General features: G+C 69.2%; 50 protein-coding genes, 2 tRNA genes, 2 rRNA genes, 5 pseudogenes and 2 other annotated features (2 of these 61 cut by a window edge). Of the genes and pseudogenes, 20 read left to right on the top strand and 39 right to left on the bottom strand.

Annotated features, from left to right (window positions below; all coding sequences use genetic code 11):
- Window positions 1-147: the beginning of a roadblock/LC7 domain-containing protein gene (locus ACLLJJ_RS38510; RefSeq protein ID WP_030826382.1), read on the bottom strand. 255 nt of this gene lie to the left of the window's left edge; 147 of the gene's 402 nt are visible here — the first part of the coding sequence; the start codon lies at window positions 145-147; the stop codon falls past the left edge of the window.
- On the bottom strand, window positions 144-2345 hold the full coding sequence (locus ACLLJJ_RS38505; protein ID WP_434599370.1) for a sensor histidine kinase: 2202 nt from the start codon (window positions 2343-2345) through the stop codon (window positions 144-146). Before ACLLJJ_RS38505 ends, ACLLJJ_RS38510 begins: the two co-directional genes overlap by 4 nt.
- A gap of 726 nt (window positions 2346-3071) precedes the next feature.
- Between ACLLJJ_RS38505 and ACLLJJ_RS38500 the strand changes: the two genes are divergently transcribed.
- Window positions 3072-3380, top strand: coding sequence for a tyrosine-type recombinase/integrase (locus ACLLJJ_RS38500; RefSeq protein ID WP_434599368.1), 309 nt, complete (start codon window positions 3072-3074; stop codon window positions 3378-3380).
- Window positions 3381-3477: 97 nt separating this feature from the next.
- On the opposite strand, the gene ACLLJJ_RS38495 is transcribed toward ACLLJJ_RS38500, so the two are convergent.
- Window positions 3478-3551 (bottom strand) — tRNA-Pro (locus ACLLJJ_RS38495).
- Window positions 3552-3732: 181 nt separating this feature from the next.
- Between ACLLJJ_RS38495 and ACLLJJ_RS38490 the strand changes: the two genes are divergently transcribed.
- On the top strand, window positions 3733-4224 hold the full coding sequence (locus ACLLJJ_RS38490) for a DUF309 domain-containing protein (RefSeq protein ID WP_434599367.1): 492 nt from the start codon (window positions 3733-3735) through the stop codon (window positions 4222-4224).
- A 32-nt stretch (window positions 4225-4256) separates the two neighbouring features.
- Window positions 4257-5021 (top strand): precorrin-6A synthase (deacetylating), encoded by a 765-nt coding sequence (gene cobF, locus ACLLJJ_RS38485; RefSeq protein ID WP_434599365.1) that lies wholly within the window; start codon window positions 4257-4259, stop codon window positions 5019-5021.
- On the opposite strand, the gene ACLLJJ_RS38480 is transcribed toward cobF, so the two are convergent.
- On the bottom strand, window positions 4990-5364 hold the full coding sequence (locus tag ACLLJJ_RS38480) for a precorrin-6A/cobalt-precorrin-6A reductase (protein ID WP_434600641.1): 375 nt from the start codon (window positions 5362-5364) through the stop codon (window positions 4990-4992). The two genes, cobF and ACLLJJ_RS38480, sit on opposite strands and share 32 nt — an antisense overlap.
- Before the next feature lie 204 nt (window positions 5365-5568).
- On the opposite strand from ACLLJJ_RS38480, the gene ACLLJJ_RS38475 reads away from it, so the two are divergent.
- Window positions 5569-7101 (top strand): RNA polymerase sigma factor, encoded by a 1533-nt coding sequence (locus ACLLJJ_RS38475; RefSeq protein WP_434600640.1) that lies wholly within the window; start codon window positions 5569-5571, stop codon window positions 7099-7101.
- Here ACLLJJ_RS38475 and ACLLJJ_RS38470 read toward each other — a convergent pair.
- From ACLLJJ_RS38470 to ACLLJJ_RS38430, 9 genes and pseudogenes are all read right to left on the bottom strand, one after another.
- Window positions 7098-7409 (bottom strand): annotated as a pseudogene (locus tag ACLLJJ_RS38470) (cytochrome P450); the annotation flags it as partial. The gene ACLLJJ_RS38475 and the pseudogene ACLLJJ_RS38470 sit on opposite strands and share 4 nt — an antisense overlap.
- A 163-nt stretch (window positions 7410-7572) precedes the next feature.
- A complete protein-coding gene (locus ACLLJJ_RS38465) occupies window positions 7573-7740 on the bottom strand; it encodes a hypothetical protein (RefSeq protein ID WP_434599364.1) in 168 nt (55 codons plus the stop codon).
- 60 nt (window positions 7741-7800) lie between these two features.
- Window positions 7801-8805 (bottom strand): proline racemase family protein, encoded by a 1005-nt coding sequence (locus ACLLJJ_RS38460; RefSeq protein ID WP_434599363.1) that lies wholly within the window; start codon window positions 8803-8805, stop codon window positions 7801-7803.
- Window position 8806: 1 nt separating this feature from the next.
- The gene (locus ACLLJJ_RS38455; protein WP_434599362.1) at window positions 8807-9730 is read right to left on the bottom strand and encodes a dihydrodipicolinate synthase family protein; all 924 of its coding nucleotides are present in this window, start codon (window positions 9728-9730) and stop codon (window positions 8807-8809) included.
- Entirely contained in the window at window positions 9727-11169 is a 1443-nt protein-coding gene (locus ACLLJJ_RS38450) for an FAD-dependent oxidoreductase (protein ID WP_434599361.1), read from the bottom strand. Before ACLLJJ_RS38450 ends, ACLLJJ_RS38455 begins: the two co-directional genes overlap by 4 nt.
- Complete coding sequence (locus ACLLJJ_RS38445; protein ID WP_434599360.1) at window positions 11166-11501, bottom strand: (2Fe-2S)-binding protein; 336 nt, start codon at window positions 11499-11501, stop codon at window positions 11166-11168. Before ACLLJJ_RS38445 ends, ACLLJJ_RS38450 begins: the two co-directional genes overlap by 4 nt.
- Window positions 11420-12604 carry an NAD(P)/FAD-dependent oxidoreductase gene (locus ACLLJJ_RS38440; RefSeq protein ID WP_434599359.1) on the bottom strand — a complete coding sequence of 395 codons (1185 nt, stop codon included), beginning with the start codon at window positions 12602-12604 and terminating at the stop codon, window positions 11420-11422. The genes ACLLJJ_RS38445 and ACLLJJ_RS38440 overlap by 82 nt, the downstream gene beginning before the upstream one ends.
- Before the next feature lie 39 nt (window positions 12605-12643).
- On the bottom strand, window positions 12644-13246 hold the full coding sequence (locus ACLLJJ_RS38435) for a helix-turn-helix domain-containing protein (protein ID WP_434599357.1): 603 nt from the start codon (window positions 13244-13246) through the stop codon (window positions 12644-12646).
- 77 nt (window positions 13247-13323) lie between these two features.
- Entirely contained in the window at window positions 13324-13749 is a 426-nt protein-coding gene (locus tag ACLLJJ_RS38430; RefSeq protein ID WP_434599355.1) for a hypothetical protein, read from the bottom strand.
- A 167-nt stretch (window positions 13750-13916) separates the two neighbouring features.
- On the opposite strand from ACLLJJ_RS38430, the gene ACLLJJ_RS38425 reads away from it, so the two are divergent.
- From ACLLJJ_RS38425 to ACLLJJ_RS38400, 6 genes are all read left to right on the top strand, one after another.
- Window positions 13917-14339 carry a DUF350 domain-containing protein gene (locus ACLLJJ_RS38425; RefSeq protein WP_434599354.1) on the top strand — a complete coding sequence of 141 codons (423 nt, stop codon included), beginning with the start codon at window positions 13917-13919 and terminating at the stop codon, window positions 14337-14339.
- Between the two features lie 329 nt (window positions 14340-14668).
- The gene (locus ACLLJJ_RS38420; RefSeq protein WP_434599353.1) at window positions 14669-16267 is read left to right on the top strand and encodes an ATP-binding protein; all 1599 of its coding nucleotides are present in this window, start codon (window positions 14669-14671) and stop codon (window positions 16265-16267) included.
- Window positions 16264-16671, top strand: a complete 408-nt coding sequence (locus tag ACLLJJ_RS38415) for a roadblock/LC7 domain-containing protein (RefSeq protein WP_283522526.1) — start codon at window positions 16264-16266, stop codon at window positions 16669-16671. Before ACLLJJ_RS38420 ends, ACLLJJ_RS38415 begins: the two co-directional genes overlap by 4 nt.
- A complete protein-coding gene (locus tag ACLLJJ_RS38410; protein ID WP_434599352.1) occupies window positions 16668-17039 on the top strand; it encodes a DUF742 domain-containing protein in 372 nt (123 codons plus the stop codon). Before ACLLJJ_RS38415 ends, ACLLJJ_RS38410 begins: the two co-directional genes overlap by 4 nt.
- Window positions 17020-17634 carry a GTP-binding protein gene (locus tag ACLLJJ_RS38405; RefSeq protein ID WP_434599351.1) on the top strand — a complete coding sequence of 205 codons (615 nt, stop codon included), beginning with the start codon at window positions 17020-17022 and terminating at the stop codon, window positions 17632-17634. Before ACLLJJ_RS38410 ends, ACLLJJ_RS38405 begins: the two co-directional genes overlap by 20 nt.
- Before the next feature lie 51 nt (window positions 17635-17685).
- A complete protein-coding gene (locus tag ACLLJJ_RS38400; RefSeq protein ID WP_434599350.1) occupies window positions 17686-19206 on the top strand; it encodes a cytochrome P450 in 1521 nt (506 codons plus the stop codon).
- Here the strand turns inward: ACLLJJ_RS38400 and ACLLJJ_RS38395 are convergent.
- On the bottom strand, window positions 19181-20284 hold the full coding sequence (locus ACLLJJ_RS38395; RefSeq protein ID WP_434599348.1) for a terpene synthase family protein: 1104 nt from the start codon (window positions 20282-20284) through the stop codon (window positions 19181-19183). The two genes, ACLLJJ_RS38400 and ACLLJJ_RS38395, sit on opposite strands and share 26 nt — an antisense overlap.
- A gap of 300 nt (window positions 20285-20584) precedes the next feature.
- Between ACLLJJ_RS38395 and ACLLJJ_RS38390 the strand changes: the two genes are divergently transcribed.
- Genes ACLLJJ_RS38390 through ACLLJJ_RS38375 form a run of 4 tightly spaced genes read left to right on the top strand, consistent with a single transcriptional unit; the run spans window position 20585 to window position 23953 of the window.
- The gene (locus ACLLJJ_RS38390; RefSeq protein WP_434599347.1) at window positions 20585-21472 is read left to right on the top strand and encodes a TetR family transcriptional regulator C-terminal domain-containing protein; all 888 of its coding nucleotides are present in this window, start codon (window positions 20585-20587) and stop codon (window positions 21470-21472) included.
- Window positions 21473-21526: 54 nt separating this feature from the next.
- The gene (locus ACLLJJ_RS38385; protein ID WP_434599346.1) at window positions 21527-22420 is read left to right on the top strand and encodes a 3-keto-5-aminohexanoate cleavage protein; all 894 of its coding nucleotides are present in this window, start codon (window positions 21527-21529) and stop codon (window positions 22418-22420) included.
- 43 nt (window positions 22421-22463) lie between these two features.
- A complete protein-coding gene (locus ACLLJJ_RS38380) occupies window positions 22464-23459 on the top strand; it encodes a 3-hydroxyacyl-CoA dehydrogenase NAD-binding domain-containing protein (RefSeq protein ID WP_434599345.1) in 996 nt (331 codons plus the stop codon).
- Window positions 23456-23953 (top strand): thioesterase family protein, encoded by a 498-nt coding sequence (locus ACLLJJ_RS38375; RefSeq protein WP_434599343.1) that lies wholly within the window; start codon window positions 23456-23458, stop codon window positions 23951-23953. The genes ACLLJJ_RS38380 and ACLLJJ_RS38375 overlap by 4 nt, the downstream gene beginning before the upstream one ends.
- Here the strand turns inward: ACLLJJ_RS38375 and ACLLJJ_RS38370 are convergent, their stop codons facing one another.
- The 11 genes from ACLLJJ_RS38370 to ACLLJJ_RS38320 form a co-directional block, all read right to left on the bottom strand.
- Window positions 23954-25117, bottom strand: coding sequence for an MFS transporter (locus ACLLJJ_RS38370; protein WP_434600639.1), 1164 nt, complete (start codon window positions 25115-25117; stop codon window positions 23954-23956).
- A gap of 71 nt (window positions 25118-25188) precedes the next feature.
- On the bottom strand, window positions 25189-26082 hold the full coding sequence (locus ACLLJJ_RS38365; RefSeq protein WP_434599342.1) for a Rossmann-like domain-containing protein: 894 nt from the start codon (window positions 26080-26082) through the stop codon (window positions 25189-25191).
- 44 nt (window positions 26083-26126) lie between these two features.
- Window positions 26127-27173 (bottom strand): pyridoxal-phosphate dependent enzyme, encoded by a 1047-nt coding sequence (locus ACLLJJ_RS38360; RefSeq protein ID WP_434599341.1) that lies wholly within the window; start codon window positions 27171-27173, stop codon window positions 26127-26129.
- A 14-nt stretch (window positions 27174-27187) separates the two neighbouring features.
- Entirely contained in the window at window positions 27188-27964 is a 777-nt protein-coding gene (locus ACLLJJ_RS38355) for a methyltransferase (RefSeq protein ID WP_434599340.1), read from the bottom strand.
- A gap of 43 nt (window positions 27965-28007) precedes the next feature.
- On the bottom strand, window positions 28008-29522 hold the full coding sequence (locus ACLLJJ_RS38350) for an ABC transporter ATP-binding protein (RefSeq protein ID WP_434599338.1): 1515 nt from the start codon (window positions 29520-29522) through the stop codon (window positions 28008-28010).
- Window positions 29519-30367: an ABC transporter permease gene (locus tag ACLLJJ_RS38345; RefSeq protein WP_434599337.1), complete on the bottom strand. Its 849-nt coding sequence runs from the start codon at window positions 30365-30367 to the stop codon at window positions 29519-29521. The genes ACLLJJ_RS38350 and ACLLJJ_RS38345 overlap by 4 nt, the downstream gene beginning before the upstream one ends.
- Window positions 30364-31311, bottom strand: coding sequence for an ABC transporter permease (locus ACLLJJ_RS38340; protein WP_434599336.1), 948 nt, complete (start codon window positions 31309-31311; stop codon window positions 30364-30366). Before ACLLJJ_RS38340 ends, ACLLJJ_RS38345 begins: the two co-directional genes overlap by 4 nt.
- Before the next feature lie 2 nt (window positions 31312-31313).
- Window positions 31314-32876, bottom strand: coding sequence for an ABC transporter substrate-binding protein (locus tag ACLLJJ_RS38335; RefSeq protein WP_434599334.1), 1563 nt, complete (start codon window positions 32874-32876; stop codon window positions 31314-31316).
- 166 nt (window positions 32877-33042) lie between these two features.
- Complete coding sequence (locus ACLLJJ_RS38330) at window positions 33043-34008, bottom strand: YihY/virulence factor BrkB family protein (RefSeq protein ID WP_434599333.1); 966 nt, start codon at window positions 34006-34008, stop codon at window positions 33043-33045.
- 126 nt (window positions 34009-34134) lie between these two features.
- Window positions 34135-34251, bottom strand: a 5S ribosomal RNA gene (gene rrf, locus ACLLJJ_RS38325).
- Window positions 34252-34325: 74 nt separating this feature from the next.
- Window positions 34326-37448: ribosomal RNA gene (locus ACLLJJ_RS38320) — 23S ribosomal RNA — on the bottom strand.
- A 316-nt stretch (window positions 37449-37764) separates the two neighbouring features.
- Window positions 37765-38419: a sequence feature (16S ribosomal RNA rRNA prediction is too short), on the bottom strand.
- Window positions 38420-38709: 290 nt separating this feature from the next.
- Here ACLLJJ_RS38320 and ACLLJJ_RS38315 point away from each other — a divergent pair.
- Window positions 38710-39942 (top strand): annotated as a pseudogene (locus ACLLJJ_RS38315) (ISL3 family transposase); the annotation flags it as partial.
- Between the two features lie 34 nt (window positions 39943-39976).
- Window positions 39977-40794, bottom strand: a sequence feature (16S ribosomal RNA rRNA prediction is too short).
- Between the two features lie 557 nt (window positions 40795-41351).
- Here ACLLJJ_RS38315 and ACLLJJ_RS38310 read toward each other — a convergent pair.
- The 5 genes and pseudogenes from ACLLJJ_RS38310 to ACLLJJ_RS38290 form a co-directional block, all read right to left on the bottom strand.
- Window positions 41352-42164 (bottom strand): crotonase/enoyl-CoA hydratase family protein, encoded by an 813-nt coding sequence (locus ACLLJJ_RS38310; RefSeq protein ID WP_434599332.1) that lies wholly within the window; start codon window positions 42162-42164, stop codon window positions 41352-41354.
- Window positions 42165-42171: 7 nt separating this feature from the next.
- Window positions 42172-42606: pseudogene (locus ACLLJJ_RS38305) on the bottom strand (LLM class flavin-dependent oxidoreductase); the annotation flags it as partial.
- On the bottom strand, window positions 42606-42809 hold the full coding sequence (locus ACLLJJ_RS38300) for a hypothetical protein (RefSeq protein WP_434599331.1): 204 nt from the start codon (window positions 42807-42809) through the stop codon (window positions 42606-42608). The pseudogene ACLLJJ_RS38305 and the gene ACLLJJ_RS38300, both read right to left, overlap by 1 nt.
- Window positions 42810-42928: 119 nt before the next feature.
- Window positions 42929-43165 (bottom strand): annotated as a pseudogene (locus ACLLJJ_RS38295) (SRPBCC family protein); the annotation flags it as partial.
- A 25-nt stretch (window positions 43166-43190) separates the two neighbouring features.
- A complete protein-coding gene (locus tag ACLLJJ_RS38290; RefSeq protein ID WP_434599330.1) occupies window positions 43191-43706 on the bottom strand; it encodes a winged helix-turn-helix transcriptional regulator in 516 nt (171 codons plus the stop codon).
- Window positions 43707-43857: 151 nt separating this feature from the next.
- Here ACLLJJ_RS38290 and ACLLJJ_RS38285 point away from each other — a divergent pair, with 151 nt between their 5' ends.
- Entirely contained in the window at window positions 43858-44880 is a 1023-nt protein-coding gene (locus ACLLJJ_RS38285) for an acetylxylan esterase (protein WP_434599329.1), read from the top strand.
- A gap of 84 nt (window positions 44881-44964) precedes the next feature.
- Here ACLLJJ_RS38285 and ACLLJJ_RS38280 read toward each other — a convergent pair whose 3' ends face one another.
- From ACLLJJ_RS38280 to ACLLJJ_RS38260, 5 genes are all read right to left on the bottom strand, one after another.
- Window positions 44965-46395, bottom strand: coding sequence for a polysaccharide lyase 6 family protein (locus ACLLJJ_RS38280; RefSeq protein WP_434599328.1), 1431 nt, complete (start codon window positions 46393-46395; stop codon window positions 44965-44967).
- A 79-nt stretch (window positions 46396-46474) separates the two neighbouring features.
- Window positions 46475-47776 (bottom strand): alpha-L-fucosidase, encoded by a 1302-nt coding sequence (locus ACLLJJ_RS38275; RefSeq protein WP_434599327.1) that lies wholly within the window; start codon window positions 47774-47776, stop codon window positions 46475-46477.
- Window positions 47777-47834: 58 nt separating this feature from the next.
- Window positions 47835-48701 (bottom strand): carbohydrate ABC transporter permease, encoded by an 867-nt coding sequence (locus ACLLJJ_RS38270; RefSeq protein ID WP_434599325.1) that lies wholly within the window; start codon window positions 48699-48701, stop codon window positions 47835-47837.
- Window positions 48698-49702 (bottom strand): carbohydrate ABC transporter permease, encoded by a 1005-nt coding sequence (locus ACLLJJ_RS38265; RefSeq protein WP_434599324.1) that lies wholly within the window; start codon window positions 49700-49702, stop codon window positions 48698-48700. Before ACLLJJ_RS38265 ends, ACLLJJ_RS38270 begins: the two co-directional genes overlap by 4 nt.
- Window positions 49699-51027 carry an ABC transporter substrate-binding protein gene (locus tag ACLLJJ_RS38260; RefSeq protein WP_434599323.1) on the bottom strand — a complete coding sequence of 443 codons (1329 nt, stop codon included), beginning with the start codon at window positions 51025-51027 and terminating at the stop codon, window positions 49699-49701. The genes ACLLJJ_RS38265 and ACLLJJ_RS38260 overlap by 4 nt, the downstream gene beginning before the upstream one ends.
- 223 nt (window positions 51028-51250) lie before the next feature.
- On the opposite strand from ACLLJJ_RS38260, the gene ACLLJJ_RS38255 reads away from it, so the two are divergent.
- The gene (locus tag ACLLJJ_RS38255) at window positions 51251-52261 is read left to right on the top strand and encodes a hydroxyacid dehydrogenase (protein WP_434599322.1); all 1011 of its coding nucleotides are present in this window, start codon (window positions 51251-51253) and stop codon (window positions 52259-52261) included.
- Between the two features lie 114 nt (window positions 52262-52375).
- Here the strand turns inward: ACLLJJ_RS38255 and ACLLJJ_RS38250 are convergent.
- Window positions 52376-52449: transfer RNA gene (locus tag ACLLJJ_RS38250), tRNA-Pro, on the bottom strand.
- 135 nt (window positions 52450-52584) lie between these two features.
- Between ACLLJJ_RS38250 and ACLLJJ_RS38245 the strand changes: the two genes are divergently transcribed.
- Window positions 52585-53286, top strand: coding sequence for a transketolase (locus ACLLJJ_RS38245; RefSeq protein WP_434599321.1), 702 nt, complete (start codon window positions 52585-52587; stop codon window positions 53284-53286).
- 91 nt (window positions 53287-53377) lie between these two features.
- Window positions 53378-54289, top strand: coding sequence for a transketolase family protein (locus tag ACLLJJ_RS38240; RefSeq protein WP_434599320.1), 912 nt, complete (start codon window positions 53378-53380; stop codon window positions 54287-54289).
- A gap of 8 nt (window positions 54290-54297) precedes the next feature.
- Here ACLLJJ_RS38240 and ACLLJJ_RS38235 read toward each other — a convergent pair whose 3' ends face one another.
- Together ACLLJJ_RS38235 and ACLLJJ_RS38230 are read right to left on the bottom strand one after the other, a co-directional pair.
- Window positions 54298-54660: an MmcQ/YjbR family DNA-binding protein gene (locus tag ACLLJJ_RS38235; protein WP_434599319.1), complete on the bottom strand. Its 363-nt coding sequence runs from the start codon at window positions 54658-54660 to the stop codon at window positions 54298-54300.
- 155 nt (window positions 54661-54815) lie between these two features.
- Window positions 54816-55739, bottom strand: a complete 924-nt coding sequence (locus ACLLJJ_RS38230; protein ID WP_434599318.1) for an alpha/beta fold hydrolase — start codon at window positions 55737-55739, stop codon at window positions 54816-54818.
- On the opposite strand from ACLLJJ_RS38230, the pseudogene ACLLJJ_RS38225 reads away from it, so the two are divergent.
- A pseudogene (locus tag ACLLJJ_RS38225) lies at window positions 55629-55934 on the top strand (LacI family DNA-binding transcriptional regulator); the annotation flags it as partial. The gene ACLLJJ_RS38230 and the pseudogene ACLLJJ_RS38225 sit on opposite strands and share 111 nt — an antisense overlap.
- 51 nt (window positions 55935-55985) lie before the next feature.
- Here ACLLJJ_RS38225 and ACLLJJ_RS38220 read toward each other — a convergent pair.
- Window positions 55986-56035, bottom strand: partial view of a GAF domain-containing protein gene (locus ACLLJJ_RS38220; protein WP_434599317.1) — the 3' end only. The gene runs 520 nt beyond the window's last position; only the last 50 of its 570 coding nucleotides appear in the window; the start codon falls outside the window, past its right edge — the gene reads right to left on this strand; the stop codon is at window positions 55986-55988.

The raw sequence follows: 56035 nt of genomic DNA, 5'->3' as shown, positions 1-56035 counted from the left end.
GGCTATGCGCTCCGCCTGATCCCGTTCCAGCTCGTACGAGCTGAGCTTGATCCCGTCGTTGGACAGGAGTACGGCTCCCTGGATGCCGGCGATCCTGCTCAGATTGTTGTCCAGGACGCTGTAGATCATGTCGTTCGTTGTCGTCATGGCTGATCCCGTCGGAGTTCTTCTTCCACTGCCTGAGTCCCGTGTTCGTAGTCCGCCCAGGCGTCGGCCACTTCTTCGGGTGTCGCCGCATCCTGATGGACGGCAGTCTTCGGTGCCTGTGGCGCGCGGAGCTGCTCGGTGATGTGAGCCTGCGGGACCCGCTCGGGGAGGGTCGGCTTCGCGTCCCCGTTCCGTGTCACGGAAGAGACCGACGGCTTACTCTCCACCGGTCGCTCGGGCAGACGCTCCGGCGTCCTACGGTGGGCCGACCCGGTCTTCGCGTGCAGGACCAGCTCGGGCTCGCGTTCGTCGAGCGGGCCCGGTGCCGGGGCGGGCGTCGCCACCGCACGCGGCGCTTCCTCTCCTGCCCGGACCGGTTCGGTCGGCACAAGGAGTTCCCCGGGAAGGATCACCACGGCCGACGTCCCCCCGTACACCGAGCGGCGCAGCGTCACTGTGGCCCCGAGCTGTTCGGCGATGTGGCCGACCACGAAGAGTCCGAGCCGGTGCGCGTTCTGTGCCAGGACGGAATACGGCGGGGCCGACTGCAGACGCCCGTTCATCTCCTCGTAGGTTGCGGCGGTCACCCGAGGCCCGCGGTCCTCGATGTCGACCAAGAGCCCGTCTGTCACCAGTTCGGCACGGACGACCACCTTCGACTGCGGCGGGGAGAACCGGGTGGCGTTGTCGAGGAGTTCTGCCAGGAGGTGGCTGATCTCGCTGATCACCCTCGGTACCACGCTGATCTCGTCCAGGGCCTGGCGCTCGATCCGCCGGAAGTCCTCGACTTCCGCGGCGGCTTCGCGCAGCAGGTCGGCAACACGCATGGGCTCGGTGTGCGGATCGGGGATCTCCCCACCTGCCAGGATGAGCAGGTTCTCGATCTGCCGCCGCATACCCACCGTCAACTGGTCGGATCGCATCAGCCGGGCGAGAAGCTCCTCGTCGTGACCGAAGGCGTCCTGTAGTTCGTCGGTGAGGGCCAACTGGCGGCTGACCAGGTTTCCGGTGCGCGAGGCGATGCCCGCGGCGAACATACCGAAGCCCTGACGCTCGGCCGCGAGCCGCGCATGCCCGTCAACGGATACGGAGACGACCTGGGCGAACGCGTCGCTGATACGTCCGACCTCGTCCTGGTCTCCGCTCACCGCGGGCAGCGCATCGTCGTCGACGGGCTGCCCGCGCTGAAGCCGGGCCACGACATCCGGCAGCGTCTCCTCAGCCATGGCCACGGTACGTCGGTGCAGACCGCGCAGGCGGCGGAGCACGGAGCGCGTGGTGAGCACGATGACGGCCGCGACGGCAAGGACGGCTGCGCCGTTTCCGACGATCAGCCAGATGACCTCGTTCTCCAGCTGCGTGGCCTTGGCGTCGGCGCGCACGAGTAGTGCTCGCCCCTGTTCCGCGTCGAGCGCGGCAAGGCGCGCCGCGAACTTGTCATACGCGGTCCGCCAGGCGTCGGCCTCCTTGGGCAGCGTGATGCCGGACGCGGTGTTCTGGTGGTCGGAGATGACCGCGTCCTCGATGCGGACCTTCGTCTTCCAGCCGTGCGAGGCGAAGACCTGGTCGTAGGCCGCTTTGTCCTCGGCCGTCAGATACGGCGCGACCCACTCGTCGTACTGGTACCGCTGGGATCCGACGGAGTTGACGAATTCGGCGAACCCGGAGGGGCTCAGACGCCTGGACGGCCCGGCCGAGGCGAGAAGGGTGGTCTCGCGTGCCACCATCTCGGACACCGTGAACACCGTGACGACCACGCCGCTCTCCTGGATGAGCTCGGCGTCTTCCGCATGGCTGAACTCGTTCTGGTAGACCCGGATGATGCGGTCGACGAGGTCGGAGTAGTAGCCGATCGTCCGATCCGCGTCCCCGCTGCGGGCGTCCGCGCGCTCGCGGAACGCGGCCAGGTCCGCGAGGCCGTGCTTCAGCTCCGCGACGTAATGTCCGTCCTCGCGCCCGGTAGCCGCCAGAGCTCCGTCCGCTGCCCGGCGGAACTCGTCCGCGGACCGGTCCGTGGCCGCGCGCCGCTCGCGCAGTTCTTTTTCGGACACGGAGCCGCCCGCCCACCATGTGGCGGTCATCGTCCGCTCATCCTGGATTTTGACCATCAGTCTGGTCAGGGGTACGTCGATCCGCTCACCAACTGCCACATCAGCACGCAGTTGCTCCGACTGGTGCATCAGGGGCTGTACGGTCATGACCACTTGGGCACTCATCGCCAGAATAGGGACGATTGCCAGCCAAATGAGCAGCGTACGCAGGCGCAGAGTACGCCGCCGACGAGTCGACAACTGCCCTCGTGTGCCTTCGGGTTCTATAGGAGACATCAGTCCTCGGAGAGCGGGGAAACAGTGGGGACGGCCCAACAGCCGAGACCAGACGCAGTCCTGGGGTCAGGACTGGGGGAAGTCCGGTTCGGCTTTGACACGATGTGGGGTACCGATCATAACCGGCCGCACCGAAGAAACGGAGGGATGACTTCCGTTGGCCACATGTGGTAAAGGCGACGGAGACGTTGCACACCGGACGTTGGCGTTCACCTGACGCCTGGGCACAGGCGTGTTCGTGCAGGCAGGGCGACCCGCTCCCCCGGTCGCACGTCTTAGCCGGCATGATGTCGGTGCTCACGGCCGTCCGTCAGCTGTGGCTCTTCACGGGCCTGCAGATCCGCGCCTGCGCCCTCGCGGCCGCCATCCTTGCGGGCGGTCGCCCTGTCCGGCCTCATGCCCCAACTGCCGGTGGCCCGCTACCACCTCTGCTCCTGTACGGCGTGCTGCTCACCTTGGTGCTCCGGGCCTGCGGCTGGGAGATCGGACGGCAACTGGCGGTCATCGCGACACCACGAACTGGATCTGGACTGTCCGGAGATCCGCCCGCTCGTCGCCCAGCACGTTCCGGCCGTCGGCCCCGATCCGGATGCCCGCATGCTCACCAGGCCTCGGGGCAGCCGTGTCTCCACCGCGGTCCTGCGTGACCCCACCCGCTGGGACAACGTCGTCACCAAGCTTGGGTACGAGCACCTGCGCCGCCATGGACTCACGTGGTTCGCCGATGCCGGGGTCCAGGTCCACGTCCTGCGCAAGATCGCCGGGCACGGCTCGCTGACCACCAGCCAGAAGTATCTGCACCCCGACGTGCACAAGATCACCGCCGCCGGCGCCACTCTCTCGGCACACGTCAGCGCGCTGCGCGCCCCGCGCTCCCTGCCGAGCCCGATCGTGGTCGCCCGCTGACACGGCTAAGGGTTCTGGTCCCCAACTGGTCCCCGAAAACGATCAAGGGCCGGTTTCGGATTTCTCCGAAACCGGCCCTGACCTCGACTCTCACGAGTCGGGACGACAGGATTTGAACCTGCGACCCCTTGACCCCCAGTCAAGTGCGCTACCAAGCTGCGCCACGTCCCGGCACCCGCTGACCTGGGGTTTCCCCCGGCTGAGCGTGCACCAGAACCATACCTCACTCCACGGGTGCTCCTCACTCCGCTGCGTCGACCTCCGCCGTACTGGTGGCGGACGGGGGCGCGTTCGGGCGGCCGAGGGCCCCGCGCGGCCCCCGGCCGAATGGGCCGGGAGGGACAATGGGGACGTGGACGATACGCAGCACGACCGCAGGGACCGTGACCCCGAGGGGCGGGCACGCAACGCGCGACCGCGGGACGGCCTGGGCCGCCCGCTGCCGTACGGCGAGCCGGGCGTGGAGCGCCAGCCCGAAGGCGTGGTGCGTACCGGCGAGGACACCGTCGCTGAGGCGCAGCGGCTGCTCGACGCCGGGATGCCCTTCCACGCCCACGAGGTCTTCGAGGACGCCTGGAAGTCGGGCCCGGAAGCGGAGCGCGCCCTGTGGCGGCCCCTCGCCCAGCTGGCCGTGGGCCTCACCCACGCGGCCCGGGGCAACAGGAGCGGTGGGGCGACGCTGCTGCGGCGCGGGGCCACCGGAATCTCCGAATTCCACAACGCCCGCCCGTACGGCATCGATCTGGCCCACTTGGCCTCCTGGGCGAAGGAGTTGGCGGACCGGGTCGTACGGGAGGAGGAGCCGGTGCAGGCCGCCGAGAGCGCTCCGCGCCTGCGGGGCTGACCGCGCGATCACCCGTACGGCAGACTCGGGGCGTGAGAAAGATCTATGTCATCGGCATCGGGGCGGGCGACCCCGACCATCTGACGCTCCAGGCCGTCAAGGCGCTCAACGCGGTGGACGTCTTCTTCCTGCTCGACAAGGGCGAGGAGAAGTCCGACCTGATCCGGCTGCGCCACGACATCCTGGACCGGCACATCACGGACGGCCGGGCGTACCGGCTCGTCGAGGGGCGCGATCCGGACCGCGACCGCAAGGCCGGTGGCGCCGACTACTCCCCCGCCGTCGGTGACTGGCGCAGCCGCCGGGCCGACATCTTCGAGCGGATGATCACCGACGAGCTGGCCGAGAACCGGACGGGGGCGTTCCTGGTCTGGGGCGACCCGGCGCTGTACGACAGCACACTCGGCATCCTGGAGGAGATCCTGGAGCGCGGCACGGTGGCCTTCGACCACGAGGTCGTGCCGGGCGTCAGCAGCGTCTCCGCGCTCGTCGCACGGCACCGCACCGGGCTGAACCGGGTCGGGCGGCCCGTGCAGATCACCACGGGACGGCGGCTCGCGGAGGGCTGGCCCGAGGACGCGGACGACGTGGTGGTGATGCTCGACGCGCACCAGGTGTTCCAGCGGTACGCGCGGGAGGACCCGTACATCTACTGGGGGGCGTACATCGGGACCGCCGACGAGATCCTGGTCTCCGGCAGGCTCTCCGAGGTCTCGGAGCGGATCCTGGAACTGCGTGCCGAGGCCCGCGCCCGGAAGGGCTGGATCATGGACACATATCTGCTGCGCCGCGACTGACCCCGGTCCTGCGACCCGAACGGGCCAGTGCCCCTGCCACGTCCGGTACCACGGGCACCCCGCGCGGCAGGGGCGGGCGACGTACGACGACCGGCAGACCGAGGTCGCGGGCGGCGCCGATTTCGGCGGCGCACGGGTGAGTGGCGTCGGTCACAGTGTCCACCCGGTGCTCGCGCGGCCGGTCGGCCGTTCCCGCAGGCCCACCGAGGCCGCCGGCCCTGACTTCCTCGGCCGACGCCCTGGGATGCGCGACGCGCCCTGCGAACGAGGTGGCGACCCGGAATGCGGGGCGCGGCGCCGGCGTTTGCGCAAGTTGGCGGGCCTGTGCCGTACCGCCGAGTATCAGTACACGGGCGCTGCCGTCGGTGATGCCGTCACGCTACCCGCAGGGCCCCCACCGGACCGTTTCACGAAAGTGGCCCAGGTCACTCCATTCAAGGCGTAACGAAATGGCGCGGGCGTGCGATGAACCCACAGGTGTCGTCGCGCTGCCCGTTACGTCATGCGCCGCCGCCCAGTCATCATTTTTTGCTACGAGAGGCTCCTCGTGTCGGTCAGTCCGTCCCGCCCGTTTCCACAGGAGATTGCGGAATCCCCGTCCTTGATCACGCTCATTGAGCGCGGCAAGGAGCAGGGTCACATCAACGGCGACGACGTACGCCACGCCTTCGAGGCGGACAGCATCCCCGCGGACCAGTGGAAGCGGGTCCTGCGCAGCCTCAACCAGATCCTCGACGAGGAGGGCGTGACGCTGATGGTGACGGCGGCCGCCGCTGCCGCCAAGGCTCCCGTCAAGCGTGCGCGCAAGACCGTCGCGAGGGACGAGGAGAAGCGTCCGGCCAAGAAGGCCGCCGTCAAGAAGACGACGGTCAAGAAGACCGCCGCGGCAGCGTCCACGGCGTCCTCCGCGTCAATACCGGTAGGCGACGGCGCGGACGAGGCTCCGGCCCCGGCCCCGGCGAAGCGCGCGGCGAAAAAGACTGCCGCGAAGAAGACCGCTGCCAAGAAGACCGCAGCGACCGAGGACACGCAGCCCGACGCATGGGCCGACGAATCGGACGAGAAGGACGCGGACGACAAGCCCGCGAAGCCCGCGCAGCAGGGTGACGGCTATGTCCTGTCCGACGAGGACGAGGACGACGCACCCGCGCAGCAGGTCATGGTCGCCGGCGCCACCGCCGACCCGGTCAAGGACTACCTGAAGCTGATCGGCAAGGTGCCGCTGCTCAACGCCGAGCAGGAGGTGGAGCTCGCCAAGCGCATCGAGGCGGGCCTCTTCTCCGAGCACAAGCTGGAGGACGAGAGCGAGCAGGACGCGGTCTTCCGCCGTGAGCTGGAGATCCTCGTCGAGGACGGCCGCCGGGCCAAGAACCACCTCCTGGAGGCCAACCTCCGTCTGGTGGTCTCGCTGGCCAAGCGCTACACCGGCCGCGGCATGCTCTTCCTGGACCTCATCCAGGAGGGCAATGTCGGTCTGATCCGCGCGGTGGAGAAGTTCGACTACACCAAGGGCTTCAAGTTCTCGACGTATGCCACCTGGTGGATCCGGCAGGCGATCACTCGCGCGATGGCGGACCAGGCTCGCACCATCCGTATCCCGGTGCACATGGTCGAGGTCATCAACAAGCTGGCGCGCGTGCAGCGCCAGATGCTCCAGGACCTGGGCCGCGAGCCCACCCCGGAGGAGCTCGCCAAGGAGCTCGACATGACCCCCGAGAAGGTCATCGAGGTCCAGAAGTACGGTCGCGAGCCCATCTCCCTTCACACCCCCCTGGGTGAGGAGGGCGACAGCGAGTTCGGTGACCTCATCGAGGACTCCGAGGCCGTCGTGCCGGCCGACGCGGTCAGCTTCACCTTCCTGCAGGAGCAGCTGCACTCGGTCCTCGACACCCTCTCCGAGCGCGAGGCGGGTGTCGTGTCGATGCGTTTCGGTCTGGCCGACGGGCAGCCCAAGACGCTGGACGAGATCGGCAAGGTCTACGGGGTGACGCGCGAGCGCATCCGCCAGATCGAGTCCAAGACCATGTCCAAGCTCCGTCACCCGTCGCGCTCGCAGGTCCTGCGCGACTACCTGGATTAAAAAACAAGATGCAGCGCCTCGGGCGAGCGGTGGATCAGGGTCGGTCGCCGGACGACCTCCTGGTCCGCCGCGAGGCGCAGGCCGGGCAGCCTGCGGGTGAACAGTTCGAGGGTGAGGCGGATCTGCTCCCGGCCGAGCTGTGACCCGGGGCAGGCGTGCACGCCGCGCCCGAAGGACACATGGCGGGCCGGGGCCCGCGTGATGTCGAAGGTGTCGGGCCGGTCGTGGCGCTCCGCGTCCCGGTTGGCCGACCCGTAGGCGACGAACACAGCGGCACCGGCCTCCAGTGGGGTACCCACGAGGGTGAGCGTAGCTCGACCCGCCCCTGCCCGGCCTTCGTACCGTCCGTGAAGGCGTCGACGTACGCCTCGGCGAGCTCGGCGGCGTACGAGACGACCGCGGCGACGCGGCCGGACGACAGCCCATGGTTGAGCGGAGCCCGGTACTTCTGATGGCGCGGCCCGGCTGAGGTCACGACAGTGGGCCGGTGGCCCATTCCTTCGGCCAGCTCGGCGAGGCGACGAGCCAGGCGTCCGGCTCGGGCACGAAGGTCAGGCCTTCGGCGGCGCGGGCGCGCGCGTAGTGGGGGTAGGGGTCGCGTTGCAGGGCGTCGAGTGCGGCTTGCGCGCCTGTGTCCACACCGCCATCGTGCCCGACCCGGCGGCCCGGGAGAAGTGGGCCTCGCCCGGTCACCGGACCTCAGAGCGTGAACCCGGCCGGGAACGGATCGGTGGGATCGAGCAGGTACTGGCCCATCCCGGTGATCCAGGCGCTTCCGGTCACGGTCGGTACGACGGCGGGCAGCCCGCCGACGGTCGTGTCGCCGATCAGCCGTCCGGTGAAGCTGGTGCCGAGCAGGGATTCGTTCACGAAGTCCTGGTGCAGCGGCAGTTGGCCGCGTGCGTGCAGCAGGGCCATCCGGGCCGAGGTGCCGGTGCCGCACGGGGAGCGGTCGAACCAGCCGGGGTGGATGGCCATCGCGTTGCGGGCGTCACTGACGCCTTCGGTGCCGGGGGCGACGAACTGGACGTGCTTGCAGCCGCCGATGCCCGGATCGATCGGGTGTACGGGCCGGTTGTGGGTGTTGATCGCGTCCATGAGGGCCAGGCCCGCGCCGAGCATCCGGTCCTTCTCGGCCTTGTCGAAGCCAATGCCCAGGTCCGCGAGGGGCAGTACGGCGTAGAAGTTGCCGCCGTACGCCATGTCGTAGCGGACCCGGCCGAGGCCCGGCACGTCGGCCTCGGCGTCCACTTCCAGCGCGAACGCGGGGACGTTCTGGAAGGTCACCGCGGTGGCCCGGCCGTTCTCGACCGCGACCTCGGCGACCACCAGTCCCGCCGGGGTGTCGAGCCGTACCCGCGTGACGGGTTCCGTCACCGCGACCATGCCCGTCTCGACCAGCACGGTCGCCACGCCGATGGTGCCGTGGCCGCACATCGGCAGACAGCCCGAGACCTCGATGTACAGGACACCCCAGTCGGCGTCCGGCCGGGTCGGCGGCTGAAGGATCGCGCCGCTCATCGCGGAGTGGCCACGCGGCTCGTTGACCAGCAACTCCCTTATGTGGTCCAGGTGTTTCACGAAGTACTCGCGGCGCGCCGCCATGGTGTCGCCGGGGATCACGCCGATGCCGCCCGTGATCACCCGGGTCGGCATGCCCTCGGTGTGCGAGTCGACCACGGAGAAGTACCGTGACGCGCGCATCTCAGGCGCCCAGCCGGTGGGCGGCGAGGTGGTCGGTGGCGCGGCGCAGGTCCGCGTCGAGCGCGTCGAGCTGCCCCGCGTTCAGCGGGCCGCGGGGCGGGCGGCACGGGCCTCCGTAGCGGCCGACCGCGTCCATGCTGTGCTTGATGGCCTGGACGAACTCGGTGCGCGAATCCCAGCGGAAGGCGGCCACCAGCGGTTCGTACAGGGCGCGGGCCTCGGCGGTCCTGCCCTGCGTGGCGAGGTCGAAGAGCCGTACCGACTCGGCGGGGAAGACATTGGGGAACCCGGCGAACCACCCGGTGGCTCCCATCAGCAGCGACTCCAGGGCCGCGTCGTCGGCCCCGGCGACGACGGTGAGTCCGGGCGCCAGCTCGGCCAGCTCCGTGACGCGGCGCACGTCGCCCGAGAACTCCTTGACGGCGACCACGTTGTCCAACTTGGCGATCTCCGCGACGACTGCCGGGGTCAGGTCGACCTTGGTGTCGACGGGGTTGTTGTAGACCATGACGGGCAGGCCGACGCTCGCGACCTGCTCGAAGTGGTGGATCACCTCGGAGACGTTCGCGCGGTACATCGTCGGCGGCAGACAGAGCACTCCGTGCGCGCCGTCCTCGGCCGCCTTCTCGGCCCACGCGCGCGCCTGGTGCGAGCCGACGCCGTGCACGCCGACCACCACGATCCCGTCGTCGCCGACCGCCTCGACAGCGGTACGGGCGACCGCGCGGCGCTCCTCGTCGGTGAGCGAGGAGTACTCGCCGAGCGAGCCGTTGGGGCCGACGCCGCGGCAGCCGTTGTCGATGAGCCAGCGGCAGTGCGCGGCGTACTGGTCGAGGTCGACGCGCAGCCCGGCCGGTGCGCTCCGGTCCTCCCGGTAGGGCAGTGCGGTGGCGACGACGACTCCGTCGAGCTTCTCCTGCGTCATTCCTGCTCCTCTTGGCTGATCCGGTCGTGCATGGTGTGGCTGCTCGGGTCGTGGGCGCTCCGGTCGTCGGCGCCCGGGTCATGGGCGGTCCCGGCGAGTTCGCCGAGCCGTACGGGCGTGGCGATCGGGCGGCGGGCGAAGGCGGTCGCGGGGGCGGGCAGGCCGGTGAGTTCGGCGGCGTTGCGTCCGCAGACGCGGCCCTGGCACAGGCCGAGCCCGGCCCTGCTGACCAGCTTCAGCGAGCGGACCCCGCAGGCATCGCGGTCCTCGACGGCGCGGCGCAGCTCGCCGAGGGTGACCTCCTCGCAGCGGCACACAAGCGTGTCCTCGCGCGGCCAGCTCCGCCAGCCGGGCCGCACGGGGTACGCCCGGTCCAGGGCGGCGGCGAACCGGCGCCCCTCGCGGACCTTGCGCATCGCGCGGACCGGGGCCCGGGTGCGGGCACCGAGGAGGCGGGCAGCGGCCGTTCCCGCGACGGTGCCCTCGTCGGCGGCCAGGGTCGCGCCGCCGATGCCGGTCAGTTCACCGGCGGCGAGGACGCCGGGCACGGAGGTGGCCTGGGCGGCGGTGACAGTGACGAAGCCGTCCCGGATCGAACACCCTGCGGCGACGGCCAGTTCGAGCTGAGGGGTGAAGCCGAAGCCCACGCACACCGCGTCGGCCTCGATGCGTCGCGCACTGCCCGGCAGCACGTTCCAGCGGTGGTCGAGGCGGACCGCGGTCAGCCCTTCGAGGCGGTCCTTCCCGTGGGCCTCGACGACGGTGCTGCGGCGCAGGTACGGGATGCGGTGGCGGGCGAGCAGCGCGGCGTAGCCGACGAGTTCGCCCGCCTTGGCGCGCCCGGCCAGCAGTCCGGCGGGCTGCGACAGCCAGCCGGTGAGCGGGTCGTTCGCCTCCAGTACGCCGACCACGCGCGCCCCGACGTCGATCAGGGACGCGGCGATCGGCAGCAGGAAGGGGCCGGTCCCGGCGAGCAGGACCCGTTTCCCCACGGCGACCCCCTGGCCCTTCGCCAGCGCCTGGGCGGCGCCCGCGGTGTACACCCCGGGCAGGTCCCAGCCGGGAAAGGGAAGCGCCCGGTCGTACGCGCCGGTGGCCAGGACCAGGGCCGGGGTGTCGACGCTGCGACCGGGCAGCGCGGGGCCGTCGGCGGGGCCGGTGCGCAGATGGAGGCGGTGGCCGCCGCCGGGTGCGGGCTCCAGTGCCCAGACGACGGTGTGCCCGAGGTGCTCGACGCGGTCCGGGAGCGCGGGTGCGGCGGCGCCGCGCCGGGCGCCGTCCGCCGAACCGGCCGCCGCGCGGCGGGAGTTCTGCCGGTGGTACTGGCCGCCGGGTGCGGCGGCCGAGTCGATCAGCAGCACGTCGGCGCCCGCCGCCGCGGCGGCCCGCGCCGCGTTGATGCCCGCCGGGCCCGCCCCCACCACCACGACGCGGCTCATGACGGCAGCTCCGCGCCGCACTGGGTGCGGATCTCGTCGCCGTCCTCGACGAGCCGCTGACAGGCACGGACGTCCGGGATGCCGTTCACGACGACCAGGCAGTCGTAGCAGACGCCGATCCCGCAGAAGATCCCGCGCGGCCGGCCGCCGCCCCTCGTCGTACGCCAGGACACCCGCCCGGCGCCGAGCAGCACCCCCGCGACGCTCTGCCCGGACTCCGCGGGCAGCTCCTCACCGTCCAGCCGCACCTTCACGCCGGCACCTCCTCCATGACGGCCGGGCGGTCCACCCGGAACGGCCCGGGATCGACCGCCGGCGCCCGGCCCGCCCACAGGTCGGCGATCAACTGACCGGTGGCGGCGGCCAGTCCGATGCCGGCGCCCTCGTGCCCCGTCGCGTGCCACAGGCCGGGCAGCCTGGGGTCCTCGCCGATGACGGGCAGATGGTCGGGGGCGTACGGCCGGAATCCGCCGTACGCCCGCATGACCGGGACCTCGGCGAGCACCGGGAACAATCCGACGGCCTTGCGCGCCAGTTGGCGCAGCACCTCGACCCGCAGGGTCTCGTCGAAGCCGACCCGCTCGCGACTCGATCCGATGAGGACGGTGCCCGCGCGGGTCGACTCCACGACGGTGGATGTCTGCAGGTCCGCCTCGCCGCTGGCGACCGCGCCCACGTAGTCGGCGTCGTAGACCTTGTGCCGCACCGTGCCGGGCGGCAACGGTCCGGTGACGAGCACCATGCCGCGCCGGGGCAGTACGGCGATGGCCGCTCCGGCGGCAGCCGCGAACCGGCCCGCCCAGGGGCCGCACGCGTTGATCACCGCGCCACAGCCGATCCGGCCCCGGTCCGTGCGTACGCCGTCGACCGCGCCGGCCGCGTCCCTGGTCACGCCGAGCGCCGTCACCCCGGCGAGGACCCGGCCGCCCCGGGCCCGTACCGCGGCGAGCAGGGCGGTCGCGGCGAGCACCGGCTGGAGCTGGGCGTCCTCGGGGTAGTGGACGGCGGCCGTGACGTCCGGCGTCAGATGCGGCTCCCGCTCGGCCGCTTCGGCCGGGCTCAACGGGTATGCCAGGACGCCGGCCGTGCGCTGCGCCGCGGCGAACGCGGCGAGCGGCGCGAAGGCGGCCCCGGTGGTGGCGACTACCAGGCCGCCCTTGGGCTCCCACTCGGCTTCGGCGAGCGTGGCGCCAAGCAACTCCCCCAATTCGGCGAGGAGTTCGGGCCAGCGGCGGCGGGAGGCCCGCGCGAGGTCCAGCTCGGGTCCCGGTGCCTTGTCGGACAGCAGTACGTTGCCCTCGCCCGCGGCGGTGGTCCCGCTCGCGGGGGCGCCCCGGTCCAGCACGGTGACCCGCAGCCCTTCGGCCGCGAGCGCCTCGGCGCATACGGCGCCGATGATGCCGGCGCCGACCACCACCACGTCCGGGAGAACCATCCGCCCCACCTCCGTTCATTTAAATGAACGGTCGTGACACTAGGGAGCGCCCTCCAGTCGCGTCAACCCCTCGTGCGCACAGAGCAGTTGTCCGGCCGGGTACTCCAGCATCAGTACCGAGGTCACCGGCCCGCCGACGGTCTCATACACGTGCGGCGACCGCGCCGGGAAGGACACGTAGTCGCCCGGCCCGAGCTCGTACGGCGCGTCCGGCGGGCCGACCCGCAGCCGCCCGGCCGTGACCACCACGTGCTCCCGCCCGGGATGCCCGTCCGACCGCTGCACCTCGCCGGGGCGCACCCGCTGGTCGTAGAGCTCGATGACCCGGTCGGTCAGGTCCATCCGGCGCAGCAGCCGCAGGTCCACCGCGTTGCTGCTGAGCACTTCGAGGCCGTCCGAGCGGACGAGCACCACGTCGGGGTCGGTCCGCTCGGTGAGAAGCGAGGACACCGGCACCCCCAGGGCGTTCGACAAACTGAACACCGTCTCGATGGTGGGGTTTCCGGTACCCGACTCCAGCTGCGAGAGCGTGCCCTTCGCGATCCCGGACTGCCGCGCCAGCCCGGAGAGCGAGACACCGGCCCTCTCCCGCAGCGCCCGCAGGTTCGCCGCGAGCACTCGTCCCGCCTGTTCCCGGACCACCGGACCCCCTCCTCGGTTGCGTTGCGGGGAGGCTAGCGGGGTTTTGGAGTCTCAGGGAGCCCGGGAATCCCGGGAGGTCAAGGAATCAGGAACCGGTCCGCCGCCAGCGCCGCCAGCAGGCCCACGCCCAGCAGCCAGCTGCCCAGCCGGGTGCGCCCGCGGCGGCTGAGCTCGACCACCACTCCGCACAGGATCAGGGCGAGCCCGTACACCCCCACGACCAGCACCGACGACCGGCTCGCCAGCCGCACCACCAGCACCACGGCCAGCGCCAGCATCAGCACCGACGCCGCGGCCATCCGCAGCCTCCGGGCCTGACTCGGGGCCCGTCCGGGCCGCGCGGGCGCGGGACTCTCCGCAGTCTCCGCCGAGCCCTCCACGCGGGGCGCCGCCGACGTCTCCGCCCCGGTCTCCGCACGGAGCTCCGCCGGAGCCTGCGCCTGGGCCTTCGGCGGGGTGTCCGCCCGGGCTCCCAGCGCCCCTTCCTGATCCGATCCGCTCATGATCAGGAGCGTAATCGCTCACGGCGGCCCCCGTACGGCGGCCCCGGACACCCGGGCCGACGGGCCCATCGGCGCCCACCCCCCGCACCTTCGCATCAGCACGCACGTGCGATAGATTTCGGCTCGCCTCGACCACGATCAACTTGACCCGCGGAGACTCGACTTTCATGGAAGACATCGTCAACGGACTTGGCCGTGCGGCTGCTTATGGCGCCCTCGGCGTGGTGCTGCTGACCCTCGGCATCTTCCTGGTGGACGCCCTGACCCCCGGCAAGCTCGGCCGGCAGATCTGGGAGGAGCGCAACCGCAACGCCGCGCTCCTGCTCAGCTCGGCGCTCCTGGGCATCGGCGGCATCGTCTTCACGTCGATCTGGACGACGTACAACGACTTCGGCAAGGGACTCGCGTCGACGGCCGCCTTCGGTGTGCTCGGTCTCGTCATGATGGCGGTGGCGTTCCTGGTGGTCGATCTGGTCACGCCGGGCAAGCTGGGAAAGACACTGGTCGAGAGCGAGCCGCACCCGGCGGTCTGGGTGACCGCGTCCTGCAACATCGCGGTGTCCGCGATCATTTCGGCGTCCATCGCCTGACCCCGGGCCGGGCACCACCGAACCGGCAACCGAGCACCACCACGCAGAAGGCCGCCCCCGGCACCAGGGGGCGGCCTTCCGCGTACACGGGACCCATCCGTCACCCTTTCGGTTACTCCTCGCACACAGCCAGGAGCCGAGCGTGCAAAATTGGCGATTCTAAACCCGCCGCGAGGGTCCGTGCAGAGGGTTGCGTGAATATGCCGTCGCCCCGATCCGATCTGGTTAAGCTCGCTCAAAGCGCGCCGAGTTGATATGAAATCACGCACTTGTTCCCAAGTGCCCTGATGATTCGAAATCATCCCCGCATCGACCGCCAGAAGGTTTAAATGGTTCGTGTTGAATCGTCTCCGACCGACCGAGAATCCAACTTCGCCCGCGCACTCCTGCCGCCCGTCCTCCTGATGGCCACGGTCACCGCCGTCGCCCTGGCGCTCGTGCCGGAGCCCGCACGGATACCTGTCGCCTGGTTCGGGGCACTGGCCACCGTCGTGGTGACCGCGTTCGCCGCGGAAGTGACCCGCCGCGGCCGGGCCATGAGGACGCTGCGCGCCGAGTACGACCAGCGACTCGCCCATCTCGAACAGTGCGTCGTCGGCCACGACAAGGAGACCCTGCGACTCAGCAAGGTCCTGCTGCCGGCCGCGATCCACCGGCTGCGCCGGGGCGAATCACCCGCGGAGGTGATCCGTGCGCTGGTGGACGGGGACCCGGCGTACCGCGATCTCCCCGAACCGCAGCGCGATCTGCTGCGCTCCGTCCTCGACATCGTCGACACCGAGGAGGCCATGCGTGAGTCCGCGCAGCGCGCCTTCGTCAACATCGCACGCCGCGTGCAGGCCATCGTGCACCAACAGGCCAGTGAGCTGCGGGAGATGGAGGAGGCCCACGGGCGCAACCCGGAGGTCTTCGACGACCTGCTGCGCATCGACCACGGCACCGCGCTGATCGGCCGGCTCGCCGACTCCATCGCCGTCCTCGGCGGCGCCCGGCCCGGCCGCCAATGGCCCAAGCCCGTACCGCTGTTCAGTGTGCTGCGTGGCGCGATGTCCCGGATCCTGGAATACCAGCGCGTCGACCTGCACTCGATCGCCAAGGTCGCCATCGTCGGCACGGCCGTCGAGCCGCTGATCCACGCCTGCGCCGAACTCCTCGACAACGCCACCCGTTACTCGCCCCCGCAGACCCGGGTGCACGTGACCGCCGTGGAGGTGCAGACCGGCATCGCCATCGAGATCGAGGACGGCGGGGTCAGCCTCAGCGAGGAGGCACGGACCAGGGCCGAGCGCATGCTGGCGCAGGCCCAGGCGGGCATCGACCTCAATGACCTTGGTGAGACCCCGCGGCTCGGCATGGCCGTGGTCGGCAGGCTCTCCCAGATGTACGACCTGCAGGTCTCGCTGCGCCAGTCCGCGTACGGCGGGGTCCGCGCGGTGCTCATCGTCCCGCGCGACGTGGTCACCACAGGACCGGCCCCCGGCATCGCCCACGGCATCGGCGCCTCCGCCGTTCCCCGGCAGGGCTCGTCCGGGCTGCCGTCCCCGGAAACGCTGCGGGTGCCGATGCGGACCACCGCACGGCCGCCCCGACCGGTCGCCGGGCCGCCTCGGCCGGTGCCCGCCAAGGCGGCCATGGAGGAGGACGCCCCCGTGGTGACCGAGTGGACCCCGGGCGGGCTGCCACAGCGTCGCAGCCGCATCCGCGCACCGTACGGCTCCCACGCGGTGCCGGCCGCTGCCGAGGAACTGTCCGCATCGACGTACAACGGCACACACAACGGCCAGGGCACCAACGGCCACGGTCCGGAGAAGGAACCCGAGCCGGGCATCTGGCTCGAGGCGTTCACCAAAGCAGCCAACGGAACACCGCGGGGCCCGTCGACCGACGAGGAACCCGACGATGCGTTGGACAAGGGAGATCTCAAGTGATCCAGCAGCGGGCCAATATGGACTGGATGCTCAAGGAACTGGCCGACGGGGTACCGCAGGTCCAGCAGATCGTGGTCCTCTCCGCGGACGGCCTGCGCATCGCACGGCACGGCGGCGACCCGGACGTCGCCGACCGGCTCGCGGCGGCCTGTGCGGGACTGCAGAGCCTGGCCGCCGCGGTCGCCTCCGAGATCCCGGACAGCGACGGGCGGATGCGACTGGTCGTCATCGAGGTCAGCGGCGGCTTCTTCTACCTGATGGCGGCCGGAACGGGCGCGTACCTCGCGGTGCTCGCGGACGAGACGGTGGACGCGGGCCTGGTGGGGGCCCGGATGCGGGACATGGTCGTCCGTATCGGCGCCCACCTGACCAGCCCGCCTCGGCACGACGGGCAGGCCGTATGACTTCTCCTCGACGAGAACGACGAGAACCCGAACCGGAACCTGGTGATCCGGAACGGCTCTACGTGATCACGGGGGGCCCGGACGGAGCGGCCCGGGCCCCGCTCGACCTGGTCACGATGGTCGTCTCGCGCACCGAGCCCACTCCGACGGTCCAGCCGGAGCAGGCCGCCATTCTGCGGCTGTGCCGGGCGCCGCTGTCCGTGGCCGAGATCTCGGCGTATCTCAGTCTGCCGTTCAGCGTGGTGACCGCGCTGCTGACCGAGCTCCTCTCGACCGAACTGGTCGAATCGCGGGCGCCGGTCGTCCGCGCCGCCCTGCCCGACCGGTCCCTCCTCGAAGCGGTGATGCATGGACTCCAGAAGCTCTGACACGGTCGTCGGCCCCCGCAGCGAGGATGTTCTCCCCACCACCGCCACGGCGGCGGTGAAGGTCGTCATCGTGGGCGGGTTCGGGGTCGGCAAGACCACCATGGTGGGCTCGGTGAGCGAGATCCGTCCGCTGACCACCGAGGAGACCATGACCCAGGCCGGGGTCGGCGTGGACGACAACTCCGGGGTGGAGAGCAAGACCGCCACCACCGTGGCCATGGACTTCGGCCGGATCAGCCTCAGTGACGAGCTGGTCCTCTATCTCTTCGGCACCCCTGGACAAGAACGTTTCTGGTTCTTGTGGAACGGCCTGTTCGAAGGCGCCCTGGGCGCGGTGGTGCTGATCGACACCCGCCGCCTGGAGGTCAGCTTCGACGTGATCGGGCGCCTGGAGGAGCGCGGTGTGCCGTTCGTCGTCGCCATCAACACCTTCCCCGACGCGCCCCAGCACCCCGTCGAGGCACTGCGTACCGCCCTCGACCTGCCCGCCGAGGTGCCGATGGTGGACTGCGACGCGCGGGGGCGCGGGTCCAGCCGCGATGTGCTGATGACCCTGATGCGCTATCTGCACACGCTGGCCGTGCCCCTCGCCTGACCGGTCCCGCGTCCGCCGTCTCCCCGTACCCGCCACGCCTCTGGAGTGACCGTGACAACCCCTGATCCCCATCTGCCCGGAGCGGACGACGGAGCGGTGCCGCCGCCCGGGTGCCCGGCCCACGGGCTCGGCAACGTCGGCGGCGTCGGCCCCGGCGGTCTGCGCCGGCTGTACGGGTCCGAGCACGAGAGCGACCCGATGGGCCTCTACGAGAAGCTCCGCGCCGAACACGGCCCGGTGGCGCCCGTGCTGCTGACCGGCGACGTACCGGCATGGCTGGTGCTCGGCCACAGCGAGAACCTGCACATGACCCGTACCCCGTCGCAGTTCTCGCGCGACTCGCGGCGCTGGCGCCACGTCCTGGACGGCACCGTGGCGCCGGACCACTCCCTCGCGCCCATCTTCACCTGGCAGCCCCTGTGCGTCTTCGCGGACGGCGCGGACCACGAGCGGCTGCGCGGCGCGGTCACCGACAGCATCGCGCGCATCGACAGCCGCGGCGTGCGCCGCTACATCAACCGCTACAGCAACCGGCTGGTCAACGACTTCTGCCAGGACGGCCGCACCGACCTGGTGAGCCGGTTCGCGGAGCATCTGCCGATGATGGTGATGTGCCAGATCCTCGGCATGCCCGAGGAGTACAACGAGCGCATGGTGCAGTCCGCGCGGGACATGATCAAGGGCACCGCCACGGCGAACGCCAGCAACGCGTACGTGATGGGCGTCCTGACAAGGCTGGTGGACCGGCGCCGGGCGCGGCCCGAGGAGGACTTCACCAGCTGGCTCGTCGAGCACCCGGCCGGGCTCACCGACGCCGAGGTGAGCCAGCACCTTCGGCTGGTGCTCATCGCAGCGTACGAGACCACCGCCAACCTCATCGCCAACGTGGTGCGCATGGTGCTCACCGACCCGCGATTCCGGGCGCAGCTCAGCGGCGGTCACATGACGCTGCCCGAGGCGGTCGAGCAGACCCTGTGGGACGAGCCGCCGTTCACCACGATCCTGGGCCGCTGGGCGGTCGGTGACACCGAGTTCGGCGGCCAACAGATCAAGAAGGGCGACGCCCTGATCGTGGGGATGGCCGCCGCCAACGCCGACCCGGTGGTACGGCCCGATCCGCACGCCTCCATGCAGGGCAACCGCTCCCACCTGGCCTTCAGTGGAGGCCCGCACGAGTGCCCGGGGCAGGACATCGGCCGCGCCATCGCCGACACCGGCGTCGACGCCCTGCTGATGCGCCTGCCCGACCTTCAACTCTCGGTGGACGAGCACGAGTTGAGGTGGAGCAGTGCGCTCATGTCCCGGCATCTGATCGAGCTCCCGGTGGAGTTCGCCGCGCGTCCGCCGCAGGACGTGGGCGGCCCGCCGACCACGGCGTCGACCACAGCGCCGAGGCCGGACTGGCAGGTGGGCTCGCCGCCCAGGGTGACCGTGCCGGCGCCCGCCGTGGCCCCCGCGCCCGCCTATCCGCCGGGCGCGCCCACGGCCGGCGCCGGCATTCCGGCGCAGCGCGGGCCCGGGGCGCCCAAGCGGCTGTGGCAGTCGCTCACCCGGTGGTGGCGCGGCTACTGACCTCAAGCTGGTCCCACCACCAGGCGATCGTCGGGAGGGGAAGCGGTTCCAGGCTGTCGTCGGCCGGGCGCTGCTTCCACCACCCCTCCGGGCGCGTCTCCTCGCCCGGGGCGCCGGGGACGACGTAACGCGGGCAGGCGGACGCCCAGTCGAGGTGACCGCGGATGAACTGGCCGAGGCCGTGGAGATAGCGGCGCAGTCCACCGTCGGCGTCACTCAGCACCTGCTCGCGCAGGCGGAGGAAGAGCACCATGACGCGGTCGCGCATCGCCACCGCCTCCAGGAGCGCGTCCGGCGGCTCGCAGCCGAGTTCCTGGCACAGCACGTCGATCAGATTGAGGTTGTCGTCGGCGCGCAGCAGTTCCTTGTTGCGGGAGTAGAGATCGTTGTCCCAGCTGACCAGCGTCCAGGTCATCTCGGTGAGGGCGCGCACCCGCGGATCCTCCAGGTCGTGGTCGGGCACGGAGTAGCCGGCGACCACTTCGATCAGCGCGGTGGACGGCGCCATCCCTATGGCCCGCATCCACAGCGTGACGTAGTCGTTCAGCGAGGGAAGCCCGGGACTGCTGCGCCAGGACGCCTCCCACACCAGCCCCGAGGTGTAGACGCGCATGGCGTCGGTCCAGCGGCGTATCTGCTGCCGGGACGCGTACCGCTCCAGCTCAAGCCGGAGGAGGCGCAGTGCTCCGGTGTGCGGTGAATCGTCGGGCGACTCGGTGGCCGGCACCTCGACGGCCCGCAGAATGCGCGAGGTCTCCTGCGCCAGCACGTCGGCAGTGACGAAGGCCTCGTCGCACACTCCGTCGTCGAGCGAGAAGAGCACGGCATGGAATTTGGCCATGAGCGTGAGCGGTTCGAGCTGCCCGTAGGACATGGTCGACGCCGTGAGACCGCCGAAATCACAGAGGGCCAGTCGTTTGCGCTGCAGCTCATCGGTGTCCAGGTGTTGCTGAAGCATCCAGCGGACGGTTGTCTCGTTCAAGGCCTGGGCGGACGGGTGCACGACGGAGGGGACGGGACAGTAGAAGGGAACTGCCGGCAGTTGCTGGGCCTGACGGTGTGTCGAAACAACGGTCATGATCGGCCTCCTCTGGTGCGCCCCCCGTGTACTGGGACGTATATGCCCATGTCCGATCATCAATAACGATACAACTGGCCACCGCTTGAACCAAGTTGATCGGTTGCTGTACGGACTCTTCGGGTTCAGAGGGGGAGTGTACGTACCGCCCGCGACTCGGCACTGCACCGAAAGATGCGGATATTGCGCATGACTGATGCTCCAGTCAGTACCGCAATTTTCGGCAATAATCCTTGCCGGATCCGACCACAGCGGAACATCGGCGTTGCGATTAGCTCAACGGACAGGTACGGTCCGACCATGCTGGAAGAACCTGGGAGCCGCATCGGTGACGCCCGTGGCGAGGTGGCCGAACGCGTGCGGAAAGTGATCGCTACCGTCGGTGTGAGTCAGCGCGAGTTCGCCCGACGAATCGTCATGGACCCCTCCAAACTGTCCCGTTCACTCGGCGGAGCCCGCAGGTTCACCGTGGCCGAATTGGCCCGCATCGCCGACACCGCGGAGGTGGACGCGGCCTGGCTGCTCGGGTCACGCACCGAACCCGCCGCCGTGATTTCCACCGTACGACGCCACCGCACCACGTCCGTCGCGGCGCCGGAGGGCGGCAGGCCGCTACAGATCGTGCGCGAGACGGTACGGCTCATCGCGGAGCGCGGGTTCCATGCCGTACGGGTCGCCGACATCGCCGAGGCCTGCGCCACCAGCAGCGCCGCCATCCACTACCACTTCCCCGGCCGGGACGAACTGCTCGAAGCGGCCGTGCGCTGGTGCATGGACGAGGACACCACCCGCCGGGCCGCCCGTATCGCCGAGGCCGGCGATGCCGCGGACGAGCTGCGCCAGCTCATCGAGCTCCAGACGCCGTACACCGCGCAGCAGCGCCGGCAGTGGAGCGTATGGCTCGACCTGTGGGCGGAGGCGGCCCGTTCGACCGCGGTCGGACAGCTGCACGCCGAGTACTACCGGCAGTGGCGCACGACGGTCGCCGACGTCGTGCGGCGCGGCGTCGACCAGCGGGTCTTCCGCGCCACCGACCCGGAGGCCGCCGCATTGCGGCTCACCGCGCTGATCGACGGGCTGGCCACCCAGGTCCTCGCGACCGCGCCCGGCGACGCGGGCACCGGCCCCGACGACATGCGGGCCGCGCTGCTCGGCTACGTGGACGCCACCCTGTCCGCCCGCCCCTGAACTCCGTACCCCACCACATCCCCCTGCCCCAACTCCTCAAGGAGCGGATCCCCCATGCCCATGAACCAGGACGTCATCATCACCTGCGCCCTCACCGGCGCCGGCGACACCGTCCGCAAGAGCCCCCACGTCCCGGTCTCCCCAGAGCAGATAGCCCGCTCCGCCGTCGAGGCGGCCGAGGCGGGCGCCGCCGTGGTGCACATCCACGTCCGCGACCCCGAGTCCGGCGCCCCCTCCCGCGACCCGCTGCTCTACCGCGAGGTCATCGAGCGGATCAAGGAGACCGGCACCGACGTCGTCATCAACCTCACCGCGGGCATGGGCGGTGACCTGGTCATCGACCCCGACGAGCCGCTGAAGCAGCTGCCCGGCACCGACCTGGTGAGCGGCCTGGAGCGGCTGCCGCACGTCGAGGACCTGCTGCCCGACATCTGCACCCTGGACTGCGGTTCGCTCAACTTCGGCGACGGCAGCAACCTCTACGTCTCCACCCCCGACATGCTGCGTACGGGCGCCAGGCGCATCCAGGAGCTGGGCGTGCGGCCCGAGTTGGAGATCTTCGACACCGGGCAGCTGTGGTTCGCCAAGCAGCTCCTCGCCGAGGGCCTGCTGGACGACCCGACCGTCTTCCAGCTGTGCATGGGGGTTCCATGGGGCGCCCCCGCCGACCCGGGCGTTCTGCAGTCGATGGTCAACATGCTGCCCGGCGGCGCCCAGTGGGCCAGCTTCTCGCTCGGCCGGATGCAGATGCCGTGGGTCGCCCAGTCGATTCTGCTCGGTGGACATGTCCGGGTCGGCCTGGAGGACAACCTCTACCTGGGCAAGGGCAACAAGGCCACCAACGCGCAGCTGGTGGAGCGGGCCGTGACGATCACCGAGGCGCTGGGCGCCAGGGTCGCCACCCCGGACGAGGCCCGGAGCAAGCTCGGCCTGAAGCCGCGCGCCTGACCTCCCGCCGCACGCCGTACGTACCTGCCGAAGGACCCGCCTCATGACTGTCACGACACCCCCCGCCCCCTGCGCCCCCCAGGACGTACGCCGAGTCGCCTGCGTCGGCGCCGGCGTGATCGGCGGCGGCTGGGCCGCCCACTACCTGGCCCGCGGCTACGACGTCACGGCCTGGGATCCGGCCCCCGACGCCGAGCAGAAGCTGCGCCGGCTGGTGGCCGCCGCCTGGCCCGCCCTGGTGCGGCTCGGGCTGGCCGTCGGCGCGTCGCAGGACCGGCTCACGGTCACCGCGACCCTCGAAGAGGCCGTCGCCGACGCCCAGTTCGTGCAGGAGAGCGCCCCGGAGAAGCTGGAGCTCAAGCGCGATCTGCTGACCCGTCTCGACGCGGCCGCGCCCGCCGGGGTCATCATCGCGTCCTCCACCTCCGGCTACCCGATGACCGACATGCAGACCGACGCCGCCGATCCCGGCCGGCTCGTCGTGGGGCATCCGTTCAACCCGCCGTACCTCATCCCACTCGTCGAGGTCGTCGGCGGCGAACGCACCACGGCCTCGGCCGTCGCCTGGGCCTCGCGCTTCTACGAGGTGGCGGGCAAGTCCGTCATCACGATGCGGCGCGAAGTGCCCGGGTTCATCGCCAACCGCCTCCAGGAGGCCCTGTGGCGCGAGGCGCTGCACATGGTCGCCAACGGTGAGGCGACGGTACGGGAGATCGACGACTCGATCACCGAGGGCCCCGGTCTGCGCTGGGCGTTCATGGGCCCCATGCTCACCTTCGCGCTCGCGGGCGGCGAGGGCGGCATGGCGCACATGCTGGACCATTTCGGTCCCTCGTTGAAGTCGCCGTGGACCCGCCTGGAAGCACCCGAACTGGACAGGAGTCTGTACGACGCGGTGGTCGCCGGGTGCGACGACGCGGCGGACGGCCGCACCATCGCCGATCTCGTGGCGGAGCGCGACCAGGGCGTCATAGACGTACTGCGGGCGACGGGCCGGCTGCCGCAGCAGCGCACGCAGCAGCAGGAGGAGACCAAGTGACGACCGAGCCCCTGCCGCTGGTGCGGCACGCCGTAAGGCCCGAGTGGATCGACTACAACGGCCACATGAGCGAGGCGTTCTACGTCCTCGTTTTCGGCTTCGCCACGGACGCCATGATGATCGAGACCGGGCTGCACTCCGAGTACCGGGAGAGCACCGGCTGCTCCCTCTACACGGTCGAGGCACACATCCGCTATCTGCGCGATGTCAGCGAGGGCGCCCAACTCGCCGTCCGCACAAGGCTGCTGGGCGCGGACGCCAAGAAGGCCCGCTTCACCCACGAGCTGTACGTCGTTGACGTGGCGGACGCGGACCCGGGGCCGGAGGCGGAGCCGGTGGCGACGACCGAGCTGCTGGCCATCCATGTCGATCAGCGGGTGGGGCGCGCCGCGCCGTTCCCGGAGGCGATCCGGCAACGGCTGACGGCGCTGGTGGAGGACGCACCGCAATGGGCGGGGCGCTCCATCACCCAGGTCCCTCGTCCGGGCCGCTGATCAGGCCGGGCGCCGGACGCGAAGGGCCGCGAGCAGCGCCCCGAGGGTGAGTGCGCCGAGCGCCAGGGCGATGCCCGGATAGCCGGCCAGGCCCAGGCCGACGCCGCCCAGCGCGGCGCCCGCGAAGACGCCGAAGCTCATGCCGGCCGCGTTGACGCTCAGCGCGGTACCGCGCAGGGTGGGGCAGCGCCGGACGAGGAGAGTGGTGACGCAGGCGGCGACGGTCGCGTGCGCGGCGGCGGTCACGGCCGTCAGCAGCAGAGCGAGCCACAGCGTGTGGGTGAAGAAGAAGCCCACGAGCGCGGCGAGCCCCACCACCAGGGCGCCGGTCATCATCCGTTCCGCGGTGATGCGCGGTCCGGCGGCGCTCATCGCCCGCCCGGTGAGGAGATTGCTGAGGAAGAAGGCCGTGCCGCTGAGCGTCCACACCAGCGCGAACGGCCCCGGGGACAGCGCGAAGCGCTCGTCGTAGAACGCGGCGAGATAGGCGAGGTAGCCCATGAACGCGGCCGTCCGCAGCAGAGCGACGAGCAGCAGCGGGACCGCGCCCGGTACGGCCGCCAGCGCGTTGAACGACGCGCCGTAGCCCAGGCGGGGGGTGTGGCGCGCCGGTTCCCGGTGCGAGCGCCCGCCCTTGACGAAGAACACCGCGGTCAGCAGCGCCGCGGCGACGGACACGGCAAGGAGGTTGCCCTGCCAGCCCCATAGGAGCGCGGGCAGGGCGACCAGCGGCGCCGCCATCAGCGCGGTGAACGACTGGGTCGCGGTGACGAGGGTCGCCGCCCGGCCGGCGGCGGCGCCGTCGCCGAAACGGTCGGCCGCCGCGGCCGTGAGCGCCGGGTTGAGTACGGCCGTACCGGCGCCGACGAGCAGGCAGAAGGCCGCGAGGAACAGGAACTCCCCCGTCGCGCCGAGGAGCGCGGACACCGCGAGCAGCGCGAGGCCGCCCGCAGCCGCCCACTCCTTGCGCACCCGGTCGATGAAGGGGGCGAGCGCGGTGCCGACGGCCAGCGCGGCGAGGCCGCCGAGGCCGCGCAGCTGGCCCATGGCGGCGACGCCGGTGTCCGCCGCGTCCGCGATGGGCACGAGGTAGGTGCTGAAGACCGTGAAGGGCAGCAGCCCGACGGCGGAGGCCAGCATGACCGGCCACAGCACCCGGGCCATCCGGAGGTCACTGGGCACCGCCTCGGCGGAATCGGTCGCCACGCCCCCCTTCGAGGGGGCGGAATCCGCGCTCACGACGCCGCCCGGTAGCGGTGGAGGGTGGTCTCGTCGGCGCTGAACTGCGAGAAGGGGAAGGGCTCCGCGGACAGTGCGCTCACGCCCGCGCCGAGGAAGGCGCGGGCGACGGCGCTGCCCGACTGGGCGTACACGACCAGCGGGATCCCGCGGGCGCGGCAGTGCTCGACGATCAGATCGAAGCTGCCGTTGCTCAGGGTCATGCCGGTCGCCACGACCGCGTCGGCGGCCTCCAGTACCTCGGCCATGTTGGTGGCGACGGGATCGCCCCACTGTGTGGTGCGGAGGTTGAGGTCGCAGGGCAGGCATACGCCGCCCCGCTCACGTATCGCCGCGACCAGCGGGTTGACGACGCCGATCAGGGCGACCTTGGCGCCGGGGGTGATGTCGAGCAGCCCGGCGATGGCGGCGTCGCGGGCGTGCGCCCGGGCCTCGGGCGTGCCGGACGGCAGGGTGACGGGTTCGGCGGCAGGGTGGCCGCGGTGCGGCTCGACCCGGGCGAGGTAGGCGTCGAGGGCCGCGATGCGTACCGGGAGGGAGCCGTGGCGGATGAGGGTGTCGAGGGTGCGCCCGGAGACGTTCGCACAGAAGCCGGGGACGAGTTCACCGGCCTCGAAGGAGCAGGCGCCGAAAGCGTCACCACTGCGCAGGAGGAGGTAGTGGTTGCGGTAGGTGACCTCGCCACCGACCAGCCGGGTGGTGTTGTGGAGCCAGAACGCGCTGGTGACGGCCAGCTCCTGGGGCGGTGGCCCGTAGGAGCCGGCCAGCACGGCGCGGCTGAGTTCGTTCACGGTCCGCGGCCGCGCGGCCTGCGGGTGAGGGGACTGCGGCCGCGCGGCCTGCGGGTGAGGGGGCTGCGGGTGGGGCGACTTGACTGGATCGGCGAGCATCTCTGATTCTTTCGTTGCCAACGAGGCCTTGGGGATACGGGAGTTCATCGCGCGGTCTCCGCCAGCAGGGCGGCCGACTCGGCGTAGGAGTGCGTGATCTCGTCTTGGGGCGGCGGCCAGGGCATCGCCGACCACGGGTGCGACAGGTCGGCGCACGAAGTGACCTCGTGCGGGCGCATCGAGCCCAGGCCGTGGGCCTGCGCGTGGTTGGCGTACGCGCTGTCGACATAGCGGTGGCCGGTGTCGGCGGCGATGAAGACGTACGTACGGGAGTCGTCGCGCTCGCGCTCGGCCAGGGTGGCCAGATAGGCGGCCCCCGCCGACAGCCCGGCGAAAATGCCGCTGGCGCGCAGGAGTTCGACGGCGCCCGACATCGCGTAGTCGAAGTTGACCCAGTGGACGCGGTCGTACAGCTCCTGGCGGACGTTGTCGAACGGGATGGAGCTGCCGATCCCCGCGATGATCATGTCGGGGTCCTGGACGTGCTCGGCGCCGAAGGTGACACTGCCGAACGGCTGGATGCCGACCAGGTTCACATCGCGGCCCGCTTCGCGCAGGCAGGTGGCGATGGCGCCGGTCGATGCCCCGGTGCCGACCGCGCCCACCAGGCTCAGCGGCCCGTCCGGGACCTCCTTCTGGACCAGGTCGGCGACATCGCGGTAGCCGAGGTAGTGGATGGAGTCGTGGTACTGGCGCATCCAGTGGTAATCGGGTTTCTCCCGCAGCAGTTCGGCGATCCGCCGCACGCGCAGGTTCTGGTCGAGCCGCAGGTTCTTCGAAGGGCGGACCTGCTCCAGCGTGGCCCCGAGGATCTCCAGCTGTACGCGCAGAGTGCGGTCGACGGTCGTGGAGCCGACGATGTGGCACTTCATGCCGTAGCGGTGGCAGGCCAGCGCCAGCGCGTGGGCGTAGATGCCGCTGGAGCTGTCGACGAGGGTGTCGCCGGGGGTGATCTGTCCGGTGTCCAGGAGGTGCCGTACCGCGCCCAGCGCCGAGTAGATCTTCATCGTCTCGAAGCGCAGACAGATCGCGCCGGGTGGGACGGCCACCACGTCCGGTTCCTTGACGGCTTCCGCTATGTGCTCGTGCATGGGGGTCGGTTCCTTCAGTTGGCGACGCGGTCGGCGGCGCGGGCGGTGACGTGTTCGGAGTCGCGCGGGGTGAGCGTGAAGAGGAAGGCCTGGCAGTTGTCGCCCTCCCAGCTCTGGCGGTGCGCGATCGCGGGCACGAATCCCGCCTCGACGGCGTACGCGACGATGGTGCGCAGTTCGGCGGTGTTGGAGACGACCAGATGGATCTCGCCGCCGGGTGCCAGCAGCCCGCGGTCGGTGATCTGGTCGAAGAAGCGCGTCACGATCCCGGCGCCCACACACACATTGCGGACGACGGTCGGGTCCTCGCTGGTCCGCGTGGAGACGGCGGGCGGGTTGAACGTGATGACGTCGAGCCGCGCCGAGTCGGGGAACTCCTCGAAGAGGTTGGAGACCAGCGGGCGGAAGTCGGTGCCGGGCCGCTCACCGGCCAGGCGCCGGTAGTGGTCGGCTGCGGTCGCGACGGAGTCGGGGTGGATGTCGGCGGCCCAGATCTCGCGGGCGCCCCGGACGCCCGCGATCACGGCCTCGACACCGAGTCCGGCGCCGATCGCCGCGTACGAGCGTCCGGCCACGGCGATGGTCCCGTCCAGCAGCCGGTCGTGGATGATCCGGCTGGTGTCGCCCGGCCTGAACACACCGGGCGGAAGCTCGAAGCTCCAGCCGTTGTACGTGTAGGTGCGGTGCGTATGGATGTCGGAGGGTGCGCTGTTGATGGCGAGGATCTCCTCGCGGGGCAGGGTGTCGGGCAGTGCTGCGAGCAGGTCGCCGGTTATGGTCCGGTCGGACATGGGTCCTCCGAGGGAGTACGTCGGGTGGATGATCGGTCCGGAATCAGGGACCTGGAACGGGCTCGGGGACGGCGCCGAGGCGCATGGCGCTGACGAGTTGGCGGGTCATGGCCGCACGCGGCGCGGCGAGCACCTCGGCCGGTACGCCGCTTTCGACGACGTGTCCGCCGTCGATGACCACCAGGTGGTGCGCGACCGCCGAGAGCAGCTCCAGGTCGTGGCTCACCCACAGCAGCGCCGTGCCGAACTGCCCGCGCATCCGGCCAAGTTCGGCGAGGACGGCGTCGGTGGCCACCGGGTCGAGGCCGGTGGTGATCTCGTCGCAGATCAGCACGTCGGGTTCGGCGAGCGCGGCGCGGGCCAGTGCGGCGCGCTGGAGCTGGCCGCCGGAGAGGCCGTCGGGGCGGCGCTCGGCGGTGTCCGCGTCGACACCGAGCCGGGCGAGCAGCGCGAGAGCCTCCTGCCGCGCTTCGCCCGGCGCACGTCCGCGCAGCCGTACGGCGGTACGAGCGACCTGCTCGGCCACCGGGCGCCGCTCGTCGAAGGAGCCGCGCACCTCCTGCCACACGTACTGCACGCGCCGCTTCTGTTCGACGGTGCGACGACGCAGCACCGGCAACGCCCGCCCGTCCAGCAGGACTTGGCCGCGCATGCGCTCGTGCAGACCGGCGACGCAGCGGGCCAGGGTCGTCTTCCCGCTGCCGGAGAGCCCGGCGACTCCGACGCAGGCCCCGGCGGCGAGTTCGAGGCCGACGCCGTGCAGGACCGGCCCGCGGCCTCTGCTGTGCAGTGCGGCGGAGAGGTCCCGCACCTCCAGGACGCCGAGCCCCACGGGGTCGTGCCGGTCAGTGGTGAGGGCGCGCCGCTCCGGCAGTTCGTCGGCGGTCACCTTGCCCCGCTCCAGGACGACGACGTGATCGGCCAGGGCCCGCACCAGGTCCAGGTCGTGGCTGAGCAGCAGAATCGCGAGCCCGCCGCGGGCGAGCGCGGCCAGCTCTCCGGCCAGCCGCATCCGGGTCACGGTGTCGAGCCCGGTGCTCGGCTCGTCGAGGATCAGCAGCCTGGGCCGGCAAGCCAAGGTCTGGGCGAGCGCGACGCGTTGGCGCTGCCCGCCGGAGAACTGGTGCGGGAAGCGGCGCGTCGTGTCACGGCCGGTTGGCAGCTGCGCGGCTTCGAGTGCTTCGGCGGCCGATCCGCCGTGCAGGGTGGCGAGTTCGGCGAGTACCGCGCCGGTCCGGCGGGCCGGGTTGAGTGAACTGCCGGGATGCTGAGGCATATAGGCGACGACGCGCCCACGCAGCCCCGACGCCCCCGTCACTGCCGTGTCGCCGTCCAGGACGGTGACGCCGCCGACCCGCACGCGTCCGCCGAGCCGAATGCCCGGCCCGGCCTCACCGATGAGCGCCAGCGCGGCTGTGGTCTTGCCGCTGCCCGAGGGGCCGACCAGCGCGGTGACCCGGCCCTCGTACACCTCGAAGTCGATCGCGTCGACGAGGACGGTGTCCCCGGCCCGCGCGGTGAGCCCGCGCACACTGGCGATGCTGACGGGGGTGGTCATCGGACCTCCGGTGAGGGGGTGCGGGAGCGGGCCAGCGCGCGGTCGGCGAGCAGGTTGAGCCCCACGGTGAACATGACAAGCAGCGCGGCGGGCGCCAGCACGGCCCAGGGCTGGAGCAGCAGCCCTTCGCGGCTACGGGAGATGCTCACGGCCCAGTCCGGGGCGGTCGGGCTCAGCCCGAGGCCGAGGAAGTTCGCCGAGCCGACAAGGAAGACGGCGAGGGTGATGCGGGTGCCGATGTCGGCGGCGACCGGCGCGAGTGTCGAGCGTGCGACGTGACCGAGCTGGATTCGGGCCCTGGACTCGCCCTGCACCCGCAGCGCCTCGGCGACGGGGCTGCTCGCGGCTTCGAGCGCCGCCGCCCGGACGAGCCGCGCCACGGGTGGGACGTTGACGGCGGCGACGGCGAGGGAGATCGCGGTGGGCGAGCCGCGCCAGCCCACCGCCACCACGCTGATCACCAGCAGGGACGGCAGCGGCAGGAGTACGTCGAGGGGGCGGATCAGCATTTCGTCGGCCCAGCGGCGCCGGCTGGACGCGGCGAGCAGCCCAATGGCCCCACCGACCAGATAGGCGACAGTGACCGCGCCGAGCGCCATACCGAGCGCGCTGCGGCCCCCGTGCAGCAACAGGGCGAGCACATCGCGCCCCAACCCGTCGGTGCCCAGGGGGTGTTCGCTGCCGCCCCCGCTGTACGGCGCGGCGGCGCCAGGAACGGCGGTGTCGGCGACCAGCGGACCGAGCAGGGCTGCCGCGACAGGCAGCGCCGCCAGCAGCCCGGCGACATACAGCGGGGCCCGGGACGTCTGCGCACGGACGTCCGGGCGCTTCGTGGGGCGGTTCACCGCAGGATCTCCGTCCGGGGTACGAGGCGGTGGCAGACCAGGTCGGCCGCCAGGCTGAACAGCAGGGCCGCCGCCGCCACGACCAGGGCCAGGCCCTGCACCGTGGGGATGTCCCTGGCTTCCACGGCCCGTACGAGCGCGGTGGCGACCCCGGGAATCGCGAAGACCGCCTCGACGACGAGGACACCGCCGACGAGGTTGTCGCCGACCCTGGCCAGTTCCTGAATGCCCGGAACGGCGGCGTTCGGAAGGACATGGCGCAGCAGGAGGGCCCTGCGCGGCACCCCGAGGCGGCGTGCCTGTACGACGTATCCGGCGCCCAGGGTGGTCACTGTCCCGGCCCGGATCTGCCGGGACAGCAGGCAGATCATCCGGGCCGCGACCACGGCCACGGGCAACACGAGCAGCGCCGGCTGCCCGAGCAGTTCTCCCGCACCCACCCCGACCCAAGTAGCGGGCAGCCAGCCGAGTTTCAGCGACAGTCCCGCGACGAGCAGCAGAGCCAGCAGGAAATCGGGGACGGCGTTCAGGGCAAGAGTCAATGAGCTGAAGACCCGGTCCGTACGGCCGCCTTCGCGCGTTCCCGAGGCGAGGCCGAGCAGCAGCGCGAGGGGCACCACCACGACCAGGGTCACCGCGGTCAGGACCAGGGTGGGGCCGGCCGACTCGGCCAGGATGCCGGTGACCGGGCCACCGCTGACCAGCGAGGTGCCGAGATCGCCGGTGAGGACCCCGCCCGCCCAGTCGGTGAACCGTTCCAGGGCCGGCCGGTCGAGGCCGAGTTGCTCGCGCAGCGCCGCCACCTGTGCGCCGGTGGCGTCCCCGTCGTAGCGCACGGCGGCCGCGTCGCCGGGCAGCAGGGAAGTGAGTGCGAACACCAGCCCCGCGAGCAGGGCGAGTTGGACCAGCCCGAGGACGAGCCGGTGCAGCAGGTAGCCACGCATCCTCAGGCCAGCCACACCTTGTCGAAGCGGGCCGAGTCGAGCGTATTGGGCGGGGCGGCGCTCACGCCGCGCACCCGGGCCGCTGCGCCATTCAGCCAGTCGGGGTGTCCCCACACCAGCAGACCACCCTCGTCGTGGATGCTGCGCTGCAACTGTCCGTAGAGCGCGCCGCGTTCGGCCTCGTCAGTGGTCGACTGCGCCTTGGCGAAGGTGGCGTCGAAGCCCTTGCGGCGCCAGCCGGAGGCGTTGAAGTCCGAGCCGGTGAGAAGCCGGTCGTTGATGTACGTGGGGATCGTCATCGCACCGGAGCGATGGCTCCCCATGACCCCCTTGGTCAGCTGATCCTTGAAGTACGTCTCGGAGGGGCCCGTGGTGACCTTCACCCGCAGTCCGGCGTCGGCGGCCTGCTCCGCGAAAAGCGTCGCCGCCTCGACGAAGCCGGCGGCGACGGATGAGGTGTAGATGGACATCGCCTTGTTGAGAACCCCGGCCCTCCGCAGCAGCGAGCGGGCCTCGGCGGTATCACGCTCACGCTGCGCGATGCCCTCCGGGTAGTACTGATATCCCTTGCCGAACATGTCGTTGCCGACCGTCCCGCGTCCGGCGAGCACCACGTCGACCAGCTTTTCGCGGTCGGCGAGCAGCTTGAAGGCCATAGTCACATCGGGGTTCTTGAAGGGCGCCTGGTCGCACTTGAGCACGATCACATGGGCGGTACTGCCCTTGGCCGCGACGATACGGACGGCCCGGTTGGCCTCGGCGGTACGCGCGAAGGTGGGCGTCATCTCGTACGCGTACTCCGCCTCGCCACCGCGAAGCGCGTTGCCCCGGGCGTCGGTGTCGGCGGCCAGGATGCTCAGCTCGTCGATGTACGCGCCGCCGTCCCAGTGGTCGTCGAAGCGCTCGGCGACGAAGGACCGGCCGGCCACGAAGGACTCCAGCCGGAACGCGCCGGTGCCGACGGGGTCGGCCGGGTCGCGGTAGCGCGAACTCACCATGGCCATACCGAGGGTGGCGAGGAGGGCGGGGAATTCGGCGCTGGGCCGCCTGAGCACGATCTCGACCGTGCGCGGTCCGACCCCTCGACTCTTCTTGAGGTCGACCACGGACAGCAGGCCCTGCGCGAAGTGGTTGGCGGCCTTGGGGTCGAGTATGCGGCCGAGGCTGAAAAGGACGTCCTCGGGCGTGAACTTCTTGCCGTCGTGGAAGCGCGCGTCGCGCAGTACGAACCGCCACACGGTCGCGGTCGCGTTGGACTCCCACTTCTCGGCGAGACGCGGCACCGGTGCCATGTTGGCGTCCAGCTCGACGAGCCGGTCGAACAGCGCCTTCGTACGGGCCATGTCGATGGCCAGGGCCTCGGCGTGCGGGTCGATGGTCTCCTGGTCCCCGCCGCCGGTGAACAGCGCCCGCAGCTGTCCGCCGCGCCGCGCCCCGGACTCGCCGTCGGCGGTCCCGCCACCGCTTCCGCCAGTTCCTCCACAACCGGTGAGCGCCAGGGCCCCGCCCGCACCGGCGGCGCCGGCCAGGGCAAGGAACTCTCTGCGGTTTCGGGCTGTAGACATACTGCTCCCCTGAATCACAAACCGTGGGCCGGGCACAGCTGTTGACCCCGACGGGCGGGGGTGTGCGCGGCAAGGATGGCCGAGACGGCAGTGAAAGCATCACACTTATTGAAAACGAATGTCAACACCACTTGGCGTGGTTCTGCGCTGCGGGACACGGGCGGGGTCAGTCGCCCGGGCCGGGATCGGGGCGGACCGGGTCGGTGAGGCCGGCGCGGGCGGCTTCGAGTTGGGCGGCGAACGCGATGCCCAGGAACAGGGCGACGCCCGTGAGATTCGCCCAGAGCAGCAGGGCGACGAAGGCGGTCAGCGGCCCGTACACGGCGCCGAAGGAGCCGCTCTGGGCGACGTAGAGGGCCAGCAGCCAGGTCGCGACGACCCAGAGCAGGAGGTGCACGGCCGAGCCGACCGCGAGCCACGTGTAGCCGGGCTGGTCGCGGCGAGGCGCCCAGCGGAATATCACCGCGGAGGCGACCCAGGCCAGCAGGACACCGACGGGGATCTCCAGCGGCCCCCACAGGTCGAGCAGCGAAGTGGACCATCCCAGAGCCTCGACGAGGGAACTGCCCACGGCCTCGCCGGCCACGAGCACCAGGAAGCCCAGCACCATGGGGATTCCGGCTCCCAGGGCGAGGAGCAAGCTCCGCCCGTACTTCATGAGGAAGGGCCGGTCCCGCTCGATGCCGTAGATCCGGTTGCTGCCCCGCTCGATCTGTCCCATGGCCGAAGTCAGGTTCAGCACGGCGAAGCCCAGGCCGAGCCACATCGCGAACGCGCTGGAGGTGCTGCCGCCCACACTCCGCCGGGTGTCGGCCAAGGCCTCTTCGACCAGTTCGGCGCTCGCCCCCGGAACGATGCGGCCGAGCGTCAGCTCAACGACGCGGCCCACGCTGTCGGTGTGCACGGCCGCGGCGACGCCCACCAGGGCAATGGCGAACGGCACGATGCCCAGGACCACCTGGAAGGCCAGTGACCGCGCGTGGCTGAAGCCGTCCGCGTACCGGAAGCGGGAAAAGGCGTCGAGCAACAGCTTGCGCCCGCCGTAGTGCCGCAGAGCGGTGAGGGCCTCGTCGCCGGAGAGCTCCTCGCCGATCATGTCCCGCGTCTGCGGAACGTGCGTCACAGTTCCCATAGGGCGTCCATCTCCACTCGGTCAGCGTTTCCCGATTTCCGGTTTCTCTGGCCCGAGAATACGGTCCGGGAACGCAAAAAAGCCCCGGCTCCTGGACATAAGTCCAGGAGCCGGGGCATAAAAATTGTTCGGCGGCGTCCTACTCTCCCACAGGGTCCCCCCTGCAGTACCATCGGCGCTGAAAGGCTTAGCTTCCGGGTTCGAAATGTAACCGGGCGTTTCCCTAACGCTATGACCACCGAAACTCTATGAAGTTAACCAAACCGGTGTATGCACAGTTCGTTACTTCAGAACTAACACAGTGGACGCGAGCAACTGAGGACAAGCCCTCGGCCTATTAGTACCAGTCAGCTCCACCCGTTACCGGGCTTCCACATCTGGCCTATCAACCCAGTCGTCTACTGGGAGCCTTAACCACTCAAGGTGGTGGGAATACTCATCTCGAAGCAGGCTTCCCGCTTAGATGCTTTCAGCGGTTATCCTTTCCGAACGTAGCCAACCAGCCGTGCCCTTGGCAGGACAACTGGCACACCAGAGGTTCGTCCGTCCCGGTCCTCTCGTACTAGGGACAGCCCTTCTCAATATTCCTACGCGCGCAGAGGATAGGGACCGAACTGTCTCACGACGTTCTAAACCCAGCTCGCGTACCGCTTTAATGGGCGAACAGCCCAACCCTTGGGACCGACTCCAGCCCCAGGATGCGACGAGCCGACATCGAGGTGCCAAACCATCCCGTCGATATGGACTCTTGGGGAAGATCAGCCTGTTATCCCCGGGGTACCTTTTATCCGTTGAGCGACAGCGCTTCCACAAGCCACTGCCGGATCACTAGTCCCGACTTTCGTCCCTGCTCGACCCGTCGGTCTCACAGTCAAGCTCCCTTGTGCACTTACACTCAACACCTGATTGCCAACCAGGCTGAGGGAACCTTTGGGCGCCTCCGTTACTCTTTAGGAGGCAACCGCCCCAGTTAAACTACCCATCAGACACTGTCCCTGATCCGGATCACGGACCGAGGTTAGACATCCAGCACGACCAGAGTGGTATTTCAAGATTGACTCCACACACACTGGCGTGCATGCTTCAACGTCTCCCACCTATCCTACACAAGCCGAACCGAACACCAATATCAAACTATAGTAAAGGTCCCGGGGTCTTTCCGTCCTTCTGCGCGAAACGAGCATCTTTACTCGTAGTGCAATTTCACCGGGCCTATGGTTGAGACAGTCGAGAAGTCGTTACGCCATTCGTGCAGGTCGGAACTTACCCGACAAGGAATTTCGCTACCTTAGGATGGTTATAGTTACCACCGCCGTTTACTGGCGCTTAAGTTCTCAGCCTCGCACACCCGAAGGTGCACTAACCGGTCCCCTTAACGTTCCAGCACCGGGCAGGCGTCAGTCCGTATACATCGCCTTACGGCTTCGCACGGACCTGTGTTTTTAGTAAACAGTCGCTTCTCGCTGGTCTCTGCGGCCACCCCCAGCTCACGGAGCAAGTCCGATCACTAGTGATGGCCCCCCTTCTCCCGAAGTTACGGGGGCATTTTGCCGAGTTCCTTAACCATAGTTCACCCGAACGCCTCGGTATTCTCTACCTGACTACCTGAGTCGGTTTAGGGTACGGGCCGCCATGAAACTCGCTAGAGGCTTTTCTCGACAGCATAGGATCATCCACTTCACCACAATCGGCTCGGCATCAGGTCTCAGGCACATGTCATCCGGATTTACCTGGACAACGCCCTACACCCTTACCCCGGGACTACCACCGCCCGGGCTGGACTACCTTCCTGCGTCACCCCATCGCTTACCTACTACCACCTTGGACCGGCGGCTCCACCACTTCCCTTTGCCCGAAGGCTCCAGGACGGCTTCACGGCCTTAGCATTAATGGGTTCAGTACTGGGCGTTTCAAAGCGGGTACCGGAATATCAACCGGTTGTCCATCGACTACGCCTGTCGGCCTCGCCTTAGGTCCCGACTTACCCTGGGCAGATCAGCTTGACCCAGGAACCCTTAGTCAATCGGCGCACACGTTTCTCACGTGTGTATCGCTACTCATGCCTGCATTCTCACTCGTGAACCGTCCACCACTCGCTTACGCGGCGGCTTCACCCGGCACACGACGCTCCCCTACCCATCCGCACTCCCGTTGGGGATATGTGTACGAATGACACGACTTCGGCGGTACGCTTGAGCCCCGCTACATTGTCGGCGCGGAATCACTAGACCAGTGAGCTATTACGCACTCTTTCAAGGGTGGCTGCTTCTAAGCCAACCTCCTGGTTGTCTGTGCGACTCCACATCCTTTCCCACTTAGCGTACGCTTAGGGGCCTTAGTCGATGCTCTGGGCTGTTTCCCTCTCGACCATGGAGCTTATCCCCCACAGTCTCACTGCCGTGCTCTCACTTACCGGCATTCGGAGTTTGGCTAAGGTCAGTAACCCGGTAGGGCCCATCGCCTATCCAGTGCTCTACCTCCGGCAAGAAACACACGACGCTGCACCTAAATGCATTTCGGGGAGAACCAGCTATCACGGAGTTTGATTGGCCTTTCACCCCTAACCACAGGTCATCCCCCAGGTTTTCAACCCTGGTGGGTTCGGTCCTCCACGACCTCTTACAGCCGCTTCAACCTGCCCATGGCTAGATCACTCCGCTTCGGGTCTTGAGCGCGCTACTAAACCGCCCTATTCGGACTCGCTTTCGCTACGGCTTCCCCACACGGGTTAACCTCGCAACACACCGCAAACTCGCAGGCTCATTCTTCAAAAGGCACGCAGTCACGACCGTATGTGCAAGCACATACAGCGACGCTCCCACGGCTTGTAGGCACACGGTTTCAGGTACTATTTCACTCCGCTCCCGCGGTACTTTTCACCATTCCCTCACGGTACTATCCGCTATCGGTCACCAGGGAATATTTAGGCTTAACGGGTGGTCCCGCCAGATTCACACGGGATTTCTCGGGCCCCGTGCTACTTGGGTGGTTCTCAAACGAGCCGTTGATGTTTCAGCTACGGGGGTCTTACCCTCTACGCCGGACCTTTCGCATGTCCTTCGCCTACACCAACGGTTTCTGACTCGTCTCATCGCCGGCAGACGATGAAAGAGAACTCCCACAACCCCGCACACGCAACCCCTGCCGGGTATCACACGCATACGGTTTGGCCTCATCCGGTTTCGCTCGCCACTACTCCCGGAATCACGGTTGTTTTCTCTTCCTGCGGGTACTGAGATGTTTCACTTCCCCGCGTTCCCTCCACATACCCTATGTGTTCAGGTATGGGTGACAGCCCATGACGGCTGCCGGGTTTCCCCATTCGGACACCCCCGGATCAAAGCTCGGTTGACAGCTCCCCGGGGCCTATCGTGGCCTCCCACGTCCTTCATCGGTTCCTGGTACCAAGGCATCCACCGTGTGCCCTTAAAAACTTGGCCACAGATGCTCGCGTCCACTGTGCAGTTCTCAAGCAACGACCAGTCACCCATCACCCCGCTCCGAAGAACGAGTGCACTGGGGCCGGCATCGCGAAGGTTCAGGCTGCGAAGCCCGTACCCTCAGATACCCAACAGCGTGCCCGACCCGGTTCCCTCCCTCCCACTTTCCACGCCGAAGCAGTACTTGTGAGAGAACAAAAACCGTGCCGAATAGTCAACGTTCCACCCATGAGCAACCAGCACCGGACGTTCGCCGATGAACTGGCCTCTGACCAGCCGAAGCCGGTAAGAAATGCTCCTTAGAAAGGAGGTGATCCAGCCGCACCTTCCGGTACGGCTACCTTGTTACGACTTCGTCCCAATCGCCAGTCCCACCTTCGACAGCTCCCTCCCTTACGGGTTGGGCCACCGGCTTCGGGTGTTACCGACTTTCGTGACGTGACGGGCGGTGTGTACAAGGCCCGGGAACGTATTCACCGCAGCAATGCTGATCTGCGATTACTAGCAACTCCGACTTCATGGGGTCGAGTTGCAGACCCCAATCCGAACTGAGACCGGCTTTTTGAGATTCGCTCCACCTTGCGGTATCGCAGCTCATTGTACCGACCATTGTAGCACGTGTGCAGCCCAAGACATAAGGGGCATGATGACTTGACGTCGTCCCCACCTTCCTCCGAGTTGACCCCGGCGGTCTCCTGTGAGTCCCCATCACCCCGAAGGGCATGCTGGCAACACAGAACAGGGGTTGCGCTCGTTGCGGGACTTAACCCAACATCTCACGACACGAGCTGACGACAGCCATGCACCACCTGTACACCGACCACAAGGGGGGCACCATCTCTGATGCTTTCCGGTGTATGTCAAGCCTTGGTAAGGTTCTTCGCGTTGCGTCGAATTAAGCCACATGCTCCGCTGCTTGTGCGGGCCCCCGTCAATTCCTTTGAGTTTTAGCCTTGCGGCCGTACTCCCCAGGCGGGGAACTTAATGCGTTAGCTGCGGCACCGACGACGTGGAATGTCGCCAACACCTAGTTCCCAACGTTTACGGGTCTTCGAATTTAGTGGGGGTGCGACGGTGACGACCTGACGGTTGGTCACCGTCCGTGATGGGCCTGCAGTGCGGGTGCCCCGGACGCGAGAAGCCCGCAGGTCTTCGTGATCATGGTTGTTCTCTACGCAACCGATCATGAAAACCCACGGACTTGAGCACTCACGATACCGAGATCAACAGGGACGCGACACGACTGCTGAGGCTGGAGGGGGTGAGTGTGACCAAGGTCAAGGACGACGGAGCGGGTGGATCGACGGTGTACGTCGTGACGAGCGAGGACTCCGCGAGGGCTTGCCCCTCGTGCGGGGTTTTCGCCACGCGGTTGAAGGACTACCGCACCACCGCCCCGAGACATCTGTCCTGCGGCGGGCGCCCGGTGAGTATCCGCTGGCGCAAGGCGCGCTGGCACTGCACCGAAGTAGCCTGCGCGCGCGGCTCGTTCACCGAGGCGATACCCCAGGTGCCCGCCCGGATGCGTACCACTGCCGCACTGCGCGAAGCGGCTGGTGCCGCAGTGGTCGACGGCGGCCGCACCGTGGTACAGGCCGGCCGGGATCTGGGCCTGTCCTGGCCGATCGTCCAGCACTGCTTCGAGCACTACGCCGCGGAGGTTCTGCCCGAGGACCCGCCGGTGACCGAGGCGATCGGGATCGACGAGACCCGGCGGGGCAAGCCGGTGTGGAAGCAGGACCCGGACACCGAGAAGTGGGAGCTGGTGGCGGACGCCTGGCACATCGGGTTCGTCGACGCCATCGGCGGACGCGGGCTGTTCGGGCAGGTCGAGGGCCGCAACGCGGCCTCGGTCGCCGACTGGCTGAGCGCCCAGCCCACCGCCTGGCGCGAGCGGATCTGCTACGTCGCCATCGATCTTTGCTCCACCTTCCGCGCCGCGATCCACCGCGCACTGCCCCACGCGAGGGTGGTCGTCGACTGCTTCCACATCGTGCAACTCGCCCAGCGCCACCTCGCCGACCTGCGCCGACGCCTCACCTGGAAACAGCACGGCCGCCGGGCCCGCAAGGGCGACAGCATCTACACCGTCCGCAAACTCCTGCGCCGCAACAACGAAGACCTCACAGACAAACAACGCGACCTCCTCAAGGCCGAGTTGGAGTCCATGGGCACCTACGGGAAGCAGATCTACGCGGCCTGGCAGGGAAAGGAACTCCTGCGCGACCTCCTGGGCCTGGCCGTCACGCGCCGGCACGTCACCCCCGACCCCTCCGCGATCTCCACCGCACGCCACCGCTTCTTCGCCCACGTCGCCGACCACGCTCACCTGCCCGAACTCGTCACCCTCGCCGAAACCGTCGAGCAGTGGTGGGACGGCATCGAGACCTACCTGACCACCGGCATCACCAACGCCGCCTCCGAAGGCAACAACCGCCTCATCAAGCTCGAAGCACGTAACGCCTTCGGCTTCCGCAACCGAGCGAACCAACGCCTGCGCTCACGCTGTGCAACCACGCGCCGCAGCCGACGGGAAGCACACCCCCACTAAATTCGAAGACCCACGTTTACGGCGTGGACTACCAGGGTATCTAATCCTGTTCGCTCCCCACGCTTTCGCTCCTCAGCGTCAGTAATGGCCCAGAGATCCGCCTTCGCCACCGGTGTTCCTCCTGATATCTGCGCATTTCACCGCTACACCAGGAATTCCGATCTCCCCTACCACACTCTAGCCTGCCCGTATCGACTGCAGACCCGGGGTTAAGCCCCGGGCTTTCACAACCGACGTGACAAGCCGCCTACGAGCTCTTTACGCCCAATAATTCCGGACAACGCTCGCACCCTACGTATTACCGCGGCTGCTGGCACGTAGTTAGCCGGTGCTTCTTCTGCAGGTACCGTCACTTGCGCTTCTTCCCTGCTGAAAGAGGTTTACAACCCGAAGGCCGTCATCCCTCACGCGGCGTCGCTGCATCAGGCTTTCGCCCATTGTGCAATATTCCCCACTGCTGCCTCCCGTAGGAGTCTGGGCCGTGTCTCAGTCCCAGTGTGGCCGGTCGCCCTCTCAGGCCGGCTACCCGTCGTCGCCTTGGTAGGCCATTACCCCACCAACAAGCTGATAGGCCGCGGGCTCATCCTTCACCGCCGGAGCTTTCAACTTCCCACCATGAGGCAGAAAGTATTATCCGGTATTAGACCCCGTTTCCAGGGCTTGTCCCGAAGTGAAGGGCAGATTGCCCACGTGTTACTCACCCGTTCGCCACTAATCCACCCCGAAAGGCTTCATCGTTCGACTTGCATGTGTTAAGCACGCCGCCAGCGTTCGTCCTGAGCCAGGATCAAACTCTCCGTGAATGTTTTCCCGTAATCGGGAGACACACACGACGAGCGGGACAACACAACCGGAATAAGGCGTGTCGTCCACAGCGTCCTCGCTAGTGTTGCCTGACCGCACCCCCGCCAGAGCGGGGATCGTCCAGGTCTTTTTCAAAGGAACCACCAACCCACCAGTAAAGGTGGGCCGGGGTATCAACATTTGGCGTTGACTTTTGGCACGCTGTTGAGTTCTCAAGGAACGGACGCTTCCTTTGGTCCCTTTTCACGGGGCCCTCCGGGCGCTTCCCTTCGGTATTTCGTGTTTCCGACTCTATCAGACGCTTTCGTGTCCGATTCCCCGTCGGCGGGGTTTGTCTTTCCGGCTGTTGGGCCGTTCCGACGTCCCGAACTCTAGCGGATTTCCCCGGCGGCTCACAATCGAGCCTGTGAAATGAATTCCGCATGCAGAAATCATCCCGAGTGGGAGATCGTTCTGAGTTTGGTTGCCGCTTTCACGGCGTGAGTGGCTGCTGCGGAACCGTTACGGCTCCGTGGCAACTCGGAGAACACTACGGATCGGCCCCCCGGTCAGTCAAACCTGAACGAGCCACCCCGCCCGGCGCCCGCCACGAACCGCGCCGCGCCCTCGCGGGTGTCGGCGGCGAGCGAGATCATGCCGTGGCGCCACTCGTTGGCCAGCGCCTCCTCCTCCGTCAGTCCCTGCTGCTCCAGGAGCGCCAATCGGTCTTGGCGCAGGCAGGTCTGCGGGAAGCGCGCGAGTTCGGCGGCGAGCTCCTCGGCGGCCTTACGTTCCTGTCCGACCGGGACCACCCGGTTGGCCAGGCCCATCTGCAGTGCCTCGTCCGCCGGTACGGGCCGACCGGTGAGGACCAGGTCCATGGCCCGGCTCGCGCCGATCAGCCGGGGCAGCCGAAACGTACCGCCGTCGATCAGGGGCACGCCCCACCTTCTGCAGAAGACTCCGAAGACCGCGTCCCGCGCGGCGACCCGCAGGTCGCACCAGAGCGCCAGTTCGAGGCCGCCGGCGACCGCGTGTCCGGCGATCGCGGCGATCACGGGCTTGCTCAGCCGCAGCCGGGTGGGGCCCATCGGGCCGCGGCCGTCGGCCTCGACCCGGTTGCCCCGCTCGGTGCCGACCGCCTTGAGGTCCGCGCCCGCGCAGAAAGTGCCGCCTTCGCCCCACAGGACTGCCACGGCGGCCGAGTCGTCGGCTTCGAATTCCTCGAAGGCCCGGCACAGGGCTTCCCCAGTCGGGCCGTCCACCGCCCCGCGCACCTCGGGCCGGGCGAGGATCACCGTGTACACGTCACCCCGTCGCTCCACACGCACGGGTGGGTCGGGATTTCCGGATCGCACGGAACCGACGGGCTCGTCAGCCATGGGTGCCCCCGCCGGGCAGCGGGACGGTGAATTCCTTACCGGCGTACGAGATCTTCTCGCCGGCGACCGCCTGTCGCACGATCTCCACGGTCTCCCGCATCCGCGCCGGCGGCCGGGCGAACGGGACACCGTGCAGGCCCTCGATCACCTGTGGGCCGGACGGGCCCAGCCCGAGGAGGAAGCGGCCCTCGGAGATCTGCGAGAGGGTGATCGCCGCCCGTGCGATGGCGGCCGGTGTGCGGGTGACGAGCTGGATGATCCCGGAGCCGAGCAGCATGCGGTCGGTGCGCGCGGCAAGGTACCCGAGTGGCGACGGCGCCTCCGGGCCCCAGGCCTCCGCCACCCAGCAGATGTCCATCCCGAGCTTCTCGGCCTCGGTGACGAAGTCGACCGTCTCGCGCCAGCTCCCTGACGATGCCTCGACCGTCGTCGACGTACGCATCAGGCTTCCGCCCCTTCCGTCTTCCCGGTCTCTGTCCCGGTACCTGTGGCTGTGTCTGTCTCTGCCAGCTTCTTGATCGCGTCGAGGGTGGCGGTGACGCTGTGCTCGATCTCCCGCAGTCGCACGAAGACGATCTTCTGTTCCTTGTCGGGCATGCGGTCGATGGCGAAGGAGATTCCGGAACGCGCCGGGCCCATCCGCATCCACTGGCTGAGCTCCGTACCTCCCTGGTGCGGTTCGAGGCTGAACCGCCAGGTGCTGTGGGGTGTTCGGGGTCCTCGACCGCCCAGGCGAGCAGTCTCAGTGGCTCGTACTCCACGAGGTGGGACGTGGTCGTCCACTCCCCCAGCGACTCGTGCTTGTTGTGCCCGGCGAAGCAGGCACCGAGCGACGGGCCCGTCGCACCGTCCGGCCACCGCACCGACCGCAGTTCGGTGCTCAGCTCCGGCATGAGCCCGATGTCGGAGACCAGCTCCCACGCCCGCTCCGGCGGGGCGTCGATCCAGGCCCGCGCCTCGACTGTTGGTTTGTCCGCATAACGTGCGCCGGTCCACTCCATGACCACGAGGGTTGCTTAGATGGACTCACTCGTCAAGGGAGTCGGTGGTGTTGAACCGCCGCTGCACATCGGGGCGTTCGGCCAGCCTGGGCGGGTAGCCGGGTCCCAGGCGCGGGCTGGTGTCCTCGGACGTCATCGGTTCCTTGCAGGCCCCGCAGACCACCTCGGCGTGGCTGTCGCGGCCGCACGTCTCGTGGTGGAAGACGACGGGCGGGCCCGCCTCGCCGGACAGCCAGCGGTCGCCCCATTGGTTCATCGCGGCGAGTACGCCGAAGAAGTCGCGGCCCTTCTCGGTGAGTACGTAGTCGTAACGGACCGGCTGCCGCTGGTACGGCTGCTTCTCCAGCAGACCCTCGTCCACCAGCCGCCGGAGCCGGTCGGTCAGGGTGTTGCGCGCGATGCCGAGTTCCTGTTGGAACGCGTCGAACCTCTTGATGCCGTAGAACGCCTCACGCAGCACCATCGGCGTCCACCAGTCGCCGAGCAGGTCCATCGTGCGGGCGATCGAGCATGGCCAGTTCGCAAAGGAAGTCCGCCTCATACAACTCAGCATAAGTGGGTCTCGCGATGAGACTCTGCAGCCAGATCCCTTGACAGGTACCCCGCGGAGCGAATCGACTTCCATGGCGGCGATCTTCGTCGTCGCCGGGTGTCCCCGCCCCTCGATCCGCACTTAGGGAGAGCACCACCCCATGCCCCTGACCGACCTTCCGCTCGACCAACTCCGTGACTATCGGCCTGTGTTGGCCGAGCCCGAGGACTTCGACGCCTTCTGGACCGGCACTCTGTCCACCGCACGCGCCGCGTCGGACGGGCCCGCGCGATACGAGCCGGTGCAGTCGTCCCTGTTGAACACCGTCGATGTCTGCGACGTGCGCTTTCCCGGCTGGGGCGGCCAGCCCGTCGCGGCCTGGCTTCTGTTGCCGCGCGGCGCCGAAGGGCCGCTGCCGGCCGTGGTGAACTACCTCGGTTACGGCGGCGGGCGCGGCCTGTACACCGAGGGGCTGCTGTTCAGCGCCGCCGGTTACGCCCACCTGATCGTCGACAGCCGCGGTCAGGGGCACGACACCCCCGACCCCGATCCGGCCGTCGGCACCCAGTACGTGCGCGGCTTCATGACCCGGGGCATAGATGACCACCGGGCGCACTACTACCGGCGGCTGATGACCGACTGTGTGCGCGCCGTCGACGCGCTGAAGGAGCACCCGGCCGTCGATCCGGAGCGTGTCGTCGTCCACGGCGGGAGTCAGGGCGGCGGGCTGGCCCTGTCCACCGCCGGACTTCTGGGCGACGGGGTCGCCGCCGCGCTCGTCGATGTGCCGTTCCTCTGCCACTTCCGGCGTGGGGCACAGACCGCGGCGGAGGGGCCGTACCCGGAGATAGCCCACTACCTGGGTGCCCACAAGCGGGCGGACCCAGAGGCGGCCTTCCGTACGCTGTCCTACTTCGACGGTGTCCACTTCGCCGCACGGGCCACGGCGCCCGCGCTGTTCAGCGTCGGTCTGATGGACCCCATCTGCCCGCCGTCCACCGTGTTCGCCGCGTTCAACGCGTACGCGAACGACGACAAGGACATCCGGGTCTGGGAGTTCGGCGACCACGCGGGCGGGCGGGGCTCGCAGGCCCAGGAGCAGCTTCGGTGGCTGGGTGAGCGGGGTCTGGGTGCGTCCCGGTCGCTCAATGGATCGCGCGCCCATTCGCTGAACGCCCGCTAAGGGCGTCGCACTGCGGTACGCCCTACCCGTCCAGCGCCTGCGGGGGCGCTGGACGGGGTGTCCCGGCCGTTCAGGGGCCGGAGATTACGGGGCGTTCGGGCCCACGTCGGCCGGCGTCAGGGGCCGGTACACGGGCGCCGCGGTCGCGTACTCGTCGCAGCCGATGTCACGGCTCGTGCCGCGCGGGTGGCCCTCGATGTCGAGGGTGACGGCCGGCTGCTTCAGGGTGGCGGCGCCGATCGCGGGGCTGGCCGCCGACAGTCTGGGTATGCCGTCGGAGCCGGTCACCAGCTTCGGGTCGGTGCGGGTGAAGGTCCCGGCCGGGATGTTGCCGTTGGCGGCGGCGCCGAACAGGATGTTGCTCTGCCAGGTGAAGCGCAGGGTTGTTCCCATCTTCACCAGGTCGCCCGAGCTTCCGACGAGCAGGTTGTCCGCGATGACGACGTCTCGCGGCTCGTGGGCGCGTGACTCGCCCGAGAGTGATTCGGCGTTGTTCAGCAGCGTGTTGTGCGCGATGAGCACACGGTCGGCCGCGTCGTTGCCGCGCCGCGCCTCGACGGACTCATTGGGGACGTGGTCGCGGGCCGTACCGCTGCCGACGACCAGGGCCCGACCGGACAGTCCGGCCAGATAGTTGTTGACGATCTTGTGGTCGTTGCCGTAGATCCGCACGCCTTCCTTGCCGCCGATGATCCAGTTGCTGTCGACGGTGGTGCCGTTGCCGTGGCGCAGGACGATGCCGCCGAGGCTGTCGCGGATGGTGTTGTAACGGACGGTGTTGCCCGAGGACTTGACCGAGATGGCCTCGGGGTCGCCGTCGACCCGCTCGAACAGGTTGTGCTCGACCTTCGCGCCCGCCCGGGTGAGGGCGCGTCCGCTGACCCCGAGCCGGATCGGTTCGCCGCCGTTGGCCCCGGCGAAGGAGTGGTCGGAGAAGTAGTTCTTGAAGACCTGGACGTCCTGCGCCATACCTTCCTTGTCGGCGCCCTCGATGCCGAGGAAGATGCCCAGCGTGGTCTTGCCGTGGAAGTGGTTGCGGTCGACCTTGCTGAAGTCGGCCCGCACCATCACCCAGTGCAGCCCCTCGATGTCGGCCAGCTGGAAGTCATTGCGGGTGAGGCGGATCTTCGCGCAGTCCGGGGGGATGTCCAGCGTGGTGCTCTGACGGAACGAGAAACCGCTGACGATGATGTTGTCCGAGCCGCTGAAGACGAAGCTGTGCCGGCCGCGCAGGACGGCGCCGCCGCGGGACTGCGCGACGATGGTGATGGGCTGGTCGTCCGTGCCGTGCTTGCTCTTGACGGTGATCGGCTTGTTGTCGGGCACGTTGTAGGTGCCGTTGGCCAGGGTGATCACAGCGCCGGGGGCCGCACTGTTGATCGCGGTCTGCAGGGCGGCCAGCGAGTCGACGGATATCGCGGGCCGTCCCGCCGGGGACATGGCCTGTGCGGTCGCGGGCAGGGCCATCAGAACTGCTCCCAGAGCGGTTCCGGTGAGGAACGTGCGGCGTTGCATGGTGCCTCCACAGTGCTGGATCGGTGCTGGATCGGTCGGGCGGGTGTCGTACGGAAGGGGCGAATGCCGTACGGGGCGGTCAGGCACCGGGCGCCTCTGCGGACCGGGGCACGAGGAACAGCTCGATGACGGGGACCGGGGTGTCGGGGCGCTGGACCGGGAGCTGGAGGGTCAGGGTGCCGGGGGCCTGTCCGCCCATGCGGGTGTTCTGGGCCGGCAGGTCGGGGTCCACCTCGACCCGGACGATCTCCGACGCGTCGTTCAGCAGCTGCGCGTAGCGGACCCGTCCGGCGAGTCCGGGCAGGTGGACGTGGCGCAGCGGCCAGGCGAAGAGGTGGAGGTAGAGCCGGTCGCCGCGCTGGGTGTAGCGGCAGTCGGACGGTGCGGTCCAGTCGGCGGGGCCGCAGCCGCGTACCGACCGTTCGTGCAGGTCCATCCACCGGCCGAGGTCCGCGAGTACGGCGGTGGCGTGGGGGTCGATGTCGCCGCGGCCGGTCGGTCCGACGTTCAGGAGCAGGTTGCCGTCCTTGGACACGCCGTCGACGAGCATGCGCACGAGCAGCTCGGCGCTCTTGTGGTCGAGGTTGTCGCGGTCGTACCCCCAGCTGCCGTTCAGGGTCTGGCACGCCTCCCACCGCACCGGGCGGCCGCCGTCGGTCATCGGCCCGGACGGCTGGTACTGCTCGGGGGTGATGAAGTCCCCGGGGATGCCGGTCCGGTCATTGACCAGGATTCCGGGCTGGAGTTCGCGTACGAGGTCGAGCAGCCGGTGCGAGTCCCAGTCGTCGGGTCCCTTGCCGCCCCACCACTCCTCGCGGCCCGCGTAGGAGAAGTCGAAGAAGAGGTAGTCGATCGTCCCGTAGGAGGTGAGCAACTCCCTCACCTGGCCGTGCAGATACTCCTGGTAGTCGCGGATGTCGCGGTCGGCGGCGGCCTCGATGTATGCGGCGTCGTCGCGGCGCGGGTGGGTGCCGTCGACGGGGAACGCGGGGTGGTGCCAGTCGATCAGCGAGTGGTAGAAGCCGACTTTGAGGCCCTCGGCCCGGCAGGCGTCGACGAAGGGCCCGACGAGATCGCGACCGTGCGGGGTCTTGGTGACCTTGTAGTCGGTGAGCGCGCTGTCCCAGAGGCAGAAACCGTCGTGGTGCTTGGTGGTGAGGACGACATAGCGCATGCCGGCCGCTTTTGCCGTACGGGCCCACTCGGCCGGGTCGTAGCGGTCGGGGTCGAAGTGGTCGAAGTAGACCTGGTACTGGTCGTCGGTCAGCCGCTCGCGGTTCTTGACCCATTCGTGCCGGGCGGGGAGTGCGTACAGCCCCCAGTGAATGAACATGCCGAGCCGGTCGGTGGTGAACCAGGTGCTGTCGGTGCTCGCGCTCACAGGCGTCGTTCCTTTGTCGTCTTGTCGTCGCGATGTCGCGGGTCCGCGGTGGGGTGCGTCAGCCCTTGAGTGCGCCGGAGGTCAGGCCGTGCACGAAGGAGCGTTGAAAGAAGAGGAAGACGACCACGGACGGCAGCAGCGCCAGCAGCGACGCGGCCATCACCACACCCGGTGTGACGGCGGGGTCGATGCGCAGGGTGCGCAGGGCCAGCGGGAGGGTGTACGAGGAGGAGTTCGTCGCCACGAGCAGGGGGAGCAGGTACTGGTCCCAGATCATGGTGAAGCCGAAGACGCCGATGACACCGAGGGCGGGCTTGCACATCGGCAGGATGATCTGGGCGAAGATGCGCAGATCGCCGGCGCCGTCGATGCGGGCGGCCTCCTCCAGCTCGCGGGGCACGTCCTTCATGAACTCGGTCATGACCAGGATGGAGAAGGCCCAGGCGCCCAACGGCACGATCATCCCGGCGAGGGTCCCGATGAGGTTGAAGTGCACCACGGGAAGGTCGGCGAGGATCAGCGACAGCGGGATGGCCAGGATCTCCTCCGGCAGCATGAGTGTCGCGAGGATGGCCACGAACACCACCGTCATGCCGGGAAAGACCTTCCTGGCCAGCGCGTAGCCCGCCAGTACGGACACCGCGACCTGGAGCAGCAGTCCGAAGCCGACCACGAAGAACGAGTTCAGCAGGTACTTCAGTACACCCTCGTCGAAGGCCACCCTGAAGTTGTCCAGGGTGGTGCCGGAGGGAATGATGCTCAGCTGCGTGGGGTCCTTGACGTGGTTGAACGCTCCGACGAGCAGGGCAAGCAGCGGCCCTGCGAAGAGGAGCAGGATGAGGGCGTAGGTGAGCGCCTTGAGTGCGCGGCTGCCCACGCTCTTGCTCTCGGTCAGCCCCAGCGCGGTCTCGGTCGGCGCGCTCATGCGTTTCCCCTCCGTCGGAACAGGTGGACACAGACGGTCAGTACGAACGTCGCGGAGAACAGCAGGACCGCGCCGGCCGCGCCGACTCCCAGCCGGTTCTGTTCGAGGCCCAGCTTGTAGATGAGGGTCATGACGACTTCGGTGGAACCGTCGGGGCCACCGTTGGTGAGCAGGAAGACCTCGGTGAAGACCCGCAGGCCCCGGATGGCCGCGAGGACGAACAGGATGGAGAAGACCGACCGCAGCCCCGGCACGGTGACGTGTCGTACCCGCTGGAATCTGGAGGCGCCGTCGACCTTCGCGGCTTCATACAGGCCGCGGTCGACGCTCGAAAGACCCGCGAGGAAGATCATCATGTCGTAGGGCGCACCCCGCCAGATGCCGGTGAGCATGATCGAGGCCATCGACGTGTCCGGGTCGTTGATGAACCCCGAGGGGCCGAAGCCCAGCAGGCCGATGAGGGAGTTCATCATGCCGTCGCCGGTGGGGTGGTACATGATCCGCCAGAGTTCGGCGACCACCGCGATCGGCACCACGACCGGCAGGAAGGCCGCGGAGCGGATGAAGCTGAGCCGGCGGCTCTGCCCCTCCATCAGCAGGGCGAGCGCGAGCCCGAGGAGGATGCAGCCCGCGGTCTGCCCGACGGCGAGGATCACGGTGTGCCAGGCGGCTTCGCGGAAGCCGTCCGAGGCCAGGATCGTCGTGTAGTTGCTGCCGCCGACCCACTGGTTGCCGAGGTAGGGCTGCACGTCCTGGAAGGACATGAGGATCGCGTTGCCCATGGGGATGAACTTGAAGTAGACGAAGAGGATCAACGCCGGGGCCAGGAACAGCCAGGGCGTCCACCATCGGCCCCCTCTGCGGCTGCGGCGCCGCCGGCCGTCCTTGGCCGTGAGGGCGCCGGTCCGCGGTGCGGTCCTGACGGTGGAGCTCTCCGTACCGGCGGTATCCACCTTGTCGATCGCGCCGGCCTCGGACGGCTTCACCTGGTGCACGCTCATGACGCGGCGATCCCCTGCTCGTCGAGGATGCCCTTGAGCTTGCCGTCCAGTTCCTTCAGCTCCGCCTTGGTGTCGAGACCGCAGTCCGCCACGAGGGCGTTGATGGTGTCGGCGGTGGTCTGCCGCACCGGGGTCCAGTTGGGGATGGACGGCGCGTACCGGGCGGAGGACTCGTAGATCTCGGCGTACGTCTTCCAGCGGGGGTCCGAACGCACCTCGGAGATGTCGACCTTCCTGTTGACGGGGAGCTGCACGAGGTAGCCCGTCTCGCCCTCCATGCCGAGCTTCTGGCCGTCGACGGAGACCACGAAGTCGGCGAAGTCGTCCTGGCCCGCCTCGTTCTCCGAGCCTGCCATCAGATAGACGGAGCCTCCCTCGGCGAGCACGGTGGAGTCCATGGGGCCCTTGGGCATCGGGACGACCTCGTACTTGTCCTTGCCGAGGGTCTCGTCGAAACGGGGCAGGAGGTACGGGCCGACGACGAACATGCCGGTCTTTCCGGCCTCGAACGTCTCGTTGGTCGGCGGGGAGTCCATGGTGACGGCGCCGGGCTGGATCGTCTTGTCCTTGCAGCCGAGGTCGCGGAACCACTGGACGGCCTCGACGGACTGTGGCGTGGTCATCGCGGGCCGGTAACTGCCCCGGCCGACCTCGGTGATGAAATCGCCGCCGGCGGCCCAGAGGAAGTTGGAGAAGTACCAGGAGGCGTAGCCACGCTTGGTGGACAGCGGGGCGGCGAGCCCGTGGGTGTCGCTCTTCCCGTTGCCGTCCGGGTCACCGGTGGTGAACTTCTTGGCCATCGCCGCGAAGTCGTCCCAGTCGGCCGGGGCCTTCAGGCCGAGCTTCTCGCGCCAGTCCTTGCGGATCAGCAGGGCGCTGGCCTGGGCGGAGTAGGGAATGCCGTACTGCTTGGCGTCCGGGCCCTTGCCGGACGCGAGTCCCTGCGGGGCTATGTCCCCGCTGCTCTTGATCTTCTTCAGGTCGATCTCCCTGACAAGGCCCTGGCTGTGCATCGCGCCCAGCTGGGTGACGTCGTTGAGGACGATGTCGGGGAGGTTCTTCTGGGCGGCGCGCTGCTGGAGCTTGGTCTCGAAGTCGTCGAAGATCGCGGTGACCTCGACCTTCTTGCCCGTGGCCTTCTCGAAACCGGCGACGAGCTTGAGCGTCGCCTTCTCGCCGGGCCCGCCCGGCGTGGTTCTGGTCCACAGTTCGAGGGTGGCGTCCGGGTCCTGCTTGGCGTTCGACCCGGCGGGGCCGGACGAGCAGCCCGTCAGGACCAACGAGGACACGAGGAGCCCCGCACCGATCAACTTTGATTTCCGCATGGCTTCTCCCGGTCGCCTGTATGAACAACGTTCACAGATCTAGAAAGCGCTTGCCGGGGACGCTAACGTCTCGGCTGGACGAGGGTCAATAGTCGGATGACTGTGGAAATATTCGGCGTCACCCCGGGGTGATGTCGCGCCCTGCACCTAAACACATCGGACGTATCGTGCGATCGTCGCGCACATCAACAAGTCGACGCAGACACGCAAGGGACCGGAAAAAATGGCTGAAGCAGCACAGGCTCCTACCGCACTGCTTGTGATGGAGGAGGAGCGCAGGACCGACGTCTACCCGGCAGCGGTCCTGGAGGAGATCGGCCGCCTCGCCCGGTGGCAGGGCCCGCCGCTCACTCGCGCCCAACTCGGCCGCGACCTTGAGGTGTTGAGCGAGGTGGACATCCTGATCTCCGGATGGGGAGCGCCGGTCCTCGACGCCGAACTGCTCGGCCACGCCCCACGCCTGCGAGCGGTGCTCGTGGCGGGCGGCTCGGTGCGGCACCTGACGACACCGGAGTTCTGGGCCCGCCGGATCCCCATCGTGTCCGCGGCAGCCGCCAACGCCATCCCGGTCGCGCAATTCACCCTGGCCCAGATCCTGCTGGGACTCAAGCAGGTGCACCGCATCTCCCGCGAGGTCAGGGACAGCCGCACCTTTCCGCACGACCCGCCCGTTCCCGGCGCGTACGGCTCCCGGGTGGGCCTGCTGGGCCTGGGCCAGATCGGCCGCCTCGTCGCGGACCACCTGCGGCGGTTCGGCATCGAGGTGCTGGCCGCCGACCCGACGCTCGACGCCGCGGGCGCGCACGAGTTGGGCGTACGGCTCGTCGACACGGACGAACTCTTCGCCGGCTGCGAGGTCGTCAGCCTGCACGCGCCCCTGCTGCCGGAGACCGAGGCGCTGGTCGGCGACCGGCTGCTTTCCCTGCTCAGGCCGGGGGCAACGGTGATCAACACGGCCCGTGGGGCGCTGCTGGACGAACCCGCGGCCATCGAGGTCCTGCGCCGCAGGCCCGATCTCACCGCCGTCCTCGACGTGACCTGGCCCGAACCCCCGGGGCCCGATTCGCCCCTGTTCACGCTGCCCAATGTCGTCCTCACGCCGCACTTGGCCGGCGCCATGGGGTCCGAGCGGGCGCGCTTGGGCGAGCTGGTCCGCGACGAGCTCCGCCGCCTGGTCCGGCGCGAGCCCCTGCGGCACGCCGTCGACCCCGTTCACGCCGGGACCCGCGCGTAGAACGCGACCGGTGGGATCGGGAAAGCGGGCCCCCAGCGCGCCGCGAGGTCCCGAAAACGCCTCAGGGGCCATCCGAAGATGGCCCCTGAGCTGCGGAAATTTCCGACATCGCTGTCGGGACGACAGGATTTGAACCTGCGACCCCTTGACCCCCAGTCAAGTGCGCTACCAAGCTGCGCCACGTCCCGGTGCCCGTCTGGCCTGGGGTTTCCCCCGGCTGAACGCGCTTGAGAACGATACCGCACTTCGGCCAGTGGTCACGAACCCCTTTCCGTATTTCCGTGCTTGACCTCAAGTGCGCTTGACGTCGCACGGTGAGTCGCATGACAAACACAGCCTCCCCGGCGATCCACGGCTACCGGGACCTGAACCGGCTCATGGCCCTGATGACGGGCGACGAGAAGCACGGCCCTGCCGCGACCTCCACGCTGGACAGCCTCTGGGTCCTCTACGACCGGGTGCTGCGGGTATCGCCCGAGACAGTGGATCTGCCCGAGCGGGACCGCTTCCTGCTGTCCAAGGGGCACGGGCCCATGGCGTACTACGCGGTGCTCGCCGCCAAGGGTTTCCTCGACGAGGGGCTGCTGCCCGGATTCGGGTCGTACACGTCGATACTCGGGCACCATCCCGACCGCACGCTCGTGCCCGGCGCCGAGATCGGCAGCGGGTCGCTCGGGCACGGGCTCCCGTTGGCCGTCGGGACGGCGCTCGGACTGCGGGCCCAGGGGCTCACCGATCCACGGGTGTGGGTGCTGATCGGCGACGCCGAGCTGGACGAGGGCAGCAATCACGAGGCCATCGCGTACGCGGGGCCCGCCGGGCTTGAGCGCCTGCACACGCTCGTGATCGACAACTCCTCCGCCAGCCTCGGCTGGCCCGGCGGCATCGCGTCCAGGTTCGAGGCGGCGGGCTGGTCGGCCGTCACGGTGGACGGCAGGGATCACGAAGCGCTGTACGCCGCCTTCAGCACCCCGCACCCGGGACGGCCGCACGCGGTGGTCGCCCGGGTCGAGCCGAAGAGCTGAGCCGGACCGCCGGGACACAGACGTACCACCGAGGCGGCGCACCACCCGGGCGTACCGCCGACACATGCCGACGCACAGAAGGAATCCGCTCATGGACACCGTGCGGGACCGGTTCATCACCACCACGTCGGAGCTGCTCGACGAGGACCCGCGGCTCGCCGTGGTGCTCGCCGACATCAGCAGGGACGGCTTTCAGCAGGTACAGCGCAAGCACCCGGACCGGGTGATCAATGTCGGGATCCGCGAACAGCTGCTGATCGGGGCGGGTGCCGGGCTCGCCCTGTCCGGGATGCGGCCGATCGTGCACACCTTCGCCAGCTTCCTCGTGGAGCGGCCCTTCGAGCAGGTGAAGCTGGACTTCGGGCACCAGGGCGCGGGCGGGGTCCTGGTCAGCATCGGAGCGTCCTACGACTGGCCCGCGTACGGCTTCACCCATATGTCGCCGGGCGATGTGGCGCTGCTCGACACGCTCGATGGCTGGACCGTCCATGTGCCGGGGCACCCGGACGAGGCCGAGATCCTGCTGCGGCAGGCCGCCGCCGGGGACGACCGGGTGTACGTACGGCTGTCGACGCAGGGCAACGAGCGGGCGCGGACGGTCACCGGGGCGGGGTTCCGCACCGTGCGGGAGGGGCGCTCCGGAGTGGTCGTCGCCGTCGGGCCGATGCTCGACACCGTGCTCGCGGCCACCGAGGGGCTCGACGTCGGCGTCCTGTACGCCACGACCGTGCGGCCCTTCGACGCGGCGGCGCTGCGGGCGACGGGACACACCGATGTGGTGCTCGTCGAGCCGTACCTGGCAGGCACGTCGACGGCCGCCGCCAATGACGCGCTCGCCGATCTGCCGCACCGGGTGCTGGGGCTGGGGGTCGGCAGGCGTGAACTGCGGCGCTACGGCGCGGTCGAGGAGCACCAGGCCGCGCACGGCTTGGACGCGAGGGCGCTGCGCGAGCGGATCGGCGGCTTCCTGGCCGCGGACCCGGATCCCGTCGGACTGCCGTAGGCCAGCGACTAACCGGTGGCCGGCCCGCCCAGCTCCGGATGGGCGTCGCGCAGCTTGCGCGGGGCGGCCTGGCGCCAGGAGTCGAGCAGGATCGCGCGCAACTCCCGCTCGTCCTCCAGCGCCGTCAGCCGCACCCGCAGCCAGGCGTAATTGTCGTCGTGGCCCTCGCGCAGGAAGAACTTCGCCGGCTCCGCGTCGATCAGCTCGGCCCGCTCCTCCTTGGGGCACTTGATCCCTATGGAACTGTCGTCGTCGCCGAGTGCGGCGAAGATCTTTCCGCCCACCCGGAAGGTGGGCATGCCCCAGGCGAGCTTCTCCGCCCCGTCGGGCAGCGAGAGGGCGATCCTGCGTACGTCGTCGGCGGTCACCATCGACGGTCTCCGTTCGCGGGCGGGAGAGAGCGAATTCAGCTTGCTGACGACCGTACGTCGCAGCACTGACAATCGGCGCGTCCGGCGACGGGGCGAAGCGATGTACGCGGCTACCTGCCGGGCGGGCGCCCGGCGGATCTCCCGGCCGGTGGGTGTCAGACGTGCTTGTCGAGCCACGCGGTCAGGTCGTCCTGGACCGCCCCCCGGTTGGTCTCGTTGAGGATCTCGTGGCGGGCTCCCTCGTACGCCTGCCAGCTGAGGTCCTCCACGCCGATGTGGCGGAAGTCCTCAAGGAGTTCGTAGACCAGGGTCATGCGCTGGTTGCAGGGGTCCTCGGTACCGGCCGCGATATGGATCGGCAGGTCGGCGGGGATCCGGGCCAGGTTGCGGGGGTCGTTGATCTTACGGACCGCGCGCACCCAGTCCAGTGCGAATCCCGCGCTGAAGGGAAACCCGCAGCGCTCGTCGGCCAGGTACGCGTCGACCTCGGCCTCGTCCCGCGAGAGCCACTCGAAGCCGGTGCGGTGCGGGTACGGGTCGTTGAAGGCGGCGAACAGCTCGGGGATGTACGAGGAGAGGGCGGTCCTGCCGCACTCCGCGATCTCCCGTTCGAGACGGCCGATCGAGTCCTGGATGTCGGCGCCCGGCAGGCTCCGGAAGGTGCCGGTGAGGATGACTCCGGCCAGCCCGTCCGGGTACTCCTGGGCGTAATCGCGCGCCAGCAGCGAGCCGAGGCTGTGGCCGAGCAGGACCACGGGCACGCCCGGGTGGAGGGCCCTGGCCTGGTCACCGACCGCCTTGAGGCCGTCGACGCTCGCGCGCCAGCCGTCCTCGCCCACCACACCGAGCCCACCGGTGACGGACGCGGTCGCCCCGTGGCCCCGGTGGTCGGAGGCGATCACGGCGTAGCCGTGACCGACCAGGTGGTTGGCGAACCGGCCGTAGCGCAGGGCGTGTTCGGCCGCGCCGTGCGCGATCTGGACGAGTGCGCGGGGCCTGCCGCTCTCCGGCAGCCAGGTGTACGTGGCGACCTCCACGCCGTCGCTCGCGGTTGCCGCGCCGGTGCGGTATTCGGTCATCGGGTGCGTCTCCCCCTGTCGGTGGGCGGTTCGGGAACTGCCGGTGGCGGGTTAGGGGAAGCACCGGCCCATGTGACGCTGGAGGCCGTCGCCCGTACCGCGGAGGTGTCCCTGGCCACGGCGTCCAGGGCGCTCAACGGCACCTCCAGCGTCCGCGAAGACCTGCGCGTCCGCGTCCGCGGCGCCGCGGACCGGCTCGGCTACCAGCGGTGTCTTTCGGGGCCCGCGTCGCCGCGCGGGCGCCGTTCAGAAGGGGTCGCTCTCGGCGCGGTGGATCTGTTCGACCAGTTCGGCGG

The organism is Streptomyces sp. A5-4, assembly GCF_051131715.1.
In the GTDB taxonomy this organism is placed as follows: domain Bacteria; phylum Actinomycetota; class Actinomycetes; order Streptomycetales; family Streptomycetaceae; genus Streptomyces.
The sequence above is the reverse complement of the archived record's forward strand: the minus strand, read 5'-3'. Positions and strand labels throughout refer to the sequence as shown.

Coding starts and splice junctions, on each gene's coding strand:
- ACLLJJ_RS38505 (WP_434599370.1), bottom strand. CDS start 2,345: ATGACCGTACAGCCCCTGATGCACCAGTCGGAGCAACTGCGTGCTGAT.
- ACLLJJ_RS38500 (WP_434599368.1), top strand. CDS start 3,072: ATGCTCACCAGGCCTCGGGGCAGCCGTGTCTCCACCGCGGTCCTGCGT.
- ACLLJJ_RS38460 (WP_434599363.1), bottom strand. CDS start 8,805: ATGCGCGCGTCACGGTACTTCTCCGTGGTCGACTCGCACACCGAGGGC.
- ACLLJJ_RS38455 (WP_434599362.1), bottom strand. CDS start 9,730: ATGACGCAGGAGAAGCTCGACGGAGTCGTCGTCGCCACCGCACTGCCC.
- ACLLJJ_RS38450 (WP_434599361.1), bottom strand. CDS start 11,169: ATGAGCCGCGTCGTGGTGGTGGGGGCGGGCCCGGCGGGCATCAACGCG.
- ACLLJJ_RS38440 (WP_434599359.1), bottom strand. CDS start 12,604: ATGGTTCTCCCGGACGTGGTGGTGGTCGGCGCCGGCATCATCGGCGCC.
- ACLLJJ_RS38430 (WP_434599355.1), bottom strand. CDS start 13,749: ATGAGCGGATCGGATCAGGAAGGGGCGCTGGGAGCCCGGGCGGACACC.
- ACLLJJ_RS38425 (WP_434599354.1), top strand. CDS start 13,917: ATGGAAGACATCGTCAACGGACTTGGCCGTGCGGCTGCTTATGGCGCC.
- ACLLJJ_RS38420 (WP_434599353.1), top strand. CDS start 14,669: ATGGTTCGTGTTGAATCGTCTCCGACCGACCGAGAATCCAACTTCGCC.
- ACLLJJ_RS38410 (WP_434599352.1), top strand. CDS start 16,668: ATGACTTCTCCTCGACGAGAACGACGAGAACCCGAACCGGAACCTGGT.
- ACLLJJ_RS38405 (WP_434599351.1), top strand. CDS start 17,020: ATGGACTCCAGAAGCTCTGACACGGTCGTCGGCCCCCGCAGCGAGGAT.
- ACLLJJ_RS38395 (WP_434599348.1), bottom strand. CDS start 20,284: ATGACCGTTGTTTCGACACACCGTCAGGCCCAGCAACTGCCGGCAGTT.
- ACLLJJ_RS38390 (WP_434599347.1), top strand. CDS start 20,585: ATGCTGGAAGAACCTGGGAGCCGCATCGGTGACGCCCGTGGCGAGGTG.
- ACLLJJ_RS38385 (WP_434599346.1), top strand. CDS start 21,527: ATGCCCATGAACCAGGACGTCATCATCACCTGCGCCCTCACCGGCGCC.
- ACLLJJ_RS38380 (WP_434599345.1), top strand. CDS start 22,464: ATGACTGTCACGACACCCCCCGCCCCCTGCGCCCCCCAGGACGTACGC.
- ACLLJJ_RS38370 (WP_434600639.1), bottom strand. CDS start 25,117: ATGGCCCGGGTGCTGTGGCCGGTCATGCTGGCCTCCGCCGTCGGGCTG.
- ACLLJJ_RS38365 (WP_434599342.1), bottom strand. CDS start 26,082: ATGCTCGCCGATCCAGTCAAGTCGCCCCACCCGCAGCCCCCTCACCCG.
- ACLLJJ_RS38360 (WP_434599341.1), bottom strand. CDS start 27,173: ATGCACGAGCACATAGCGGAAGCCGTCAAGGAACCGGACGTGGTGGCC.
- ACLLJJ_RS38355 (WP_434599340.1), bottom strand. CDS start 27,964: ATGTCCGACCGGACCATAACCGGCGACCTGCTCGCAGCACTGCCCGAC.
- ACLLJJ_RS38350 (WP_434599338.1), bottom strand. CDS start 29,522: ATGACCACCCCCGTCAGCATCGCCAGTGTGCGCGGGCTCACCGCGCGG.
- ACLLJJ_RS38340 (WP_434599336.1), bottom strand. CDS start 31,311: ATGCGTGGCTACCTGCTGCACCGGCTCGTCCTCGGGCTGGTCCAACTC.
- ACLLJJ_RS38335 (WP_434599334.1), bottom strand. CDS start 32,876: ATGTCTACAGCCCGAAACCGCAGAGAGTTCCTTGCCCTGGCCGGCGCC.
- ACLLJJ_RS38330 (WP_434599333.1), bottom strand. CDS start 34,008: ATGGGAACTGTGACGCACGTTCCGCAGACGCGGGACATGATCGGCGAG.
- ACLLJJ_RS38310 (WP_434599332.1), bottom strand. CDS start 42,164: ATGGCTGACGAGCCCGTCGGTTCCGTGCGATCCGGAAATCCCGACCCA.
- ACLLJJ_RS38300 (WP_434599331.1), bottom strand. CDS start 42,809: ATGCGGATGGGCCCGGCGCGTTCCGGAATCTCCTTCGCCATCGACCGC.
- ACLLJJ_RS38290 (WP_434599330.1), bottom strand. CDS start 43,706: ATGAGGCGGACTTCCTTTGCGAACTGGCCATGCTCGATCGCCCGCACG.
- ACLLJJ_RS38285 (WP_434599329.1), top strand. CDS start 43,858: ATGCCCCTGACCGACCTTCCGCTCGACCAACTCCGTGACTATCGGCCT.
- ACLLJJ_RS38280 (WP_434599328.1), bottom strand. CDS start 46,395: ATGCAACGCCGCACGTTCCTCACCGGAACCGCTCTGGGAGCAGTTCTG.
- ACLLJJ_RS38270 (WP_434599325.1), bottom strand. CDS start 48,701: ATGAGCGCGCCGACCGAGACCGCGCTGGGGCTGACCGAGAGCAAGAGC.
- ACLLJJ_RS38265 (WP_434599324.1), bottom strand. CDS start 49,702: ATGAGCGTGCACCAGGTGAAGCCGTCCGAGGCCGGCGCGATCGACAAG.
- ACLLJJ_RS38260 (WP_434599323.1), bottom strand. CDS start 51,027: ATGCGGAAATCAAAGTTGATCGGTGCGGGGCTCCTCGTGTCCTCGTTG.
- ACLLJJ_RS38255 (WP_434599322.1), top strand. CDS start 51,251: ATGGCTGAAGCAGCACAGGCTCCTACCGCACTGCTTGTGATGGAGGAG.
- ACLLJJ_RS38245 (WP_434599321.1), top strand. CDS start 52,585: ATGACAAACACAGCCTCCCCGGCGATCCACGGCTACCGGGACCTGAAC.
- ACLLJJ_RS38240 (WP_434599320.1), top strand. CDS start 53,378: ATGGACACCGTGCGGGACCGGTTCATCACCACCACGTCGGAGCTGCTC.
- ACLLJJ_RS38235 (WP_434599319.1), bottom strand. CDS start 54,660: ATGGTGACCGCCGACGACGTACGCAGGATCGCCCTCTCGCTGCCCGAC.
- ACLLJJ_RS38230 (WP_434599318.1), bottom strand. CDS start 55,739: ATGACCGAATACCGCACCGGCGCGGCAACCGCGAGCGACGGCGTGGAG.